Here is a 55,733-nt window from a genome sequence, read left to right on the forward strand (position 1 = left end):
CCACCGGCCAGCCGGAGTTCGGCGAGTTCGACAACGGCGGCGACGCCGTGTCCAAGGCCGTGGGCGGCATGGGCCTGGGCCTGCGTCGCGCCAGCAGCGATACCGCGGCGGCGTCGGCCCCGTCGGCCCCGGCGGCTTCGGCCCCGGCAGCGGCGGAACTGCCGAACGACTACCTGGACATCCCGGCCTTCCTGCGCCGCCAGGCGGACTAAGCGGGGCGGCCCGGGGTTGTCCTCCCCGGGTTGCGCCACCATGTCCTGAAAATGCGGGCGCCGGGCCAGGATGGGCCCGGCCGCCCCGCTTCACGCGCTTTCCCAGCGGCGTGCCGGTGTGTCCTGCCGGTGGCTGTCACTGGCGTTTCAGCCAGGGTAGGGGAGTGCGCGTGTTAATCTAATGTGTCACTTCCGGTCCATCCCCATGATCCAGCAACGCACCCTCAAGAACACGATCCGCGCCACCGGCGTTGGCCTGCATAGTGGTGACAAGGTCTACATGACCCTGCGCCCGGCACCGGTCAACCATGGCATCGTGTTCCGCCGCGTGGACCTGGACCCGGTGGTGGAAGTGCCGGCCAAGGCCGAACTGGTCACCGAAGTGACCCTGTGCACCGGCCTGACCTGCAACGACGCCAAGATCCAGACCGTCGAACACCTGATGTCGGCGCTGGCCGGCCTGGGTGTGGACAACATCATCGTCGAGCTGTCCTCGGCCGAGCTGCCGATCATGGACGGTTCGGCCGGCCCGTTCGTGTTCCTGCTGCAGTCGGCAGGCATCGTGGAACAGGATGCGCCCAAGCGCTTCATCCGCGTGCTGAAGACCGTGGAAGTGACCGAGGGCGACAAGTTGGCCCGCTTCACTCCGTACGAGGGTTACAAGCTGGGTTTCACCATCCAGTTCAACCACCCGATGATTCCGGCCAAGCAGTCGCGCCAGGAAATCGAGTTCTCGACGCTGGCCTACACCAAGGAAATCTCCCGCGCGCGCACCTTTGGTTTCATGCGCGACCTGGAGTACATGCGCGAGCGCAACCTGGGCCTGGGCGGTTCGATGGACAACGCCATCGTGCTGGACGAGTTCCGCGTGCTCAACGAAGACGGCTTGCGCTACGCCGACGAATTCGTGCGCCACAAGATCCTTGACGCCATCGGCGACCTCTATCTGGCCGGTGGCCAGGTGTTGGGTGCCTACGAAGGCTTCAAGTCCGGCCACGCGCTCAACAACAAGCTGGTGCGGGCCCTGATGGCCGATGCCAGTGCCTGGGAATGGGTCAGCTTCGACTCGCCGGCCACCCCGGATCCGGTGGAATACGCCACCCCGGCGTACGCCTGATTCCATAGGTTGTTGAATTTAAAGATAAAAACGCCGCCTTCCTGGGCGGCGTTGTTGTTTCCGGCGTTGGCGACGCATTCAGCGTGCTTGAAAGACGTCAAGGCTGGTTCAAGGTCACGGTTTTGTGAACCTGTTGGATCAGAAGCCTGAATTTAACGAAGTTTTAACAACAATCTAACGACAGGCCCCCGGATGGCCGCTAGGATGCGACCCGGCCCCCGAAATGTTTCACGCCGTGGTGACACGCGCGACGGGGAGCGGAGCCGGATGCTCCGTTGCCATCAGGACCGTTTCTTCGGCTTCGAGGGAACGTCCTGCAGGCAAGCCAAGGCGTCGCGTAGCCCTTTGTGCGTGGCGGCTGAAACTGCGTGGGGTCCATTCCGGTTGTCGAGCGCTGGGGAGCGCGTGGGAGTGGGAGACGCAGTCTTGATGGTCACCCTGGTGGCCTTCAGCCCGATGGAACGGGCCGCGTCGAGCAGCTGGGCTTCGGCAAGCCGCAACTTGGCATGCCAGACCGGGGACTCGACGAGAAAAACGAGGTGTTCCCCGTCCACATTGGCCAGCCGGCAACGGCTGCGCAGAGGTGGCGGCAACTGGGGGCGCAACTGACGGTCCAGCGCGTCGAGCCACAGGGCACGCCGCAGCGGGTTCCCGCTTTTGTCCGCCATTACCGCATCCAGCGCCGGTTTCGGTGCCGACGCGGGGCGAACGCTGGATTTCGGCTCAGACATGAAAACTCACTGATGGCATTCAAAAAGATCGTAATCAAAACGCGTGAAGGACAGGCCAAATCGTCGCCGATCACGCGTTTGCGGTTCTATTTCGAGGACCGCCCCCGCGCCCTGCTGGGCAGCGTGCTCGGGTTAGGCTGCATTATCGGCCTTGCTGGCGGCATTGGCGCCAGCGCGCTGAATGATTCCCGGCTGCAGGCCAAGGTCGAGCGCCAGGATGCGGAGCTGGCCAAGGTCAAGCGCGATGCGCAGACCCAGGTCAATGCGCTGGCGGCTCGCCTCGGCGAGCTGCAGGCCCAGGCGACCCGCCTCAACGCCCTCGGCGAACGGCTGACCCAGATGGGCAAGCTGGAGGACGGCGAGTTCGACTTCAACGAGACCCCCGGCCTCGGTGACGGTGACGCAGGCGGCCCGACCAGCGACATCCCGGTCAAGGACGTCAACGCCGACTTACAGGTGCTGGAGCAGCGCTTCGCTGCTTCAGGCCGCCAGCTGTCGGTGATGGAATCGCTGATGTTCGACCACCAGCTGCAGCAGAACGCCGTGCCGTCGCGCATGCCGATCCGCAACAGCTACGTGACCTCCGGCTTCGGCACCCGTGCCGACCCGTTCGGCCGCGGCGCCGCCACCCACAAGGGCATGGACTTCCACGCAAAGGTCGGTGACCCGGTGATGGCCGTGGCCGAGGGCGTGGTCAGCTTCGCCGGCGTGAAGGGCGGCTACGGAAATGTCGTCGATGTCGACCATGGCAATGGCTATGTCACCCGCTACGCGCACAATTCGCGCCTGGTGGTGAAGGCCGGCGACCTGGTCCGTGCCGGCCAGGAAGTGGCCAAGGCCGGTTCCACCGGCCGTTCGACCGGTGCCCACGTGCACTTCGAGGTGTGGGAGAACGGCAACGTGGTCAACCCGCGCAAGTTCCTCGGCGACGGCGGCAACACGCCGGTCGGCCGCGTCAGCCGCGGCTGATGCGCGGGTCGGATCCCTTCCGCGCTGCGGAAGGGCTCTGACCCGATGTGGTTGATCTGGTAGTGCCGGCCGCTGGCCGGCAACCTCATGGATTTCGGCAGCATCGCGGATTGCCGGCCAGCGGCCGGCACTACCGGGAATGTTCGGATGCCATTGCCGCCAAAGGGTTGAAACCCCTTGGGGCCGTCCCAAGCTACAATGGGTGTTGCCATCGACAGGGCGCCAGGCGCCCTGTTTCGTTTGCGGCGGACGGATCCCCAGGGGGAGGCCGGGCGTCGTGTCCATCCAACCCGGTTCCTTCAATGATCAACAGCCTGCTTACCCGCGTATTTGGCAGTCGTAACGAACGACAGCTGCGCCAGCTCAACCGCATCGTCGCCAAGATCAATGCGCTGGAGCCGGAGATCGAGAAGCTGTCCGACGAGCAGCTTCAGGCCAAGACGCCGGAGTTCAAGCAGCGCATTGCTGGCGGTGAAGCCCTGGACAAGGTGCTGCCGGAAGCGTTCGCGGTCTGCCGCGAAGCCGGTCGCCGCGTGCTGGGCATGCGCCACTACGACGTGCAGCTGATCGGCGGCATGGTGCTTCACCTGGGCAAGATCGCAGAAATGCGCACCGGTGAAGGCAAGACCCTGGTGGCGACCCTGCCGGTGTACCTCAACGCGCTGGAAGGCAAGGGCGTGCACGTGGTCACCGTGAACGACTACCTGGCCCGCCGCGACGCCGCGCAGATGGGCAAGCTGTACAACTGGCTGGGCCTGAGCGTGGGCGTGGTGTACCCGGGCATGCCGCACAGCGACAAGCGCGAAGCCTACGCCGCGGACATCACCTACGGCACCAACAACGAATTCGGTTTCGACTACCTGCGCGACAACATGGCGCTGTCCAAGGCCGACCGCTACCAGCGCGGCCTGCACTACGCCATCGTCGACGAAGTCGACTCCATCCTGATCGACGAAGCGCGCACCCCGCTGATCATCTCCGGTCCGGCCGATGATTCCCCGGAGCTGTACATCCGCGTCAACCGTGTCGTGCCGCACCTGGTCAAGCAGGAAGCGGAAGACGGCGAAGGCGATTTCTGGGTCGACGAGAAGGGCAAGCAGGTGCACCTGTCCGAAGCGGGCATGGAGCACGCCGAGCAGCTGCTGGTCGAGGCCGGCATCCTCGATGGCGAGACCGAAGGCCTGTACGCGGCGCAGAACCTGACCGTGGTGCACCACCTCAACGCCGCCCTGCGCGCGCACGCGATCTACCAGCGTGACGTGGACTACATCGTGCGCGATGGCGAGGTGGTCATCGTCGACGAATTCACCGGCCGTACCCTGGCCGGCCGCCGCTGGTCCGATGGCCTGCACCAGGCGGTGGAAGCGAAGGAAGGCGTGCCGGTGCAGCGCGAGAACCAGACGCTGGCGAGCATCACCTTCCAGAACCTGTTCCGCATGTACAAGAAGCTGTCCGGCATGACCGGTACGGCCGATACCGAAGCGTTCGAGTTCCAGAGCATCTATGGCCTGGAAGTGGTGGTGATCCCGACCAACCGCCCGACCATCCGCAAGGACAGCCCGGACCAGGTGTTCCTCAACCGCAAGGGCAAGTTCAATGCGGTACTGGCCGACATCGAAGAGTGCGCCAAGCGCGGCCAGCCGGTGCTGGTGGGTACCACCTCGATCGAAACCTCGGAAATGCTGTCCGAGCACCTGAGCAAGGCCGGCGTGAAGCACGAAGTGCTCAACGCCAAGCAGCATGACCGCGAAGCGACCATCGTCGCCAACGCGGGCCGCCCGGCGGCGGTGACCATCGCCACCAACATGGCCGGTCGTGGTACCGACATCGTGCTGGGCGGCTCGCTGGAAGCCGAGATCCACGCTCTGGGCGAGGACGCAACCGACGAGCAGAAGGCGGCAGTCAAGGCCGAATGGCAGAAGCGCCACGATGCAGTGAAGGCCGCTGGCGGCCTGCATATCGTCGGCACCGAGCGCCACGAGTCGCGTCGTATCGACAACCAGCTGCGCGGCCGTTCGGGCCGCCAGGGTGACCCGGGTTCGTCCCGCTTCTACCTGTCGCTGGAAGACAACCTGATGCGCATCTTCGCCTCCGACTGGGTGCAGAAGGCCATGCGCATGATGGGCATGAAGGAAGACGACGTCATCGAGGACCGCCTGGTCAGCCGCCAGATCGAAAAGGCGCAGCGCAAGGTCGAGGCCCACAACTTCGACATCCGCAAGAACCTGCTGGACTTCGACGACGTCAACAACGATCAGCGCAAGGTGATCTACGCCCAGCGCGACGAGCTGCTGGACGCCGAATCGGTGAAGGACAACGTCGACGGCATCCGTGACGACGTGATCTTCGACATCGTTGCGCGCTTCGTGCCGCCGAACTCGATCGACGAGCAGTGGGACCTGCGTGGCCTGGAAGCGACCCTGGAGTCGGACTTCGGCCTGCAGATGTCGCTGACCGACCTGGTCAAGCAGCATGAGGAACTGGACGCCGAGGCCATCGCCAGCAAGGTCCAGGAGCGCGTCAACCAGCACTTCGCCGAGAAGGAAGCCAGCCTGGGCGAAGAGACCATGCGCGCGCTGGAGAAGCACGTGATGCTGACCGTGCTGGACCAGAGCTGGAAGGAGCACCTGGCGCGCATGGATTACCTGCGCCAGGGCATCTACCTGCGTGGTTACGCGCAGAAACAGCCCAAGCAGGAATACAAGAAGGAAGCCTTCGAGCTGTTCTCGGACATGCTGGAGAACGTCAAGCGCGAAGTGGTGACCCTGCTGGCCCGCGTGCGTATCCGCAGCGACGAGGAAGTGCAGGCCCTGGAGGCCGCCGAGCGGCAGCAGGCGCAGGCTCGCCTGAGCCAGTCGCAGTTCCAGCACCAGGATGCGGGCGGCTACAGTGCCGACGAGGAAGCTGCGCAGGTGCAGGCTGCCCAGCAGGGCGTCGCGCAGATGCAGCGCGACGAGCCGAAGATCGGCCGCAACGATCCGTGCCCGTGCGGCAGTGGCAAGAAGTACAAGCACTGCCACGGCCAGCTGAGCTGATCCCGAAGAGCCCCGCGAAAGCGGGGCTTTTCGTTTGTTGCGGGGGGAGTTGCACAGGATCCGTGATTGCGCCGGCCGCACTGTTCTGGGCATGCTTCCCCCATGCCTTCCCCCACCCGATCGATCCACGTCGTGGCCGCCGTCATCACCGACGCCCGTGGCCGCGTGCTGCTCAACCGCCGTACCGAGAACCGCGACATGGCCGGCCTGTGGGAGTTCCCCGGCGGCAAGCGCGAATCCGGCGAGACCTCCGAACAGGCGCTGGCGCGTGAACTGCGCGAAGAGCTGGGCATCGAGGCCGATGTCGGGCCCTGGCTGATGGACGTGCCGCAGCGCTATCCGGACAAGCACCTGACCCTGGAAGTGCGCCATGTGCGCAGCTGGAAGGGCACCCCGCGCGGCCGCGAAGGCCAGGCGATCACCTGGGTGGCGCAGGACAAGCTGGGCCGCTATTCGATGCCGCCGGCCGACCTGCCGGTGGTGGCCGCACTGCGCCAACCGGACCGCTACCTGATCACGCCGGCGCCGGCTGACGATGCCAGCGGCGTGCAGCACTGGCATGACTGCCTGCAGCGCGCGGTCGCGGCGGGCCAGCAGCGCATCCAGCTGCGCCTGCCACCGGAACACCCGCAACGGCAGGCAATGATCGAACAGGTCGTGCGCGCGCATCGTCGCGGCGTGCAATGGCTGATCAACCGCGATGTCGCGCTGGCACGCGCACTGGGCGTGGGTGTGCACCTGGGCAGCGAGCAGCTGCAGGACCTGCAGGAACGGCCCTTGCCGGAAGGGCAGCTTGTCGCCGCGTCCTGCCACGACCTGGAGCAGCTGCAGGCGGCGCAGCGGCTGGGCTGCGACTTCGTGGTGCTCGGCCCGGTGCAGGCCACGGCCAGCCACCCCGGGGCAGTGCCGCTGGGCTGGGAGGCCTTCGCCGCGCTGCGCGCGCAGGTGTCGCTGCCGATCTACGCGTTGGGTGGGATGGTCGCCGGCCATATCGCCGAAGCCCGTCGCCACGGTGGGCAGGGTATCGCTGCGATTGGCGGGTTGTGGCCGGCGTGAGCCCTCCCGGTCACAACGTGATCCAGAAACACCCGTATTGACGCCGCAACCCCAGCACCGTCGAAGCGCGCGACACGCTGCCGGGCAGGGTCTGTTCCAGGCGCAGGCCGACCGGATGCCGCACGGCCGACGGCTCCGGGTCGGATACCTGCGCCGCAGGGCTCTGATCCTCATCCTGCGATTGCGGCATCGCCTGCGAGGGATACACCGGTACCACGTCTACCAGCGGCCGCCGCACCAGCGATTCCAGTTGACCGAGGATGCGCTGCGCACCGGCATCGGAGACCGCGCCCCACAGGTACAGCGACGACAACCGGTTCACATCGTTGCTGAGGATGCCGATGCGCAGCGCGTCCACCAGCTCGCTAAGGCGCCGTGGGCAGCGCGCCCCCAGGGTGTCTCGCCGCAGGGTGCTGCCGGTGGGCGCGGGCGGTGGTAATCGTGATCGGGCGCCGACGCTGTCGCAGGGCCGGTCGGTATACACGCTCTGGCCCTGCGCATCGGTGCAGCGGTTCAAGCGCGTGGACTGCGCATGGACAACGCTCGATGCCGAGCACAATGACAGCAGCAACAGCAGGAAGGAAAGCCGGTTCATCGACGCAGGGTAGCGCCGATCGCGGTGGCATGGCGTGCTTTCAGCCGTGCAGCAGCTTCAGCACCGACGTGGTCGGCTTGGCCAGGTTCAGGGTGTAGAAGTGCAGGCCCGGCGCGCCGCCCTCGACCAGGCGCTGGCACAGCCTGGCGACCACTTCGGTACCGAACGCCCGCACCGATTCGGCGTCATCGCCATAGGCCTGCATCTTGCGGCTGATCCAGCGCGGGATCTCCGCACCGCACTGCTCGGAGAAACGGCGCAGCTGGCTGAAGTTGGCGATCGGCATGATGCCGGGCGTGATCGGTACCTGTACGCCGAGCCGGCGCACGGCATCGACGAAGTGGAAGTACGCATCCGGGTTGTAGAAATACTGGGTGATCGCCGCGTCGGCGCCGGCATCGATCTTGGCCTTGAAGTGCTTCAGGTCGGCCAATGCATCGGAGGCCTGTGGGTGGGTCTCCGGGTAGGCACCTACCTCGATGCGGAACGCATCGCCGTGTTCGGCGCGGATGAACTCGATCAGCTCGGCGGCATAGCGCATGTCGCCGGGGAAGCCCATGCCGGAGGGCAGGTCGCCGCGCAGCGCGACCAGGCGATGGCAGCCGATGGCGCGGTACAGCTTGAGCAGTTCGCGGATTTCCTGGCGGGTGCCGCCGACACACGACAGATGCGGTGCGGCCTCGAAGCCATGGTGCTGGTTGAGATGGCGCACGGTCTCGGAGGTATAGCTCAGCGTCGAGCCACCAGCGCCGAAGGTACAGGACACGTACTCGGGGCCGTAGTCCTTCAGCTTGGCTGCGGCGCGATCCAGCTGGCTGCGCTGTTCATCGGTCTTGGGCGGATAGAACTCGAAGCTGATGGCAGTCATGGCACGGGCGGCGGCGGCGGGTGTGGATCAGTATATCGCTTCATCAAGATGGATGTGCGATTGCGGTGTGAGGGCGGGCCATCCGTGGCGCGCGACCGTTCGCCCTGCTGACCGGCCGTTGCTCCGGAATCGTAACCGGGGGCGCTGGACCGGCAGCACGCTGTTCCCATCCCGGCACCACCCAGCCGATGAAGGAGCAGACGATGAAGATCTTCCTGGCATTTTGGTACGCGATGAAAGCCCTGGCCCGGCTGGCGATGATCGGCATGGCGATGGCCGTGTTCGGTTCCGGCTCGGCGCATGCCGCCACTGACTCGACCGCCGGCAAGGTGCAGGTCGAGGTGGTCGGCAAGGGGCGCCCGCTGTTGATGATTCCCGGCCTCAACAGCAGCGCGGAGGTCTGGCGCGAGACCTGCCGCGCGTTGCAGGACGTGCAGTGCCACCTGGTGCAGTTGCCGGGGTTTGCCGGCGCCGCGCCGGCAGACCCGCAGCCGGCGGATTTCCTTTCGGCCATGCGCAACCAGCTGCTGGCCTATGTGCATGACCAGAAGCTGGACCATCCGGCGGTGATCGGCCACAGCCTGGGCGGCGTGCTGACGCTGCAGATGGCGGTAAAGGAACCGGACGCACTGGGGCCGCTGGTCATCGTCGATTCGTTGCCGTTCTATGCAGGCATGCAGAACCCGCAGGCGACCGCACAGAGCGTGCAGCCGATGGCCGAAAAGATGCGCACTGCGATGCTGGCTGCAGACCCGGCCAGCTACCAGGCGCAGGCTGAAGCGGCGCTGGCCCCGCTGACCAGCAGCACCGCGCGCCTGCCCGAACTGAGGCGCTGGGGCCATGACAGCGATCGCGCCACCACCGCCGATGCGATGTACTCGATGCTGGTGACCGACCTGCGCAGCGAGGTGGCCGGCATCCACTCGCCTACGCTGGTCCTGGGCGCCTGGGCGTCCTACCAGGCACTCGGTGCGACCGAATCATCGGCGCGTGCGATCTTCCAGTCGCAGTACGCCGCGCTGCCCGGCGTGCGCATCGAACTGAGCGCGACCGGCCACCACTTCCTGATGTGGGATGATCCGCAGTGGCTGCGTGGGCAGGTGCAGGCGTTCCTCGACAGCCACCGCTGATCCTTCCGACCGTTCCAGCCATGGCCATGCCCGATTCGACTTCCGCACTGCGCTTCTGGTTGATCAACACCCTCGGCTGGGCGCTGTTCTGCGTGATCAGCCTGGCCATGACCGGCGCGTTCGGTGGCGCCAGCAGCAGTGGAAGTACGCTCATCAGCGTCGGCCTCGGCGTGCTGCTGTATGGCATCAGCGGCAGCCTGCGCGCGCTGGCCTTGCGGCGCCACTGGTGGCGGCTGGACCTGGGCGCGCTGGTGCTGCGGCTGGCGCTGGCGGTGCTGCTGGGTGCAGCACTGGCGCAACTGCTGCTGACGGCGGTGCTGCAGCCGGCGCTGGCGCTGGGGTGGGTGGATTTTGGCGGCCGATCGGGTGATTTCCGCCCGGTCGCACGCCTGCTCTACTGGCTCAACACCGTGCTGATGCTGGGGCTATGGACCGCGATGTGGGCCGGCCTGCACGGCATGCGCAGCGCGCGCCAGGCCGAATTGGCCCGCCTGCGCGCCGAAGCCGAACGCAGTGCGCTGGAACGTGATGCGCTGCGTGCGCGGCTCAACCCGCATTTCATGTTCAATGCGTTGAACAATCTGCGCGCGCTGATCCTGGAGGATCCGGAACGTGCGCGCGACATGGTCACGCGGCTGTCGCGCACGCTGCGCCAGGCGCTGGCGCACAACCGCAGTGAGCAGGTCACGTTGGCCGAGGAACTGGCAGTGGTGGACGACTACCTGGCCATCGAGGCGATCCACTTCGAGCAGCGCCTGCAGGTGCTGCGGCATATCGATGCGGGCGCGACGCAGGCGCTGCTGCCGGCAATGGCGCTGCAGCTGCTGGTCGAGAACGCGATCAAGCACGGCATCGCCAGTCGCCCGGGCGGTGGCGAGGTGCGGATCCATGCCTCGCTGGCCAATGATGTGTTGCAGTTGCAGGTGGACAATCCACGTGCAACCGGCAGCGAACCCAACCATGGCCATGGCGTCGGCCTGGCCTACCTGCGTGCGCAGCTGGGCACGCGTGGCCGATTCGTGCTGCAGCCGGTCGGCGACCGCATGCAGGCCCTGCTGGAGATTGCGCAATGAGTGGCGTGCTGCGCGTGTTGATCGTTGATGATGCGCGGCTGGCGCGGCAGGAGCTGCGTACGCTGTTGTCAGCGCTGCCCTGGGTGCAGTGCGTGGGCGAGGCCGATGATGTGCCGGCCGCACGCGAGGCGATCGCTGCACTGGCGCCGGACCTGGTGCTGTTGGATGTGCAGATGCCCTCCGGCAGCGGCTTCGATGTGCTGGACGGCCTGGAGGCGGTGCCGGCGGTGGTGTTCGTTACCGCCTATGACACCTACGCGGTACGCGCATTCCAGGCCAATGCGCTGGACTATCTGGTGAAGCCGGTGGAGGCGCCGCGCCTGCTGGAAGCATTGGAGCGGGCGCGCGAGCGCGACGTGGTGGCGAGCGGGGCGTCGGAACTGCGAAACACGCTGGGCGCACAGGACCAGGTGTTCGTGCGCGAGGGTGAACGCTGCTGGTTCGTGGCGGTCTCCGAGATTCGCCGGCTGGTGGTGGATGGCAACTACACGCGCCTGTGGTTCCGCGACCAGAACGCCCTGTTGACCCGCAGCCTGAGCGCGCTGGAAGCACGCCTGCCGCAGGATCTATTCTTCCGCGCCAACCGCAACACACTGGTCAACCTGCGCCGTATCCGTGGGGTGTCGCCCAGCATCGGCGACGGCTACGATCTGACGCTGGATGATGGCAGCGAGGTGGAAGTGTCGCGACGGCAGGCGCGGGAGCTGCGCGAGCGGATGGCGTTGTAGGCGCTACCAGCGGTTACCCTGTGCAGCGGATTCCCTGATCACGCCGCGCCATGTCCATCGTTCTCACCGATTTCGCCCGTCCCCGCCTGTTCCCGCGCGTACCGCGTGGCAACACGATCCAGGACTGCACTGCCGAACAGTTCGAAGCGCACCTCAACGCGCACGGGCCGATGAAGGTACTGGACGGCTATGCGCCGTTCTGCAAACTGTTCGTCTACGAGAACTGGACCAGCACGCGCTGCCTGACCGTGCCGATCACCGAGGCCAACCGCCATCTGCTGCGCAGTGGTTACGAGGCACGCAATCGCGACGAACTGCCGGTGCTGGTGCGCTGGTTCGAGGGCGTGGAGTCGCCGCGTGCGAACTATCTGGTGGTGATCCTGTACAGCGCCGAGCAGCTGGCGAAGGAAGGCTCGCCGATCGAGGCCGACTGGGGCATCGTCGGCTGTATCTATACCGCCGAGCCGGAAGAGGTGCCGATGGCGCCGATCACGATGATGCGCAATGCGCTGGGCGTGGAAGAGGGCGGTTCCGGCGTGCCGTTGGACCGCGAGGCCTACCGGCGTTCTGTCGAGTTCTGGGAGAGCAACGCGAACTGGCGGCCGTGAGCGATATTGGTCATCCACGCATCGCGTGAGTGTACGGACCGCAGTAGAGCCACGCCATGCTTGGCTGCCTGGCCTTCAGGCAGCTTTCCATTCCCACCACGGGTAGTGGTACTCGCGGTCGATGGCCTGCCAATGCTGGCCGCAGTGCATGCAGGCAACGTTGTGGCAATCGCCCCAACCATCCTCGGCCTCCTGCAACGCGAGCAGCTGCATCTGCCCTTGTTCGATCAGGCGGCGCGGATCGAAGAACGGGTAGCCGGGATTGAGCGCGCACAGGCAGCCTGCGTGCGCCTGCCAGTGACGCAGCCGTTTCAGGGCCGCCTCCAGATGCGCCTGGTTGCTGATCAGCATGCCGCCGAGGGTGATGCCGTGGCAGCTACGTTCAATCAGGTCCACATGCGCGGCCAATGCGTCCAGCGACGGTGCACTGAACAGTCGTGCGACGATGCGGGCGGCGTCGGTGATGCGCGTTGCGTCGCGCGACAGCAGGTCCTGCAGCAGCACATCGGCCTGCGCGTCTTCCAGCCTGGGCGGCGGTGCCGCAGACCACGGCCAGCGCATCAGCGTGCCTTGCCGATGGCAGCGTAGTGGCCGGCGGTCAGGCGCAGCAGGTCGGCCGGCGCCAGTTCCACTTCCAGGCCACGGCGGCCGGCGCTGACGTGCAGCGTGGGCAACACCTGCGCGCTGGCATCCAGGAACGTGCGCAGGCGCTTCTTCTGCCCCAGCGGGCTGATGCCGCCGACCAGGTAGCCGGTCGCACGCTGCGCGGCGTCGGCGGCGGCCATCTCGCACTTCTTGCAGCCGGCCGCTTCGGCCAGCGCCTTCAGGTCCAGGTGGCCGGCCACCGGCACGATCGCCACCAGCAGTTCATGTGCTTCAGTGCTGGCCAGCAGGGTCTTGAAGACCTGGGCCGGGTCGAGGCCGAGCTTGTCGACGGCTTCGCCGCCATACGATTCGGCGTGGGCGTCGTGCACATAGCTGCGCACGGTGTGGGCGATCTTCTCGCGCTTGAGCAGGTTGATGGCCGGGGTCATGGACGCATCCTAGCGCGGGGCAGGGGCGTTGCCTTGACCGAGACTCGCGCGTCAACGCAGAACGGGCGCCCGAAGGCGCCCGTCCCGGCTGCGATCGGCTGCATCCAGCATCAGCGCGACATCGACTGCTGCGTCTGCATCTGTTCCTGGGTCTGCCGCTGCGACAGTTCGTTGTCCAGGGCCTGGCTCTGCCGCGTGCTGTCCTGCAGATTGTGGTTCACCGCCTGCGACAGGTCGACGTAGGTGCGATGCATGGCGGGATCGCCGAGCTGGCCCTGCACCGCGAACACGCCCTGGTTGTCCGGCCGCGCCAGCACGGTATCGACCTGGCTCATGCCGGCCAACTTTGACTCGTAAGCCACCTGGCCTGCGGCGTTCTCGAGCTGGCTGCGGTCATTGAACAGCGGCGACAGGCCGCCTTGGCGCCGCTGTTCTTCCAGTGCTTCCAGCTTTTCCACGACCTGCTGGTAACGCGGGTTGTCGGCGTGGCCCGGGGTGGCCATGGTCGGTTCGGCAGCCGGTGCGCGCTGCTGCGTGGCCGCATCCAGTGCGGCCAGGGTAGTGCCGCCAGCCTTGCCGTCTACGGTGAGGTGGTGATCACGCTGGAACTGCTTGACCGCTTCCAGGGTGCCGGGGCCGAAATCGCCATCGGCCACCAGCGGCTTGCCGTCCTTGCCCAGATAGCCCAGGTCGGACAGCTTCTGCTGCATGGCCTGCACCTCATCGCCCTTGCTGCCGTTGACCAGCACGCCGTTGCCCGCAGGCGTGCCCGGTGACCCGTGCGAGGGAGCATGGGTGGGGGTGATGCCGATCTGGACCATGGCCCGGTCGAAGCGCTCATCGCGGCTGGCTACGGCGGCCTGCGACTGGATGCCGTACTTGGTGGCATCGACGAAGTTCTGCACGTCGCCGCGCGTCGGCGGATTGCCGGCCTGGACCGTGCCGCCCTGCAGCTTTTCCGCATTGCCGGCCAGATAGCTGATGAACTGCGGGCCCATGCTGCCGAACTGGTTGTCATAGTCCGCCATGGCCAACTGCAACTCCGGGTTGGCGGCGATGGCATCGGCCGCGGCCGGATTGGTTGCACGCACCTTGGCGATGGCCTGATCGACACGCTCGATGGCGCTGTCCAGCTTGGCGTTGGTGAGCTCGTCCATCCTGGCCTGCGGAATGGCCTGCAACTTGGCGTCGAGCGCCGCCAGCTGCTGGGTGCTCAATCCGCCCTGCTGGGACAACAGTGCGATGTCACCATCGGTGAAGCCGTTGTCGCGCAGGAAGCGCCTGGCCTGCGGATTGCCGCCGACATCGAACTGCACCAGCCCGAACGAATAGGTGCTTGCGCCTTTCTGTGCGTATGAGAAGTGGTCCAGGTGGCGGGTGTCGCCGCCCAGCTCGGTGTTGAGGAACAGCGTGGACAGCTGTTCGCGCGTAATGGTGGAATCCGTTGCCATGGTCATCGTCCTTCAATGAGACAAAAGCGCCGGGCGTGCCCGGCGATTGTCAGCCGGCGCAGTGCTGCTGGGTGAAGCCGAGCAGCTGGCGGATAGCCTGGGTGCCGTAAGCAGCCGGCGCCGGTTCGAGGGCGAACTGGCCAACCATCTGGTTGCTGCACAGCTGTACGGTGCGCCTGCCGGCGGAGGTTTCCTGGGTGCAGTTGGCTGCGAGCAGGGCGTTGGCGCCGCCGCCCATGTTCGTGGCGGCCGTGCAGCCCAGCAGGCGGCCTTCCTGGCCGTTCTCACCCAGCAGCGTGTTGAAGTTAGCCAGCTGGCTGTTGGGATCGCGCAGCACCAGCAGGTCCACGCACTGCTGCTGGCCGTCAGGGGCTTCGCATGCATCCTGATCGACCAGGCCGTCACGCGTAGCGGACAGCACGTTGAGGCGATCGGCGTACACCTGCCGCAGGCACTGTGCATCGGTGCACAGGTCGCGGGTGTGCTCCTGCCAGCGCTGCTGTTCGGCGTGCAGCTTGCTCTGCCCTGCTGCATCGAGCGTGGCCTGTGCGGCAGTGACCGCCTTGCCCATGTCCGCATCCAGGCCGGTCAGGGTCGGGTCCTTGCAGACCAGGGTCTGTGCCGGCGACGCTGCATCGGCGCAACCAGCGCTCGTGTCGGCAACCGTGGCGGGCGCGTCGGCGGCCTTGCCTGCGGGGCTGGCCTGTCCGCTGGCCGCAGCCGGAGCCGTAGCGCCGGCGTCGCCGGCAGGTGGGGTGCAGGCGGCCAGCAGGGCCACCCAGCACAGGGTCATCAGGGGCTTCATGGCCCGGTTCAGTCGTTCACGGTTGCGCGGCATGTCCTGTCCTTTGGTGTCTGCGTCCCGGCGCATGGCCTGCCGTTGGCAGCCCACGCGGGCGTAAAGCCTAGCAAGCGGCTTCTGAGTGCTCCGTGACAGGGTGCGCGGATCGGTTGCCGGGTGCCGCAACGCAGAACGGGCGCCCGAAGGCGCCCGTCCTGTCTGCATCCGTTGCCGGGGTCAGAGCCCTTTCATGCGGAAAGGGATCCGACCCCGCGTACGCCGGTAGTGCCGGCCGCTGGCCGGCACCCCACAGGCATCAGTAGCGGTAGTGGTCCGGCTTGAACGGGCCTTCCACCGGCACGCCGATGTAGTCGGCCTGTTCCTGGCTCAGGGTGGTCAGCTTCACGCCGATCTTCTCCAGGTGCAGGCGGGCCACTTCTTCGTCCAGCTTCTTCGGCAGCAGGTAGACCTTCTTCTCGTAGCTGTCCTTGTTCGCCCACAGGTCGATCTGTGCCAGGGTCTGGTTGGCGAAGCTGTTGGACATCACGAAGCTCGGGTGGCCGGTGGCGCAGCCCAGGTTCACCAGGCGGCCTTCGGCCAGCAGGAAGATCGCGTTGCCGTTCGGGAAGATGTACTTGTCCACCTGCGGCTTGATGTTGACGTGCTTGATGCCCGGGTAGGACACCAGTGCGTCGACCTGGATCTCGTTGTCGAAGTGGCCAATGTTGCAGACGATGGCCTGGTCCTTCATCGCGCTCAGGTGCTCGATGCGGATGATGTCGCGGTTGCCGGTGGTGGTGACGTACAGGTCGGCACGGCCCAGGGTCGATTCGATGGTGTTGACTTCATAGCCTTCCATCGCCGCCTGCAGGGCGCAGATCGGGTCGATCTCGGTGACGATCACGCGCGCGCCGTAGGCACGCAGCGAGGCCGCGCAGCCCTTGCCGACGTCGCCGTAGCCGCAGACCACGGCCACCTTGCCGGCCAGCATCACGTCCATCGCGCGCTTCAGGCCGTCGGCCAGCGACTCGCGGCAGCCGTACAGGTTGTCGAACTTGCTCTTGGTGACCGAGTCGTTGACGTTGATCGCCGGGATCAGCAGGGTGCCGGCCTGGGCCAGCTGGTACAGGCGGTGCACGCCGGTGGTGGTCTCTTCGGAGACGCCCTTCCAGTCCTTGACCACGCGGCCCCAGTAACCCGGGCGCTCCTTGGCCACGCGCTTGAGCAGGTTCTTGATGACCTGTTCTTCGTGCGAGGCGGACGCGGTGTTGACCCAGTCGCTGCCGTTTTCCAGCTCGTAGCCCTTGTGGATCAGCAGGGTCACGTCACCGCCGTCGTCGACCACCAGTTCCGGGCCGGTCAGGGTGCCGTCGGCCAGGGTGAAGGTCAGCGCGTCCAGGGTGCAGTCCCAGTACTCTTCCAGGGTCTCGCCCTTCCAGGCGAACACCGGGGTGCCGGTGGCGGCGATGGCGGCAGCCGCGTGGTCCTGGGTCGAGAAGATGTTGCACGAGGCCCAGCGCACATCGGCGCCGATGTCCTTCAGGGTCTCGATCAGCACTGCGGTCTGGATGGTCATGTGCAGCGAGCCGGTCACGCGCACGCCCTTCAGCGGCAGCTCGGCCTGGTACTTGCGGCGGATCGACATCAGGCCCGGCATTTCGTGCTCGGCGATGTCCAGTTCCTTGCGGCCCCAGTCGGCCAGCGTGATATCGCGGATCTTGTAATCACCTTCGGTGGAGAAGGTCTTGGCAACAGCGTTCATTCGTGTGCTCCGGTTGTGGGCGAGCGGATGCTCGCATCTAGCCGGGCGCCGTTGTTACAAAGCCACCTTACCGAGCCTGGCCGGGCCTCGTGGGATCCGGTCGCAGCGCCCCTCGGCAGGGGAGAACCCCCATTATATCGCGGCCCCAGCGTGACATCGGCATGACCCAACCATCGGCAGATGGGGCCACGTGCACGGCCTGTTAAGGTCGGAGTTTTCACGCATCACACAGGTGGAACGATGAGCATGCACGCGCGCCGCACACGGCGCTGGACCGGCCTGGTCCTGTCGATGGGGCTGCTGGCGGTGGCCCCGCTGGCCTGGGCGGCCGCCTCGCAGCCAGCTCCGGCGCAGGCGCAGGGCGTCAATGGCTACGAACTGCCATCGGCCGCACTGCAGGCAGTGGTCGACGCGCCGCGCGCGCCGTCGCTGTTCCTGTCGCCGCGCCGCGACGTGGCCGCGATGATGCAGATGCCGTCGCTGCCGTCGATCCAGGTGGTGGCGCAGCCGGAACTGAAGCTGGCCGGCCTGCGCATCAACCCGCGCACGTTCTCCGACAGCCGCTTCAGCTTCGGTGAGAAGCTGTGGCTGATGAACGTGGCCGATGGCAAGGAGCGGCAGATCAGTGGCCTGCCGGCCACGCTGTCGATCGCCAGTGTGATGTGGTCGCCGGACCAGAAGTGGCTGGCCTTCAACCAGGTCGACGCCGCCAGCGGCGCCAATGAACTGTGGCTGGTGGATGTGGCCGGTGGCAGCGCCCGCCGCCTGGTTGCCGGCTTGAACACGGTGATCGGCAGCGGCTACCAGTGGCTGCCGGACAGCCGCGGGCTGGTGGTGTTCACCCGCCCGGCCAACCTGGGGCCGGCCCCGGCTGCCGACGGCGTCCCGACCGGCCCTGCTGTGCAGCAGACCAGCCAGGGTGGCGGCGTGGTGTCGATCCGTACCTATCAGGACCTGCTGAAGAACGAAGCCGACGCCCGCCAGTTCGATTACTACGCGACTACCCAGCCGATGGAAGTCGGCCTGGATGGCAGTACCCGCGCGATCGGTGCGGCCGGCATCTTCATGGGCTTCTCGGTGTCGCCTGACGGCCGCTTCGTGCTGCGCCAGCCGGTGCAGCGTCCGTACTCCTACGTGGTGCCGGTAAGCAGTTTTCCGCGCCGCATTGAAGTGATCGAGCGTGCCACCGGCAAGCTGGTGCATACCGTGGCGGTGCGCCCGCTGGTGGAAGGCCTGCCGACCGGCAACGATGCCGAAGTGACCGGCGTGCGCGACATCAGCTGGCGCGGTGATGCCGATGCCACCCTGGTCTGGGCCGAAGCGCAGGACGGTGGTGATCCGAACCGGGAAGCCAAGGTGCGCGATGCGGTGCTGATGCAGGCTGCGCCGTTCGACAAGCCGCCGGTGACCCTGGCCCAGCTTGGCAGCCGCCTGAGCGGCATCAACTGGGGCCGTGGCGACCTGGCCCTGCTGACCGAGTCGTGGTGGAAGACCCGCAGGACCAGGACCTGGCTGATCGCCCCGGACAACGCCGGTGCCGAGCCGCGCCTGCTGTGGGATCGTGACGCGCAGGACCGTTATGCCGATCCGGGGCGGCCGCTGCTGGCCAGCGATGAACGTGGTCGCTCGCTGCTGCAGACCAGCCCGGAAGGCAGCAGCCTGTACCTGGCCGGTGCCGGCGCTTCGCCGGAAGGCGACCGCCCGTTCGTGGACCGCTTCGACATCGCCACGGGCAAGGCGACGCGCCTGTTCCATTCGCAGGCGCCGAGCTATTCGCTGCCGGTGGCATTGCTGGACAACCAGGGCAATTCGCTGCTGCTGAGCCGCGAGAGCCCGGACGAACCGGCCAACTTCTACGTGCAGTCGCTGGCCGATGCCGGTGCCGCACCGCGCGCGCTGACCCGTTTCGCCCATCCGCTGCCGCAGCTGAAGGGCGTGCAGAAGGAGCAGATCCGTTACCAGCGCAAGGATGGCGTCGACCTGACCGCGACCCTGCTGCTGCCGCCGGGCTACGATCCCAAGCGCGACGGCCCGCGCCCGCTGCTGATGTGGGCCTACCCGGGCGAGTTCAAGAGCGCGGCCGCAGCCAGCCAGGTGACCGATTCGCCGTACCGCTTCAACGCGGTCAGCTACTGGGGCCCGCAGGCGTTCCTGGCCAAGGGGTACGTAGTGCTGGCCAGCCCGTCGATGCCGATCATCGGCGAGGGTGACAAGGAGCCGAACGACACCTACATCGAACAGCTGGTGGCCAATGCGCAGGCGGCGGTGGATGAAGTGGTGCGCCGAGGCGTGACCGATCGCGATCACATCGCCATCGGTGGCCACTCCTATGGTGCGTTCATGACGGCCAACCTGCTGGCACACACCCGCCTGTTCAAGGCCGGCATCGCGCGCAGCGGTGCCTACAACCGCACGCTTACTCCGTTCGGTTTCCAGGCCGAGGAGCGCAACTACTGGCAGGCGCAGGACGTCTACCAGAAGATGGCGCCGTTCAATTACGCCGACAGGATCAAGGATCCGATCCTGTTCATCCACGGCGTGGACGACAACAACTCCGGTACGTTCCCGATCCAGAGCGAGCGCATGTTCGCCGCGGTGAAGGGCCTGGGTGGCACCGCGCGGCTGGTGATGCTGCCCAACGAATCGCATGCCTACCGGGCACGCGAATCGATCATGACCATGCTGGCTGAAAGCGAGCGCTGGCTGGAGCAGACCATCGGCCCGGCCGAGCAGGGCAAGGCGAAGAAGAAGCGCTGATACCTGCATGAGGGCGGCCCCTGTAACAGGGGCCGCCTGTGCGGCTGCGCCGCCGCCCGAGCATGGGCTCGGGCGCTACACGGTGTCACGCGCCACGACGCTTGTAGAGCCGAGCCCATGCTCGGCTGCGTCCGCCAGGGATGCGTGCAGATGAAACCATTTTTGCATCGCAGCACGCTGCCCGTTCTGGTTTAGGCTTGGGGTCTGGATCCGTTGACCGAGGCCTGTGCGTCGCCGATGAACGAGTACCGCAGCAGCATCGAGTTTGCTTCCCCCGATCTTCCGCTTCGCGATGACGTGCGCCGGCTCGGCGCACTGGTCGGTGACCTGCTGGTCGAGCAGGTATCGGCGGCCTTCCTCGACGAGGTCGAGGACGTGCGCACCCGCGCCATCGCCCGTCGCGAGAACCAGGCGCCGCTGTCGGAGCTGGCCGAAGGGCTGGCCGGGCGCACGCCGCAGCAGGCCGAGACCATGGTGCGGGCCTTCAGCACCTACTTCCAGGTGGTCAACATTGCCGAGCGCGTGCATCGCATCCGCCGCCGCCGTGACTACCAGCGTGCCGGTACCGCAGGGGCGCAGCCCGACGGCCTGCAGGATGCGCTGCAGCACCTGAAGGCGCAGGGCGTGGGCCTGGACGAGCTGGCGCAGTGGCTGCCGCGCATCGACATCGAACCGGTGTTTACCGCGCACCCGACCGAAGCGGTGCGCCGTGCGCTGCTGGAGAAAGAGCAGCTGATGGTGGCCAGCCTGGTCGACAACCTCGACGGCCAGCGCACGCCGGGGGAAGCGGCCGCCGATGCTGCGCGCTTCCGCATGGCGCTGACCGCGTCGTGGCAGACCACTGATTCCTCGCCGGTGCGGCCCACCGTCGATGACGAGCGCGAGCACGTCGGCTTCTATCTGGTGCAGGTGCTGTACCGCGTGATTCCCGTGCTGTACGAATCGCTGCAGCAGGCGCTGCGCGATACCTATGGTGAAGAGCTGCCACTGCCGCGCCTGCTGCGCTTCGGTACGTGGGTGGGCGGGGACATGGACGGCAACCCGAACGTGGATGCCCACACCATCCGCACTACGCTGGATGCGCAGCGGCAGGCGGTACTGGCGCGCTATCAGAAGGAACTGCTGCAGCTGGCCAGCCTGCTCAGCCAGTCCACCGAGCGGGTGGGCGTGAGCGATGCGCTGCAGGCGCGCGTGGCGCACTACCAGCAGCTGCTGCCGCAGGTACAGTCGCGCCCGCGCCATGCCGACATGCCCTACCGCCTGCTCAACGATCGCATGCGCGCGCGCCTGCAGGCCACGCTGGAAGACGGCGAGGGCGCTTACGCCGGCCCGGATGAACTGATCGACGACCTGCAGCTGATCCTCGACAGTTTGCGCGCCAATCGCGGCGAACACGCTGGCGGCTTCGCCGTGCAGCGGCTGTTGTGGCGGGTGAAGACGTTCGGCTTCCATCTGGCGCGGTTGGACGTGCGTCAGGAATCGAGCGTGCATGCGCGCGCGCTGGCGGCGGTGCTGGGCGGCGACCCGGCGTGGGAGGGCCTGGATGCCTTGGGCCGCGCGCGCCTGCTGGCACCGCATGCCAGTGGCGAGGTGCCGTTGCCGAAAGGCGACGACGAAGGCAACCGGCGGCTGGACGCCGTGTTCGCTGCATTGGCCGATGCCCGTGCGCGGCATGGCGGCGATGCACTGGGCAGTTACATCATTTCGATGGCGCACGACCGCAGCGACGTGCTGGCGGTGCTGGCGCTGGCGCGGCGTGGTGGCCTGGTCGATGCCGATGGCGGCGTGCCGCTCGATATCGCGCCGCTGTTTGAAACTGTGGACGACCTCAAGCGCGGCACCGCCACGCTGCGCGACCTGCTGGAGGATCCGGTGTACCGCGCGCACCTGCGTGCACGCGATGATGTTCAGATGGTGATGCTGGGCTATTCGGACAGCAGCAAGGATGGTGGCATTGCTGCTTCGCGTTGGGGCCTTCAGCGCGCGCAGGTGGAACTGCTGGAGGTGGCGGCCGAGGCCGGCATCCGCCTGACCTTCTTCCATGGCCGGGGCGGCTCGATCAGCCGTGGTGGTGGCAAGACCACGCACGCGGTCGATGCATCGCCGCGCGGCAGCATCGATGGCCGCCTGCGGGTGACCGAGCAGGGCGAGGTGATCCATCGCAAGTACGGCATCCGCGCGCTGGCCCTGCGCTCGCTGGAGCAGGCTACCGGTGCAGTGCTGCGCGCCAGCCTGCGCCCGCGTGCCGCCGAACCGCGCGAGGATGCGTGGCGGCCGGTGATGGATGCGGTGGCTGCGGCCAGCAGCGAGGTGTATCGCCGGTTCGTTGGCCAGGCCGGTTTCATGGATTATTTCCGTACCGCCACGCCGATCGACGTGATCGAGCGGATGACGCTGGGCTCGCGGCCGTCGCGCCGGCTCGGCCAGGACGCAGCGCTGGGCAACCTGCGTGCGATTCCCTGGGTGTTCGCCTGGAGCCAGGCGCGTGCGGTGATTCCCGGCTGGTACGGCGTGGGCAGTGGCCTGCAGGCCGCGGTCGATGCCGGCCACGAACAGACCCTGCGCGATATGGCGCGGGACTGGCCGTTCTTCCGTACGTTCCTGGACGATATCGCAATGGTGCTGTCCAAGGGCGATATCACCATCGCCGAGCAGTTCTCGCTGTTGTCGGGTGAACTGCACGGGCGTTTCTTCCCGCAGGTGCAGCGCGAACTGGAACTCACCCGGCGCTGGCTGCTGGGGTTGATGGACCAGAAGACGCTGCTGGACCACGACGCGCGGCTGGCGCTGTCGATCCGCCTGCGCAATCCCTACGTCGATCCGATCAGCGTGCTGCAGGTGGAACTGCTGCAGCGCTGGCGGGCCAGCGGGCGCGAGGATGACGATCTGCTGCGCGCGCTGGTGGCGTGCGTGAACGGCGTTTCGCAGGGTGTGCAGAACACCGGTTGATCCGCATCCACCGGGCATGGCCCGGCGAATTCGAAAGGGTAGTGCCGGCCGCTGGCCGGCAACTGCGGCCCCGGTGGGGGCGGGGCTTGCCCCGCACGTCCTTATTCTTCCGGCGACGGCGGGTTCGACGCCAGCAGTTCCAGGTGGCGCTGCTCCATTTCCTGGCGCAACTGGCGGCGGATCTGTGCTGCGGCCTGGCGGCGCTTTTCGTCGGACGTTGCCGGCTGCAAGGGCGGGACAGGCGTCGGCCGGCCTTCTTCATCCACTGCGACCATCGTGAAGAAGCAGCTGTTGGCGTGGCGCACGCTGCGCTTGAGGATGTCCTCAGCCACCACCTTGATGCCGATCTCCATCGATGAGGTGCCGGTGTAGTTCACCGAGGCCAGGAAGGTGACCAGCTCGCCCACCGCGATGGGCTGGCGGAACATCACCTGGTCCACCGACAGGGTGACCACGTAGCTGCCGGCATAGCGGCTGGCGCAGGCGTAGGCCACCTGGTCAAGCAGGCGCAGGATGGCGCCACCATGGACCTTGCCGGAGAAATTGGCCATTTCCGGCGACATCAGCACGGTCATGGACAGCTGGTGGGTTTTCAGTTCGGTCGACATGCGGCGATTGTATCGGCAACCGGTAGTGCCGGCCGCTGGCCGGCAACCACGCGGTTGTTTCCGAAGGCCATGAAAAAGCCGGCCAGCGGCCGGCTCTACCAGAAGCAGAAGGGCCGCTTGCGCGGCCCTTCGTGTTGCTTACTTCAGCTTCGCATCGGCGCGCAGGGCGGCGGCGCGGTCGGTCTTCTCCCAGGAGAAGGCCGTGGCGTTGACGGTCTCGCCTTCGCCGTTGAGGTAGCTGAACTCCTTCGGCTTGCGGCCGAAGTGGCCATAGGCCGCGGTCTGCTGGTACATCGGGTGGATCAGGTCCAGCATCTTGATGATGCCGTACGGGCGCAGGTCGAAGTGCTTGCGGATCAGCTTCTCGATCTTGTCGTCGCTGATCTTGCCGGTGCCGAAGGTGGTGACCGAGATCGAGGTCGGCTCAGCCACGCCGATGGCGTAGGAGACCTGCACTTCGCAACGGTCGGCCAGGCCGGCGGCAACCACGTTCTTGGCGACGTAGCGGGCCGCGTAGGCGGCCGAACGGTCGACCTTGGACGGGTCCTTGCCGGAGAACGCGCCACCACCGTGACGGGCCCAGCCGCCGTAGGTGTCGACGATGATCTTGCGGCCGGTCAGGCCGCAGTCGCCCACCGGGCCGCCGATCTCGAACTTGCCGGTCGGGTTGATGTGGAACTTGGTGCCCTTGTGCAGCCACTTGGCCGGCAGCACCGGCTTGATGATCTCTTCGCGGACGGCCTCGATGAGGTCCTTCTGCTTGATGCCCGGGGCGTGCTGGGTCGACAGGACCACGGCGTCGATGGCCGAGACCACGCCGTTTTCATAGCGCAGGGTGACCTGGCTCTTGGCGTCCGGGCGCAGCCACGACAGCGGCGAGTTCTTCTTCTTGCGGATCTTGGCCTGCTGCTCGACCAGGCGGTGCGACAGGTGGATCGCGGCCGGCATGTAGCTGTCGGTCTCGTTGGTGGCATAGCCGAACATCAGGCCCTGGTCGCCAGCGCCCATTTCTTCCGGCTTCTTGCGGTCCACGCCCTGGGCGATGTGCGGCGACTGCTTGCCGATCAGGTTCAGCACGCCGCAGGTGGCGCCGTCGAAGCCGACGTCGGAGCTGTCGTAGCCGATGTCCGTGATGACCTTGCGGGTCAGCGCTTCCAGGTCGATCCAGGCGCTAGTGGTGATTTCACCGGCCACGATGGCAACGCCGGTCTTGACCATGGTCTCGCAGGCCACGCGGGCGCGCTGGTCCTGGGTCAGGATCGCGTCCAGCACCGCATCGGAGATCTGGTCGGCAACCTTGTCCGGATGGCCTTCGGAGACCGACTCGGAGGTGAAGAGATAGCTGGACATCAGGCGTAATATCCCTTGATTCGGATGGAAAGATGGGCGCGCATGATACACGGGGTGCGCCGCCTGTGCATTGTGAACCGGTACCGGTTGCCGGTGGTTAAGCCCGCGTAGGCCCGGCAGGGGCCGTCACGATGGGATTGGGGGCCAGCCTCGAGGCCCAGTGTTCCACCAGCGTGACAACAACAGACGGGGCTGCCCAACCCCCGACCGCGCAGGCCGCGACCCGGCCGTCAAGGGGGCCGGCCGTCATCGTTCTGCCCCGAAACCGCCATCTGGCTGCCGCCTGCCGGGTGCAGGCTGTCGGCCAATCCGGCCGCCGGGCATCAGTGGATCCGCCATGCAGGAACTCGAACAGTGTCTCCAGCAACGTTTCCCCGATTGGTTCCATGGCCGTCGCGGCCAATTGGCGCGGCCGTTGCTGCGCAGCGTCGGCCGCTGGTCGCGCCTGGACCAGATCGAAGCCTTCCTGCAGCGCAGCTCAGGCCTGCGCGGCTTCGGTTTCGTCGCCGCCGGCCTGGAGTTCATCGGCGGCCAGTACCAGGTGGATCCGGCCGCGCTGGCGAAGATTCCGGCCACCGGCCGCCTGCTGATCGTCGCCAACCACCCTTCCGGGGCTCTGGACGCATTGGCCTTGCTGGACGCGGTCGGCCGTATCCGCCGCGATGTGCGGATCGTGGCCAACGACCTGCTGGGGGCGATCGCGCCGCTGCAGGATCTGCTGTTGCCGGTGCGCATCCTGGGCGGCAAGGCGCAGCGCGGCAGCCTGCATGCGGTGGAGCAGGCGTTGGCCGCCGAGCAGTGCGTGATCGTGTTCCCGGCTGGCGAGGTCTCGCGCCTGTCGCTGCGCGGCATCCGCGATGGCCGCTGGCAGCGGGGATTTGTCCGCTTTGCCCGCGCCGCCGGTGCGCCGGTGCTGCCGGTGCGGGTGGAAGCGCGCAACTCGGCACTGTTCTATGGCGCCTCGACCCTGTTCAAGCCGGCCGGTACCGCGCTGCTGGCGCGCGAGATGTTCACCCGTCGTGGCCGCCCACTGCGGTTGAGCATCGGCGAGCCGATGCGGCTGGGCGACGGCGGCGATCCGGGTGCCCAACTGCTGGCGGTACGCCGCGCACTCTATGCGCTGGGCCGCAATGGCGCGGCCGGCAATGCCGCTGCCTGCGCAGGCCCTGAGCCGCTGGCCGCCCCGCTGCCACCTTCGCAGGTCGCCGCTGGCATCGCAGCCGCCACCCAGCTGGGCCAGACCGCCGACGGCAAGCAGATCCTGCTGGCCACCTGCACTGCCGATTCGCCACTGCTGCTGGAACTGGGCCGCCTGCGCGAACTGACCTTCCGCCAGGTGGGTGAGGGCACCGGCCGCAGCCGTGACCTCGACAACTACGACCCGCAGTACGAGCACATCGTGATCTGGGACGCCGCCGCGCAGCGCATCGCTGGCGCGTACCGGATCATGCGTGGTGCCCACGCGTTGGCCCGGCACGGCCTGTCCGGCCTCTACAGTGCGTCGTTGTTCCGCTATTCCGACGACGCCATCAGCCACATCGCCGAAGGCCTGGAACTGGGCCGCAGCTTCGTGGTGCCCGACTACTGGGGCAGCCGCAGCCTGGATTACCTGTGGCAGGGCATCGGTGCCTACCTGCAGTGCCGGCCGGGGATCCGCTACCTGTTCGGCGCGGTGTCGATCAGTGCGGCGCTACCGCGCGATGCGCGCGAGCAGCTGGTGGCGTACTACCAGCGCTATTACAGCGGCACCGCCGGCATGGCCGAATCGAACCGGCCGTTCCAGTACTTCGCCGCACCGCCCAGTTTCGGTGAGCTGGATGCAGGCGCCGCGTTCGACGTGCTCAAGGCCAACCTGGCTGCACTCGGTACCGGCGTACCCACGCTGTATCGCCAGTACACCGATCTGTGCGAACCGGGCGGCGCGCGCTTCCTCGCCTTCGGGGTGGATCCGGACTTCAGCGATTCGATCGACGGCCTGATCGAGGTGGACCTGTGTGCGATCCGGCCGAACAAGCGCAAACGTTACCTGCGCGACGCGGGGACGCCGGCATGAGCACGCTGGCGAACCTGTCGCCGCACCGGCGCGCAGTGTTCGTCTCCGACGTGCACCTGGGATCACGTCACTGCCATGCCACCGAGCTGGCGCGCTTTCTCTCGCAACTGCGCTGTGAACGGCTGTACCTGGTCGGCGACATCATCGACCTGTGGTGGATGGCGCACCGCCGTGCCAACTGGCGGCAGTCGCACAGCGAGGTCATCCAGGCGCTGCACGCATTGCGTCGCGCTGGCACCGAGATCATCTACATCCCCGGCAACCACGATGCATCGCTGCGCCAGGTGTGCGGGCTGATGCTGCCGGCGATGCAGGTGCGCCGCCGCGCCATCCACGTGACCGCCGATGGCCGCCGGCTGCTGGTCGCGCACGGCGACGACTACGACGGCGTGACCCACTTCGGCGGCCTGCAGGAAAAGTTCGGTGACTGGCTGTATTACCGCATCCTCACCGGCAACCAGGCATTGAACGCGGTGCGCCGCCAGCTTGGCATGCGCTACTGGTCGCTATCGGAGTTCCTGAAGAAGCGCAGTGGTGCGGCTGAACGCTACATCGAGCGCTTCGTGCAGGCCGGCCTGGACGACGTGCGCCGGCGCGGCCTGGACGGCATCGTCTGCGGGCATATCCACCGCGCCTCGCTGGTCGAACGCGATGGCCTGGTCTATGCCAACGATGGGGACTGGGTGGAAAGCCTGACCGCGCTGGTCGAAGACCACGACGGCGCGCTGCGCCTGCTGGACCACAACGGCCAGACGCTGGTGGAGCTGCCGGGCGCGCGGTTGTCGCAGGCGGCATAGCCCGCGTGTGCCCTTGTAGAGCCGAGCCCATGCTCGGCTGCTCTTCATTGCGTGTAACGGCAGCCGAGCATGGGCTCGGCTCTACATACACCGCGCGCAAGCCGCTAGCATCGGCCCATGGATTCATTGACCCAGATCGTGCTCGGTGGCGCCGTCGCTGCTGCCATCGCTCCGCCCGGCCATCGCCGCGCGGCCCTGCTGGCCGGTGCCGCGCTCGGCACCCTGCCGGACCTCGACGCCCTGTGGCTTGGCTTCACTGCGGCCGACCCGGTGGCGAACATGACCGAACACCGCAGCTTCAGCCATTCGCTGCTGGTGCTGCCCTGGGTGGCCGCACTGATCTGGTGGTTGTTCAAGCGCTTCGGCAATGGTCGCGTCGCGCAGTCACCGCTGCGCTGGTTCTGGGCGATCCAGCTGGCGCTGGTTACCCATCCCTTGCTGGATGCGTTCACCGTCTACGGTACCCAGTTGTGGTGGCCGCTGCGGCCACACCCAACCATGGGCTCCAGCGTCTTCATCATCGACCCTGGCTACACGGTGTGGCTGCTGCTGGGCTGCGTGCTGGCCTGGTTTGGTCGTGCGCGGCCCTGGGCGGGCAAGGTGCTGGGCGCGGCGTTGCTGTTCAGCAGTGGCTACCTGGGCTGGGGGCTGATCGCCAAGGCGCAGGTCGATTGGGCCGCCCAGCAGAGCCTGGCGGCGATGGGCCTGGGTGACGCGCCGCGCTTCTCGGTGCCGATGCCGTTCAATACGCTGCTGTGGCGGGTGGTAGCGATGACGCCCAATGGCTACGTGGTGGGTGATCGCTCACTGGTGGCCGACCATGGGCCGATGCGGTTCGAAGGTCATGCGTCCAACCTGCTGGCCTTGCGCGAAGCGCGGGCCATCCCGGCGGTGCAGCAGCTGCAATGGTTCAACCGTGGCTTCATGCGTGCGCAGGTCGTGGACGGCCAGTTGGTACTGAGCGACCTGCGCATGGGGCTGGAGCCGGACTACACCTTCAACTTCGTCGTCGCCGAGCAGGCCGACGGGCAGTGGCGGCCGATAACGCCCGAGCAGGTGCGGGCGGATTACAGCAGCCCGGCCGCGCGCGCCGACGCAAGTCGCCGGCTGGCGGCCATGTGGCAGCGGATCTGGCATGCGCCCGAGTAGATCCACGCCCTGCGTGGATGGCGGGAACATCAGCAGCGCCGCGTCGGCTCAGTACACCGTCGCGCGGCCCTGCACGAACGAGTAGAAGAACACCGCATTCGGGTCGTTCTGCACCAGCCGGAACTCGCGGCGCATGCCTTCCACGGTTTCCTCGTCCACCGAGCCGGCCTGCAGCAGCTGGTCGGCCGCCGACAGCAGCAGCTGCTCCCAGAACGCGATCATGGTCTTGCGACGGGCAGGCTCGCGGTTGTCCAGGTGGATGGTCTTGATCTCGGTGTGCACGTCGCGGAAGCCGCCGGCCAGCAGCAGGTTGCCCAGCTTGGCGCCGACGAACGGGTCGCCACCGTGGTCGTACTGGAAGTCGTTGAAGGCCATCCAGTAGCGCCAGAGGTGCGGCGAGTACGGATCAAGCAGGAACGAGGCATTCATCACCTCGGTGATGTAGACCGGTGAACCCGGCGCCAGCACGCGGCGCACTTCACTCAACACGCGTGCCGGTGACGGAACGTGTTCCAGCACCCAGCACAGGAAGGCCGAATCGAAGCTGCGCGCCTCGAACGGCAGTTCGCCGGCATCGGCCTGCTGCAGGGTGTAACGGTCGCTGCACCACGGGGTGCGCGCCAGGTTCTCGCGCGCGGTGGCCAGCTGGGTCTCGCTCAGGTCCACGCCGGTCACGTGCAGCTCGGGGAAGCGGCGCAGCAGGATCTCGGTCTGCGCACCCACGCCGCTGCCGACTTCCAGCAGGCGCCGTGCACCGCTGTAGTCGATCTGGCCGAAGATGCTCGATTCCAGCAGGCGCGCCTGGGTCATCAGGCGCTGCTGTTCGGTGCCGGAAAACCCGTGCAGGTAGGTCGGGGAGGAAATCGGCGGGGTCATGGGGCGGGCTCTCGGAGTTCAATTCGGTCGAGCAGGCTCGACGTTGCGACGCGGCAGGGCGGTCAGGCCGCCGAAGACAGCGCCGGTTCCCCGTCAATCAAGCGGTCGAAGTACTCGGTGGTCAGCGCGATCTGGCTCTGCGGGTCTTCGGCACGGTTGACCACCGCACGGAAGGCGGCGTTCTCCGGCCGGTCCTTGGCATACCAGCCCAGGTGCTTGCGCGCGATGCGCACGCCCTGCGGTTCGCCATAGAAGGCATGCAGTGCGTGCAGGTGGCCAAGCAGGATGTCGCGCACTTCGGCCAGCGACGGTGGCGGCAGTTCCTGCCCGGTGGCCAGGTAATGCGCCACTTCGCGGAAGATCCACGGCCGGCCCTGTGCGGAACGGCCGATCATCACCGCGTCCACGCCGGTTTCCTTCAAAACGTGGGCAGCCTTCTGCGGCGAATCGATATCGCCGTTGGCGATCACCGGAATGCGCAGGGCGGCCTTGATCTCACCGATGGTGGCGTACTCGGCCTGGCCGGTGTAATGCTGGTCGCGGGTGCGGCCGTGCACGGCCAGTGCAGCGATACCGCTGTCCTCGGCGATGCGCGCGATCAGCGGGCCATTGCGGTGGTCACAGTCCCAACCGGTGCGGATCTTCAGCGTGACCGGCACGTCCACCGCGTTGACCACGGCTTCGAGGATGCGCGCCACCAACTGCTCGTCGCGCATCAGCGCCGAGCCGGCCCAGGCGTTGCACACCTTCTTGGCCGGGCAGCCCATGTTGATGTCGATGATCTGCGCGCCGTGGTCGACGTTGTAGCGCGCCGCCTCGGCCAGCTGCTGCGGCTCGGTACCGGCGATCTGCACGCTGATCGGCGCCGGCTCGCCCTCATGGTCCATGCGGTGGATCGACTTGCGCGTGTTCCAGAAGCGCGGGTCGCTGATGGTCATTTCCGAGGCGGCCAGGCCCGCGCCCAGCCGTTTGCACAGCAGGCGGAAAGGCTTGTCGGTGACGCCGGCCATGGGCGCCAGCACGACGTTGGGGGCGATGGTGTACGGGCCGATCTGCATGCGCCCATTGTAGGGCGCGGGCGGCGGTACGGCCGTGTCGGGTACGGTCCGGTTCAGGCCGATCGGCACCGACCTCATGCCGTACCGGCATCAGCAGATGCTTGACGGTTGCTTCCGTCGCCCCCAAGGGCGGGCGATGGTGGCCGGCTAACCCAGGCTCTGCCAGGCCTGGCGGGTACCCAGGGCGAAGGCCAGCCCCAGGCCCAGGCAGGCCAGCGAACTGACCACCCAGAAGCGCCGGCCGTTGTACCCCGGCCGGAACAGTGCCAGGCCGAAGCCCGTCGCGGCGCGCAGCAGCAGCAAGGCAGCGATGGCGGGCAGGACCAGGCGGCTGGCCGGCAGCGGCGAATGCCAGCCCGCGGCGGCCAGTGCGTACAGGGTCCAGGCCACCAGCACGGCCGTGATGCCGGCGGTCATCAACGGTGGCCACCAGTGCCCCGCATGCGCGAGCCCGACTACGCGCTGGCCGGCACCGAAGTATCTGTACCACGCGGCGCCGAAGGCGATGCAGCCGATATGCAGCAGCGCCGCAGCGGCACTGCCTGCGGCCGCGACCAGCAACCAGGGGAATCCGTCCATGTCCTGCCCACGCTGAAACGCTGCGCGGATGGTGGGTGAGGGGCGGGATGCGGGCAATGCGACCGGCAGTCGCAGTAGACGCTGTGCTCGCCGGGCACAAAAAAAGCCCGGGCATCTGCATGCCCGCGCTTCTCATCCACGCAGGGCGTGGATCTGCTTCGTCGCAGCGGTGCCTTCCTTCCCGGCGGGACGGCCGGCGAGTTGGCTGGCAAAGCGCACGTCGCTGATGAACGGCGAGTACATTGAGTCGGCGAATGTCGATGGCCTTAGTCACTCGCTTTCACTCGCGGAAATTCGGGAGCAGCTCATGGAGTGGTTTTGGGTGGACTATAAAGTATCTTTTGCAGCGCGCAGTATTCTTTCGCGGACCTCAATCATCGCGGAGTTTCCGGTTCCGGTTGGGGGGGTGGGATCCGAAATGAAGAAGTGGCGCATGATTTCTTGGAAAAAATTCTGGCTCATATCATTTTGATCGTGGCCCTGCTTGGCAAGTTTTCCGAGTGCCTGCATATATCCCCCGAACCCTGTGGTTTTGAAGAAATAATCGGCAGGATAATCTGATTGGGTGTTTTCCTTGGCATTCTCTGCTGCATTGAAGGCGTTGGATACAACCTTCCTAATGACCCAGTCTCTATCAGATTCGTAATATTCTCTGAATATGCTGCTGGGTTCTTTAATTAGCCTTAGGACTGCATCGACAAATGCGGCTTGAGACAGTGTTTCGCTATCGCCTGTCTTTCTTCCGAGCATTTTTATGCGTTTAAAGAATGGAGATGTTTCATCTTCATTCAATGATTTCACGATCTCGTGACAGGATTTTTCTGGGCTTCTGCCCGGGGAAAGGGCAAATAAATCATACATCAGAGATTTTGATACTTGTTTCTGTGTGCTGTTAACTGTGGAAAAAATGGTTGCCTGTGCGTAAGGATCGATATCAAAGGCGAACACGATCAGAAGGTCGAATTTACTGACAGTTTCGGAGCTTAGATTTCGTAATCCAAGGACTCGATGCTGTCCGTCAAGTATGTGACCAACTGATCCTGCCTCTTGACTGAACGCGAGAGAATTCGAATTTATTGAAACGAGATCGCTGTCTGCGGCTACAATAATCGGCGTGGGAATTATTGCAGAGCTAGATTCTAGGTAGTCGCGAATGTCCGCCACGCGCTTCTGGTCGTCCTCGCGTTGAATGCCATACACGTGGTCGTTGCTGCGGCGTCTAATCTCGAGTCGATGGATTATTTCGTTTGCGGGAATGCTGCACGCGTAGAATGTTCCGCCGGGTTGCGAGTATGGAAAGCAAGGGTAATTTTTATTACGCAAATTTTCGTTCACAGCGCGACATCTCCTACGTTTTCTGCCGCAGATTTGCTTGTGATTTCCATGGATGAGTCGGCAATTTTCCGAATTACTTCTTGGGCGTCACCGCCTGCATACTCGATAAGCCACAACGCAAAAGAAAGTAGAATTGACAGCGAATACACAAACCAATGAACGCTGCGCTGAAACAAGTTGGTGAACTCTTGTTGCATTAAGAGTGTTGCAGCGAGAAGTACGCCCCAGAAGCAGAAGAATATTGCTAGCAATACTACAAGAGATTTTTTTTCTCTTCCTGGCTTCAGCTCGTAAATTGAGTTGTACTCTTTGACGATGAAGTAAGTCGCTCCCGCCAGGATGGCGGTCGAGCAAAGAATGAAGTCGCCTTTTCCAGCTCTTTGGTCAAGTGCATCAAAGACGCACACTCCATTCCACACGTCGTTCGCAATTACTAAGATAGGACCTAGTTGGCCAACGAATATGGCGATGAACAAAAACCAGATGAAATTTAGGATTAGACGAGACAGTTCACCTGCGGGGCGGTCTTCCGTTCCGAATGCTCGTTTCAACAATTTCATCCTTGTGTCCTTATGCGTCCATGACCGCAGAGTCCTGAATCTTAAGCGCGAAGTGCTTCCGCGTCGGCCGGGGTGAAGCGCGGCATCGCCGCTGCAGCGCCTTCCTTCTCGGTCGAGCGACCGGCGAACTGGTTGGCAAAGCGCACGTGGCGGGCGAACGGAGCGTCGGCCACCTGCGCCAGCGACGCGGCCAGCGCACCGTTGAAGGCATCACCGGCACCGGTGGTGTCGATGGCCTGCACCTGCTCGGCGCCGACGCGGTAGTACGGCTGGGTATCGCCGCGCAGGTTCTCGTCGGCATGCGAGACGAACACGCCCACCGAACCCAGGGTCACCACCACGGTACCGTTGCCGACCAGCTTGCGGCAGAGCGCATGCAGGCTGGCGCCATCCAGCGCGGCGACATCGTTGGCATCCACGCGCTCACCGACATGGCGGCCGAGCAGCGCGGCGAACTCGGTCTCGTTCGGGGTGATCACATCGGCCAGCTTGAGCAGGCCGATGGTCGAGGGCGCGTCGGCCGGTGCGGTGTTGAGCACGGTGGTGACACCGGCCTCGCGGGCCGTGGCCAGCGCCGCTTCAATGGTCTGCACCGGCGATTCCAGCTGCACCAGCACCACCTTGGCGCTGGTGAGCAATGCCTGCTGCTGTTGCAGGAAGTCGGTGCTGAGCGCGGCGTTGGCGCCCGGGCCGATCACGATGGTGTTGCGGCCACGCGCGTCCACGTAGATGCCCGCAGTGCCGGTCGGCTCGCTGCTGGCTTCGGCAATCAGGCCGAAGCCATCCTGCGCGGCCAGTTCGCGTGCGGTGGCGCCGCCGGCGTCATCGCCCAGCGCGCACACGAAGTGCGTCTCGGCGCCGGCGCGGCAGGCGGCCACGGCCTGGTTGAAGCCCTTGCCTCCCGGGCCGGTGCTGTAGCGGCCGGCAATGGTCGCACCCGGTGCCGGCAGCGACTCGCACCGCCACACGTGATCGACATTGAAGGAACCGACGACAACGACACTGCTGCTCATAGGAAATCTTTTCTCAACCAGGGGTTCAACTGAAGTGCGTCAGCACGCCGGCGATGGTCGCCGTCATGAAGGTGGCAATGGTACCGCCCAACACCGCGCGCAGGCCGAACTTGGCCAGATCGTGGCGACGTTCCGGCGCCAGGCCGCCGATACCGCCGATCTGGATCGCGATCGAGCTGAAGTTGGCAAAGCCGCACAGCGCGTAGGTGGCGATCAGGCGGCCTTCGTCGGACAGGCTCACGCCCGCCACCTGGCCGTTCACGATCTGCGACAGCTCGGTGTAGGCCACGAACTCGTTGATCACGACCTTCTGGCCGATCAGCGAACCGACGGTGGTGGCATCAGCCCACGGGGTACCGATCACCCAGGCGATCGGGGCCAGCACGTAACCGAAGATGGTCGACAGGTTGGTCGGCTTGCCGATGGCAGCGGCCAGGCCGGTCACTTCGCCGAACCAGGTGAGTGGTGCATTCAGCAGCGCGATCAGGGCGATGAAGGCCAGCAGCATCGCGCCGATGTTCAGCGCCAGCTTCAGGCCGTCACCGGCACCGGCAGCGGCCGCGTCGATGATGTTGCTGGAGGTCTTCTCCACTTCCATCTTCACCGTGCCGCGGGTCAGCGGGGTGCCGGTTTCCGGAATCAGCAGCTTGGCCACGACCAGGGTGGCCGGTGCGGCCATGATGCTCGCCGCCAGCAGGTGCTTGGCGTAGAAGGCCTGCTGCGCCGGGTCGCCACCGCCGAGCATGCCCACGTAGGCCGCCAGCACGCCGCCGGCGATGTGCGCCATGCCGCCGATCATCATGGTCAGCAGCTCGGACTGGGTCATCCTGGCGATGTACGGGCGCACGGTCAGCGGCGCCTCGGTCTGGCCGATGAAGACGCTGGCGCAGACGCTGGTGGTTTCCGCGCCGGACACGCGCATCACCTTGGTGATCGACCAGGCCATCACGCGCACGATCGCCTGCATGACGTTGAGGTGGTACATGACCCCCATCAGCGCCGAGAAGAAGATGATGGTCGGCAGCACCTGGAAGGCGAAGATGAAGCCGTAGTTCTTGGTGTCCATCAACGAGCCGAAGATGAAGCCCGAACCCTCGTTGACGAAGCTCAGGACCTTGACGAAGCCCTTGCCCAGCGCATCGAACACGTCGCGCCCGCCCGGCACCAGGATCACCAGCGCCGCGAAGGCGATCTGCAGGGTGATACCGGTGGCAACCAGCTTCCAGTCAACCGCACGCTTGTTGTTGGAAAACAACCAGGTGATGCCGATCAGCACCGCCAACCCGAACAGGCCGAAGCCGATCCTGCCCAAACCTTCGACCATGTGAGTGACTCCCCTGGGGCGTCGCGAAAAACGGGAAGCCTAGTGCAGGGCAGGGGCCGGGGCAAGAAAAAGCAGCGTGCGCGCGCCCATCGGTACCGATCAGGCCAGCAACGGCAAGGGCTTGCGGCCGGCGGCGGCAGGTAGAATGGGGCTCGATCCCGGCCCGGATGCGGGCCCGCAGCAGGAGATTCGCATGCAATACCGTCGCCTGGGCTCCACCGGCCTGCCGATTTCCGCCCTGTCCTTCGGCGCCTGGGTGACCTTCGGTGACCAGATCCCGCGCGACGAGGCCCGCAACCTGGTGGCGGCCGCCTGGGACCACGGCGTCAACTTCTTCGACAACGCCGAGGGCTATGCCAACGGCCGCGCCGAACAGGTGATGGGCGATGTGATCGCCGACCTGCGCCTGCCGCGCGATGGCATCTGCGTCTCCAGCAAGGTGTTCTTCGGCAGCGCCAAGGACCCACGGCCGACCCAGCGCGGCCTGTCGCGCAAGCATGTGACCGACGCCTGCCATGCCGCGCTCAAGCGCCTGCGGGTGGACTACCTGGACCTTTATTACTGCCATCGCCCGGATCCGGACGCGCCGATCGCCGAGACCGTGCATGCCATGGATACCCTGGTGCGGCAGGGCAAGATCCTCTACTGGGGGACCTCGGAGTGGTCGGCGGTGCAGATCCAGCAGGCGCTGGACATCGCCGAAGCACGCAACCTGCAGGGCCCGTCGATGGAGCAGCCGCAGTACAACCTGCTGCACCGCGAACGCGTCGAGGTCGAGTATGCGCCGCTGTATGCCGGTGCCGGCCTGGGCACCACCATCTTCTCGCCGCTGGCCTCGGGCCTGCTGACCGGCAAGTACGACCAGGGCATTCCGGCCGATGCGCGGCTGGGCCGCGAGGGCATGGAATGGCTGCAGGCGCTGGTACTGGGTGACGACACCGAGGCCCGCCTGGCCCAGGTGCGCCGTTTCAGCGAAGCAGCGCGTAAGCTGGGCCACGCCCCGGCCGCGCTGGCGATTGCCTGGTGCCTGCGCAACCCGAACGTCTCCAGCGTGATTCTTGGCGCCAGCCGGGTCAGCCAGCTGCTGCAGAACCTGCAGGCGCTGGAGGTGCTGGAGCAGGTCGATGCGGCTGGCTGGGCGCAGGTCGAAGCCGCCTTCGCCTGACAGCCCTTTGCGGAGTCGAGCCATGCTGGACTTCAGATTGACCAGGTCTTTGTAGAGTCGAGCCATGCTCGACTCCGCGCGCAGCGCGTGCGTTTCCAGGCGACGGTGCCAGGAGCAGTCGAGCATCGCTCGACTCTACAAAAGCGCTGTGCCCGTCTTTTGATTGATGGTGACTATCGAATTTTCGAATTCGATCATTAATCCCATCAATCAAATTGAGAATGGTTGTTGATTGTCAACTGAGAATCATTATCATTTGACTCGTCCCTCGCACGAGTCCAGATGCTCATGAATGCTCAACCTGTACTGCTGCGCCCCGAAACGCTGACCCTCCGCGATCGTCCGGTCCGTGTCGTTCCGCCGGAAGAGGTCATCGACAGCGAAGCCCTGCTCAAGGGCCGTCGTGAAATCCTGATCCAGCACGGCGACCGCTTCTACCGCCTGCGGCACACCAGCAACGACAAGCTGATCCTGACCAAGTAATCGCGGCCTGGTCGCCCGCCTCCCTCCCTCCTGCCGGCAGCGCCGGCAGGGTGGGCGACCCGTCCGCGCCCGCTCTCTCCCCCTCGGTCTACCGCGTGCACCTCCCGGGTGTGCCGGTAACCGGGGGTTCCCCTGCCTGACCGAACGAACCCGATGACCCGCCCTACCGCCCTTTGCCTCGCCGTCTGGATGGCCCTGCCGCTGTCCACCCATGCTGCTGCCGCGGCCACCGCCGCGCCTGATGCGCGCGACTTCGACCGCGTGCAGGTCACCGCCACCCGCACCGAGCGGGCAGTGAGTGACGTGGCGGCCACCGTGGATGTCATCGACCGCGAGCAGATGGACCGGCACCTGGTGCAGGACATCAAGGATCTGCTGCGCTACGAGCCGGGGCTGTCGGTCAGTCGCAGCGCCGCGCGCTTCGGCCTTGGCAGCATCCGCATCCGTGGCCTGGACGGCAACCGCGTGCGCGTGCAGACCGATGGCATCGCCATGCCCACCAGCTTCAATATCGGCTCGTTCTCCAACGCCAACCGCAACTTCACCGATCTGGACACGCTCAAGCGCGTGGAGATCGTGCGCGGCCCGGCCAGCTCGCTGTACGGTTCCGACGCGCTCGGGGGCGTGGTGGCCTTCGTCACCAAGGATCCGGCCGATTACCTGAAGGATGGCAAGGACAGCTACGTCGGCCTGAAGTTCGGCTACGACGGTGAGTGGAAGGGCCTGCTCGGCGGCGTGACCAGCGCGTTCGGCGGCGAACACTGGAGCGGCATGGTCAACATCAACCATCGCCAGGGCCAGGAAACCGGTAACAAGGGCGATGTTCGCAGCCTCGACAACACCCGTACCGCGCCCAACCCGCAGGACCGCGACGGTCGCAGTGGCCTGGCCAAGCTGGTCTATGCACCGAGCGAGGACCAGCGCTTCCGCCTGACCGTGGAAGGCAACGAAGACAACACCGATACCAACGTGCTGTCCTCGATCGACCGCACCACCACCACCGGCATGAAGGCGCGCGACACGCAGAACCGCACCCGCGTGTCGTTCGCCCATGAAATGGATGCGCTGGACAAGGGCTTCGCCGACAACCTGCATTGGCAGCTGTATACCCAGCACAGCGAGACCCACCAGATCACCGACGAAGACCGCGCCAACCGCAGCCGCCGCCACCGCGAGTTCAACTTCGACCAGCGCGTGTACGGCCTGCAGGCACAATTCAACAAGGCGTTCAGCACCGGCAGTGTCGAACACGCGCTGACCTACGGCTTCGAAGGTGCGCGTACCGAGATCCGCCAGAAGCGCGACGGCTATCAGGTTCTGGCCAATGGCCAGACCAGCACCACCATCCTGCCCGACGCCTTCCCGGTACGCGATTTCCCGATCAGCAAGACCACCGAGCTGGGCCTGTACGCGCAGGATGAAATGCGCATGGCCGGCGGCAAGCTGTCGCTGGTGCCGGGCGTGCGCGTGGATCGCTACGAGCTGAAGCCGGAAGTGGACAGCATCTTCGCCGACGACAATCCCGGCGTTGCGGTGGCCAGGCTGACCAAGACCAGCGTCTCGCCGAAGCTGGGCGTGGTCTATCGCTTCACCGACGAATGGTCGCTGTTCGCCGGCTACTCGCATGGTTTCCGCTCGCCGCCGTACAACGACGTCAACCTGGGCTTCACCAACTTCGCCTTCGGTTACACCGCCATCCCCAATCCGGACCTGAAGCCGGAAACCAGTGATGGCATGGAGCTGGGCCTGCGCTTCCTGTCACCGGCCGCCTACGTCAGCGTCAGCGGCTACTACAACGAGTACAAGGATTTCATCGAGTCGCAGTCGCTGGTCGGCACCAACGCCCAGGGCCTGATGGTGTTCCAGTCGCGCAACATCGCCGATGCGCGCATCTACGGTGCCGAACTGAAGGCTGGCGTTGACTTCGGCCAGATCAACCCGGCGCTGCAGGGCTGGGCGCTGCGCAGCTCGGTGGCCTGGTCGCGCGGCGACAACAAGACCGAGGACACTCCGCTGGATTCGGTTGACCCGCTGCGCGGCACCGTCGGCCTGATGTACGACACCGACGCCTGGGGCGTCGAACTGGCCGGTACCTTCGTCAAGCGCAAGGACCGCGTCACTGCAGCGACGGTGTACCGCCCGGCCGGCTACGGCGTGGCCGACCTGATGGCGCACTGGAACTTCGCCCCGGGCGCGACCTTCAACGTCGGCGTGTTCAACCTGGGCGACAAGCGCTACATCGATTGGTCCAACGTGGGTTCGACGCTGTCGGCGACCAGCCGCGTGCTGGATCGCTACACCAGCCCGGGCCGCACCCTTTCCGCCAGCCTTGCCGTTTCCTGGTGACCTCATGAGCCGCGCCTTGTCCGCACGCAGGAATGACGCCATCACCGCGCAGGGCAGCGCGGCCTGGCCGACCCCGGCACAGCTGGCCACGCTTGGCACCGTGTTGTGCCTGTACCGCGCCGACGGCAACGAGCTCGGTGGCTGGCGCCAGGCGGTGCGCGTGCACGCCTGCCAGGGCGTGGACAGCGAAGGCGTACGCGAAAGCCTGTGTTTCCTCGATGGCCGCGGCCGTTGCGTGTGGCGCCTGTACCTGCTGCCCGACAGCGATTTCCTGGCCTGGGACCGGCTGGTCGCGGCGCTGCCGCCGGGCCCGGAGCACGACAGCGATGGCAGTGTCGGTGAGCGCCTGTGGCGGCGACTGGCCGGCCACCTCGGTGGCCAGCGCTGGCGGTTGTGTGCACTGCGCCTGCATGCCGCCGATGACGGCCGCACGCTGGCCGCCAGCCTGTCGACGCTGTCCTCGCTGGGCGCCGCAACCGCGCGTCGCATCGCGTGCTTGGAAGGTGCCGAAGGCGAGCTGGCGATCGACGATTGCTGCTGTGCCGATGCCGCGCGGCGTCCGACACCGCGGGTTCCCGGCGACCTGCCGCTGATCCGCCTGTGATCCTTTCCTGATGGAACGCCCGCCGGCCCTGGAAGGCCTCTCAACGAACCTGCAACCCCGAAGGAAGACCCGATGAAGTTCCAGACAGCCAGCGTCATGCTGTTGCTCGCTGCCAGCGGCGTGGCCAGCGCGCAGCCCTCCGACATCGCCCGCGACCACGACAGCATCCTCGCCATGCAGGGCGAGTACACCGTCGACTTCGCGTTCGACGAGACCGTGCTGCTCAAGCCCGGCTACGAGCGTGCGCCGGCGATGCGCAGCGGCGGCAGCGAAGTGGTCATCGTGGTCGAGGACACCCCGCAGCGCATCGTGCTGCAGCACCTGTTGCTCGATGAGAAGAGCGGCCACATCACCAAGCACTGGCGCCAGGACTGGGTCTACGAAGCGCCCAGCCGTTTCGAGTTCAGCGCCGACCAGACCTGGCAGGTACGCCGCATTCCCGCAGCGGTGAACCAGGGCGCCTGGACCCAGTGCGTGTATGAAGTGAGCGATGCACCGCGCTACTGTGGCACCGGCAAATGGACGTACACCAACAACGTGCCGAGCTGGACCAGCGACCTGAGCTGGCGCCCGCTGCCGCGTCGTGAATACACAAAGCGCAGCGACTACAACGCGCTGGCCGTGGTCAACCGCCACACGCTCACGCCCAATGGCTGGACCCACGAGCAGTTCAATACCAAGGTGCAGCGCAACGCCGACGGCAGCCAGGTGGAGATCGCCCGCGAGTTCGGCTTCAACGACTACGTCAAGACAACCGAGGTCGACTTCACCCCGGCCCGCGCCTACTGGAAGGCCACCGCCGGCTACTGGGCCAAAGTGCGCCAGCGCTGGGACGGCTTCCTCGGCCAGGCCCCGGGCGTGCACCTGAAGACCAAGCTCGATGGCATGGCGATGATCATCCCGCTGTTCACCCAGGCCGAAGAGATCCAGTCCGGCAAACAGGTGAAGGACGCGCAGATCGACGAGGTCTTCGCCAAGTACGTGGAAAAGGCGCCGAAGGAAGGCTGATCGCCGCGGTAGGGTGCCGGACGTGCATTGTACCGGTGGGTGCCGAGCTTGCTCGGCACTGCATCCACGCATGGCGTGGATCTACTGGCATGCACGGCGTGGATCTACTGGGGCTATCGCTGGTAGATCCACGCCATGCGTGGATGCCTTTGCTTTCACAACGGCGTCAGGCCTCGCGCAACGCCAATGCCGGCGGCGTATGCAGGATCGCCCGCGTGCCCCACCAGCCCGCCAGCAGGCTCAAGCCGATGCCGACTACGCCGCCAATCAGCAGCCCCGGCCACGGCGGCAGCAATGGCAGCTCGAACACCTTCTGCGAGACCGCCACGCCGATCGCAGCGGCCGCGCCCACCGCCAGCATCGCCGCCAGCGTGCCCAGCGCGCCGAACTCCACCAGTACCGCGCCACGCAACTGGCGCCGGGTCGCACCCAGGGTGCGTAGTACCGCGCTGTCGTAGCGGCGCTCGCCGGCGGTGGCCTGCAGCGCGGCCAGCAGCACCAGCACGCCGGCCAGCAGGCTGAACACCATCACCAGCTGCACCGCCTGCGCCACGCGCTCCATCACATCGCGCACCTGCGAAATCACCGCATCCACGTCCAGCAGCGACAGGTTCGGCTGCGCGCGCACCAGTTCGCCCAGGCCCGCCGCCTTGCCGGCCGGCAGATGGAAGGCCGACAGCAGGTTGTGCGGGGTTTCGCCCACCGCATTCGGGTTCAGCAACACGAAGAAGTTCGGCCGGAAGGTGTTCCAGTCCGCCTTGCGCACGCTGGTGACGGTGAACTCGCGTTCCTGCTCGCCCACTGCAATGGTGATGCGGTCGCCCGGGTACACGCCGTAACGCTTGGCCCAGCCGATCTCCACTGATGCCTCCGGCGCCGTGCTGTCGTTCTTCCAGAAGGTGCCGTTGACCAGCGTGTTGGCGGGGGGGAAGGTGCTGCGCCAGCTGAAGTTCAACGGCCGGTTCTCGTCGTCGTCATCGCGCTGACCTTCGCCTTGTGCCGCTTGTCCGTCCTGACCGGGCTCGCGGTCCACGCGCAGCGGTGGCTTGCCATTGATCGCGATCAGGCGGCCGGTGGCCATCGGTTCGATGCTGGCGTCACCGGCGCCCAGTCCACGCAGCGTGGCCAGCACGCTGTCGCGCTGCTCGGGCTGGATGTTGATCAGGAAGTAGTTGGGCGTATCAGCGGGCAGGCGCTCGCGCCATTGCTGCAGCAGGCCCGGTCCAGTGACCGCCAGCAGCAACAGCGCACACAGCGACAGCGACAGCCCGACCAGCTGCATTACCGCCAGCATCCGGCGCCGGGTCAGCGCGGCCAGGCCCAGCCGCCAGTGGCCGTGCAGGCGGTGCTGCAGGCCGCGCAGCAGCTGCAGCAGCACGAAGCCGACCACCCCGGCGGCCAGTGCCAGCGTGGCCAGGCCGCCCAACACCCACAACGCCAGCTTCAGGTCGCCGGTGACCTGCACCGTCAGCAGCAGGCTGGCCGCCAGCGCTGCCACATAGGCCAGCAGTGACGCCGGCGGCAGGGCAGCGAAGGAACGGTTGAGCACCCGCATCGGCGGCACCCCGCGCAGGCGCAGCAGCGGTGGCAGGCCGAAGCCGAACAGCAGCAACAGGCCGATGCCGGCGCCGGTCAGCGCAGGCATCGCCTCGGGCAACGGCAGGCGCTGCGGCACCAGGCTGCCCAGTACCTGCACCAGGCCTTCCTGCGCGGCCATGCCCAGGCCGATGCCGAGCGCACAGGCCGGCACCGCCAGCATCAGCAGCTGCAGTGCCAGGCCAAGCAGGATGTCGCGCTGGCGCGCACCCAGGCAGCGCAGGATCGCCACCTGGTCGATGCGGCGCAGCGCGAAGCGGTTGGCCGCCAATGCGGTGGCCACGCCCGCCAGCAGCACCGCCAGCAGCGCGCTCAGGCCGAGGAAGCGCCCGGCCAGATCGAAGGCCTGGCGCACGCCGCGCTGGGTGTCATCCACGCTCAGCAGGCGCAGGCCCTTCACCTGTGGCAGCAGCCACTCACGCAGGGACGCGACCTGCCCGGGCGGTCCTGCAAACATCAGCCGGTAGTTGATGCGGCTGCCGGGGCCAAGCAGTCCCGTGCCTTCCACATCGGCGCGGTTGACCAGCAGGGTGGGGGACAGCGTCAGCAGGTCGCCGCCGGTGTCCGGCTCGGCCTCGATGATGCCGGCGATGCGCAGCGTGCCGGCGCCGAACTCGAGATCATCGCCGGCCTTCAGCCCGAGCCCCTGCAGCAGGCGTGGGTCGGCATAGGCCTGGCCCTTGGGCGGCATGCCGGCATCGGTGATCAACGTACCGCCGGGCGTGGCCCGTACCCGCAGCGTGCCGCGCAGTGGATAGCCCGCCTGCACCGCCTTGATGCTCGCCATCTGGCTGGCCTCGCCATGGAACAGCACGCTGCCGAAGCTGGCGATGCGGGTGTAGGCCAGTCCACGCCGTTGTGCCTCGTCGGCGAATGCCTGCGGCGGGTCATCACGCCCGGCGATGCCGAGATCGCCACCGAGCATTTCCGCCGCGCTGCCGGTCAGCGCCAGGTTGACCCGGTTCACCAGCGTGCCCACCGCGGTCATCACCGCCACGCCCAGCACCAGTGCGGCGAACACGGTGAGCAGGTCGCCGGCCAGCGCCTCGCGACGCAGCGCGCGCCACGCGTGCCGCAGCAGGTTCATGCCTGGGCTCCGCGCTCAACCGGCAGCAGGCGGCCGTCGTCGATACGATGGATGTACTGGCAACGCTGCGCCAGGCGCATGTCGTGGGTGACCAGTACCAGGGTAGTGCCGCTGCCGGCGTTGAGTTCGAACAGCAGGTCGCTGACGTGCTGGCCGGTGGCATGGTCCAGCGATCCCGTCGGTTCGTCGGCGAACAGGATGCGCGGCCGGGTGACGAAGGCACGCGCCAGTGCCACGCGCTGCTGCTCGCCACCGGACAGCTGGCGCGGGTAGTGGCGGGCGCGATGGGCCAGGCCGACCTGCGCCAGCACTTCATCGACCCGCGTGCGATCCTCGCGCCCGGCGAGTTCCAGTGGCAACGCGACGTTCTCGGCGGCGGTCAGCGCCGGCAGCAGGTGGAAGCTCTGGAACACGAAGCCAACCTCGCGCGCGCGCAGCTGGGCCCGCGCTTCTTCATCGAGGTCGCCCAGGTCCTGGCCCGACAGCGCAATGCGGCCCCGACTGGGCAGGTCCAGCCCGGCCAGCAGGCCGAGCAGGGTGGTCTTGCCCGAACCGGAGGCGCCGACGATGGCCGCGCTGGTGCCTTCATGGACGGTCAGGGTGATGTTGTCCAGTATGTGGACTTCACCCTCCGGGCCCTGCACGGATTTGCCGACCTGGTCGACGGCGATGGCGACGGGCGCGCTGCGGGGGGACAGGCTGTCGATGAGGAGACTCCAATGCGCAAGACGGGATGGAGCCGGCGAGCCGGCGCGATGATGGTGCTGCTGCTAGGGTTCCTGCTGTTGCCGGGGCTGGCCTGTGCCAAAGGTCCGGCTGGCACCGTGCTGGTGCTCGGCGACAGCCTCAGTGCCGCCCACAATATCCCTGCCGACGCCGGCTGGGTCAGCTTGCTGCAACAGCGGGTCAGGCAGCAGTCGAAAACCCCGGCGCGCATCGTCAACGCCAGCATGAGCGGGGAAACCACCGCCGGCGCGCTGACCCGCCTGCCGGGCCTGCTGGCGAGGGAGAAGCCGACCGTGGTGGTGATCGCGCTGGGCGGCAATGACGCGCTGCGCGGGCTGACCCCGGCGCAGGTGCAGGGCAACCTGGAAAAAATGGTGCAGGCCAGCCAGAAGGCCGGTGCCAAGGTGCTGCTGCTGGGCATCGACGTGCCGCCCAACTACGGACCGGCCTACCGCCAGCGCCTGGCCGCGGCCTACAAGGCGCTGGCCACGCAGTACAAGGTGCCGCTGCTGCCGTTCCTGCTGGAGGGCGTGGCCCTGCAGCCGGGCATGATGCAGGGCGACGGCCTGCACCCCACGGCGCAGGCGCAGCCGAAGGTGCTGGACAACGTCTGGCCGCTGCTCAGGCCGCTGCTCTGAACCGTTTGTGTACCTCTTGACGGAACTTCACATCGCGTCCACCGTCGATCCGGCATGTTTCACAAAGCTGAAGTTAGAGGGAATCACATGCGTCAGACGAAGGAGACCTCCGGCTTGGTGCTGGTGGTCGAAGACAACCGCAACATCTCCGAGATGATCGGGGAATACCTGGAAGGTCGCGGCTTCGAAGTCGACTATGCACAGGACGGCCTGGATGGCTACCGCCTCGCGGCGGAGAACAGCTATGACGTCGTGGTGCTCGATCTCATGTTGCCGCGCCTGGATGGCATCGAAGTGTGCCGTCGCCTGCGCAACGATGCGCGCAAGTCCACGCCGGTGCTGATGCTCACGGCACGCGACACGCTGGACGACAAGCTCACCGGCCTCGGGTTCGGTGCCGATGACTACCTGACCAAGCCGTTCGCGATCCAGGAGCTGGAAGCCCGCCTGCGCGCGCTGATCCGTCGCGAACGTCGCCAAGTCGGTTCGGAGGTGCTGAAGGTCGCCGACCTGGTGCTCGATCCGGTCAGCATGCGGGCTACCCGTGCCGGTACCGAGCTGCAGCTGTCGCCGATCGGCCTGCGCCTGCTGACCATCCTGATGCGCGAATCGCCGCGCGTGGTCACCCGCCAGGAGATCGAACGCGAGATCTGGGGCAATGGCCTGCCGGATTCGGACACCCTGCGCAGCCATCTGTACAACCTGCGCAAGATCATCGACAAGCCGTTCGACCGTCCGCTGCTGCACACCGTGCAGAGCGCCGGCTATCGCATTGCCGATATTGCCCAGCCGATGGCCTGATCGGGGCCCGGCCTGTGCAGCATCAGGCCCGGCCGGGCAACGACCCCGCACCGGGCACGGATGACCGGCCGGCGCTGCCGCCGGTCAGCGTCCGTGCACGACTACGGCGCAGCGCGCTGCCTATAATCGCAGCGCTCTGACCGGGACCCCGCAATGCCGCACGGCCTGCCGCGCAAGATCCGTATCGCCTTCATCCTGCAGGCAGTCCTGGCCAGCCTGGGCATCCTGCTCGGTGCCTGGCTGGTCTCGCTGGTGATCAAGCACAGCCTGGTCGGCGCCGCCCTGCGCGAGGAAGCGGCCTATTACTGGACGCTGCACGAGGCGTCGCCGGTGCAGCCGCCGCCCAACACCCACAACATCCGCGGCTACCTGCTGGAAAGCGGGCAGTCGGCACTGTCATTGCCGGCCAACCTGCGCACCCTGGAGCCTGGCTTCCACGAGCTGCCCCAGGACGACCAGCTGGTGCTGGTCGACGTGCGCCCTGCCGGTCGCCTGTACCTGGTGTTCCTGCGCTCGCGCGCGGAGATGCTGGCGTTCTGGTTCGGCATCGTGCCGGTGCTGCTGACCCTGTTGGCGGTGTATGGCGCCAGCTGGGTCACCTACCGTGCCTCCAAGCGACTGGTGTCGCCGGTGAACTGGCTGGCGCGGCGCGTCTCGCGCTGGGACCCGGGCCACCCCGAAGCGGCCGATCTGGAGCCGAACAAGCTGCCGGCGGACATGCAGGGCGAGACCCGCCAGCTGGCGGCCGCACTGCATTCGCTGGCCAACCGGGTCAGCGCGCACGTGGCGCGCGAGCGCAACTTCACCCGTGATGCCAGCCATGAGCTGCGCACGCCGTTGACCGTCATCCGCGTGGCCAGCGACATGGCCCTTGGCGATGAAACCCTGCAGCCGCGCCTGCGCCGCAGCCTGCAGCGCATCCAGCGTGCAGGCCGTGACATGGAGGCGGTGATCGATGCGTTCCTGATCCTGGCCCGCGAGGCCGATGTCGAACCGCAGATCGAGCTGTTCGACGTCAACGACATCGTCCGCTACGAGGTGGACAACGCCAACGAGCTGCTGGGCAACCGGCCCGTATCGGTGCACCTGCACGGCGACGGCCCGGTACAGCTGCACGCACCGCCGCGGGTGCTGCAGGTGGTGGTCAGCAACCTGGTGCGCAATGCCTGCAGCTACACCGACGAAGGGCGTATCGACGTGCACGTGCTCAATGACCGGGTGGTGGTGCGCGATACCGGCATCGGCATGTCCGCCGAGGCGCTGTCGCGCGCGTTTGAACCGTTCTACCGCGCCGAGCCGAGCCGTCCGCAGGGCACCGGCCTGGGCCTGTCGATCGTGCGCCGGCTGTGCGACCGCTTCGGCTGGAAGGTCAGCCTGGCCAGCGAGCCAGGGCAGGGCACCGAGGCCACGGTGATCTTCCGCTGATCCCCCGACTCCATTGCCCGTGATTCAGTAGATCCACGCCATGCGTGGATGGGGTTGCGGTAGCGCCGGGCGATGCCCGGCGTCCGCAGTCCCTCAGTTGCAGTTGACCTTCGGCGCCAGCGCCCTGGTCCAGATCGCATAGCCGGCCGGGGTCATGTGCAGCATGTCCTCGCGGAACAGCGTCGCATCCGGCTGGCCGTCTGCGCCGAGCATCGGCGTGTAGATGTCGGTGAAACCGGTGTTGGGCAGCTTGGCCAGCGCGGCCTTGATCAGCGTGTTGGCCTCGTTGATCGCCGGCAGCAGGTGCGCGCGCGACGGGCTCGGCTTGATCGACAGGTACTCCACCTTGGTCTTCGGCAGGTCGCGGTGCACGCGCTGCACGAAGGCAACCACGTCGTCGCGCACCTGCACGGCGCTGCGGCCACTGTTGAGGTCGTTGTCGCCCGCGTAGAAGAACACTTTGCATGGCGCATACGGCACCACGATGCGGTCGGCGTACCAGGTGCTGTCGCGCACTTCCGAGCCGCCGAAGCCGCGGTTGAACACTGGCTGGCCAGGGAAGTCGGTGGCCAGGCTCTCCCAGAAGCGGATCGAGGAGCTGCCGATGAACTCGATGCCACCGCGCGGCGGCGGGGTGGACTGGTCGGCGCTGGCGAAGCGGGCCATGTCGCCGGCCCAGGCCACGTTGGAGACCTGTTCTGGCACCCGGGGCGACTCGGCCGGGCTCAGCGCCTGGGCCAGCGGTGCGGCAGTCAGCAGGCCCAGCATCAACAGGCAGGTACGGCGACGGGACATCAGGCGCTCCAGCAGGCAAGGGGCATCCATCATAGGAGCATGCCCGGGCCGTTGCTTGCCCCTGGCAGGCCGTTCAGCGGGCAGGCGCGGGCTGCGGTTGGCGGCCTTGTGGCAAAATGGCCGCCATCTGCCTATTCCTGTGCACCCATGATTCCCTGCCGTGCGTCTGAGCGGTCGCTGCGCCGCGCCCCCGTTGCTGGATGTTCCACCCGTGGCTGATCAGTTCGGCCACCTGCCGCGCGGCCCGCGCCGCATCTTCCAGGCCGCCCGCTGGTCCTGGCAGGGCCTGCGCGCTGCCTGGCTGCACGAGTCCTCGTTCCGGCTTGAGGTCTACCTGCTGATCCTGCTGACGCCGATTGCGATCTGGCTGGGCCAGACGCCGGTCGAACGCGCGCTGCTGATCGGCTCGATGCTGCTGGTGCTGGCGATGGAGCTGGCCAACTCGGCCATCGAAGCGGTGATCGAACGCTACGGCAGTGAGATTCACGAGCTGGCCGGCCGCGCCAAGGACATGGGCTCGGCGGCGGTGTTCGTGCTGATGATGAACGTGTTGCTGTGCTGGGCGCTGGTCGTGGTTCCGCACGCGCTGGCCGGCAACTACGGCTGAAACCCCATTCCCCCACTGCCTTGAAGAGTTTCCATGTCCTTTGAGTTCCTCGCCGACCCCAATGCCTGGGTGACCCTGTTCACGCTCAGCGCGCTGGAAATCGTGCTCGGCATCGACAACCTGGTGTTCATTTCCATTGCTGTCAGCAAGCTGCCGGAAGAGCGCCGCCCGTTCGCCCGCAAGCTCGGCATCGCGGTGGCCTGCATTACCCGCATCGGCCTGCTGGTATCGCTGGCCTACCTGGCGCACATGGCGGCAAACCTGTTCACCGTGGCCGGCATGGGCATCTCCATCCGCGACCTGGTGCTGATCGTTGGCGGCCTGTTCCTGATCATCAAGGGCTGCATGGAGATCAAGGAACTGATCAGCGGTGGCGAGGATGAAGATCCCAGCACCACCAAGGCCTCGGCCGTGTTCGGCTACGTGATCGCGCAGATCGCGGTGATCGACATCGTGTTTTCGCTGGACTCGGTGATCACCGCCGTCGGCATCGCCGACCACATTCCGGTGATGGTCGCCGCGATCCTGCTGTCGGTGATGGTGATGCTGCTGGCCGCCAACCCGCTGGGCCGCTTCATCGATGCCAACCCGACCGTGAAGATGCTGGCGCTCGCCTTCATCCTGATGATCGGCGCGGTGCTGATCCTGGACGGCCTGGACGTGCACGTGCCCAAGCCCTACATCTACGCCGCGATGGGCTTCTCGGTGCTGGTGGAGTGGCTGAACCTGCTGATGCGCCGCCGCGCCCGCGAGCACAACGTGCCGGGCGCCGGCAACTGGTAAGTGCGCCACTGGCGTGTGAGTCCCTCAGAACCCCCGGCATTCCGGGGGTTCTGCGTTCTGCCTTGTAGAGCCGAGCCCGTGCTCGGCTGACCGGCCGGAAGCAGCCGAGCATGGGCTCGGCTCTACACCGGAACCGCGGTTTTTGCACTTGTGGCTGCGTTCCGGCTTCCACTTGTGAACCAGGATCAACAGTGTTTTCCCGGGGCGAGGCTTAATCCGGCGCAGCAAAGCGCGCAGGCTACGCACTCCCGATTCCCGCCCCCAGGACCCCCCATGAATTCCAGAGCCGCCTTGCTGGCGCTTGCCGTTGGCGCCTTCGCCATCGGAACCACCGAGTTTGCCCCGATGGGCCTGTTGCCGGTCATCGCCGACGGCGTCGGCGTTGGCATCCCCACTGCGGGCATGCTGATCACCGCCTATGCCGTGGGCGTGATGCTGGGCGCGCCGGTGATGACCCTGCTGATGGGGCGTTTCGGCAAGCGCACCGCGCTGATGCTGCTGATGTCGATCTTCGTCGCCGGCAATCTGTTGTCTGCGCTGGCGCCGAACTACGGGCTGCTGTTGTTGTCGCGCCTGGTCACCAGCCTCAACCATGGTGCCTTCTTCGGCATCGGTGCGGTGGTCGCCGCCAGCCTGGTGCCGAAGGAAAAGCAGGCCGCAGCCGTGGCCACCATGTTCATGGGCCTGACCATCGCCAACATCGGCGGTGTGCCGCTGGCGACCTGGGTCGGCCAGCAGCTGGGCTGGCGCCTGTCCTTCGCCGGTACTGCGGCGCTGGGCCTGATCGCGATCACTGCGCTGGGCTTCGCGCTGCCGGCATCTGCACCGGGGCCGCGCCCGGACGTGCGCCGCGAACTGAAGGCGATCCTGCAGCCGCAGGTGCTGCTGGCGATGGCCACCACCGTGCTTGGTGCGGGTGCGATGTTCACCCTCTATACCTACGTCGCACCGGTGCTGACCGAATTGACCGGCGCCTCCAATGCCTTCATCGCGATGTCGCTGGCCCTGATCGGCATCGGCTTCACCTTCGGCAACGGCATCGGTGGACGGATGGCTGACTGGTCGCTCGATGGCGCCACACGGATCCTGCTGGCCGTCCTGGCGGTGCTGATGTTCGTGCTGCCGCTGGCCTTCATGAGCCACGCCACCGCGGCGCTGGGTGTACTGCTGTTCGGTGCGGCGACCTTCGCCCTCGTGCCGCCGCTGCAGATCCGGGTGATGCAGGTGGCCAGCGAGGCGCCGGGCCTGGCGTCGTCGATCAACGTGGGTGCATTCAACCTGGGCAATGCGGTAGGTGCTGCGCTGGGGGGGGCGGTGATCAGCTCGGGACTGGGCTACGCCGCGATTCCGGTGGCCGGTGGCCTGCTGGCCGCGTCGGGCCTGCTGCTGGCATGGCTGGGGCGTCCGCGCACTGCGGTGGCTGAGGCCTGCTGAGTGATGTGGGGTTCCGGCAGGGCTGCGCCCTGCACCCGCAGAGGCAACGTCAAAAGCTGGGCTACTGAGGGATGGCGGGGCGGGTCCGGTGGCGGGGGACGCCGTAAACCCTTCCCTGGGGGCTTGGCCGCGGCATCCATGCCGCGGACACCCCCGCCACCGGACCCACCCCGCCTTCGACAGTCTTCCGCGATCTGTCGGAACGCGTTCTGCGCTGCTGTTGGTAGGTGTCGATCTTGGTCGACACGGTAGATCCACGCCATGCGTGGATGGCAGACACCAGGAATGTCTGAAGGGTCGGCTTTTGCCTTTGATTTTTCTTTTGATCTTCCCGCGGTGCGCAGAAAACTGTCCATGGCCGGGAGGGTGGGTCGGCTGGGGGCGTGAGCCGCATGGATGCGGCGACCGAGCTTACATGGACGTACTTGCAGCGGCCCCCAGCCGACCCACCCTCCCGGCCCATCCCCGAGCTGGCTGGACCACACCGCGGAGGGGGCGGCGCCCGATGGCCGGTCTTTCACCCGAACCATGGCATGCTCGGCGCCAAGCCCACCCGGAACCTCCGCCATGCGCCTGTTCACCCGTGTCCTGCCCCTGATGCTGCTGGCCTCCCTGTTGTCCGGCTGCGGCTACAACGCCATCCAGCAGAAGGATGAGGCGGTCAAGGCCAGCTGGTCCGAAGTGCTCAACCAGTACAAGCGCCGCGCCGACCTGGTGCCCAACCTGGTGCAGACCGTCAAAGGTTTCGCCAGCCAGGAAGAGCGCGTGCTGACCGAAGTCACCAACGCCCGCTCGCGTGTCGGCCAGATCAACGTCAACGCCGATGACGAAGCCTCGCTCAAGCAGTTCCAGCAGGCCCAGGGTGAACTCGGCAGCGCGCTGTCGCGGCTGCTGGTGGTGACCGAGAACTATCCGGTGCTGAAGTCCGACCAGAACTTCCGCGACCTGCAGGCCCAGCTGGAAGGCACCGAAAACCGGATCACGGTTGCGCGTGGTCGTTACATCCAGCAGGTGCAGGACTACAACACCTACATCCGTTCGTTCCCGCAGGTGATCACCGCCAAGATCTTCGGCTACAAGACCAAGCCGAACTTCACCGTGGAGAACGAGGCGCAGATCTCCAACGCACCGGCGGTGGATTTCGGCAACGCGCCGCAGCAGCAGCCGGCACCGCAGCCGGGCCACTGACCGATGCGCCTGGCCACTGCGCTGCTGGCCCTGCTGCTGTGGCTGCCGCTGGCGGCGCAGGCCCAGCAGCTGGCGCCGATTCCGGCGCTGGATTCGCCGGTGGTCGACACCACCGGCACGCTGGATGCCGCGCAGAAGCAGGCGCTGGTGCAGCAGGCGCTGGACCTGCAGCAGCGCAAGGGCAGCCAGCTGCAGGTGCTGGTGGTACCCACCACCCAGCCGGAGGACATCGCGCAGTACACCACGCGGGTCTTCGACCAGTGGCAGATCGGCCGCAAGGGCGTCGATGACGGCGTGCTGCTGGTGGTGGCCAAGGACGACCGGCGCGTGCGGATCGAGCCGGGTTACGGCCTGGAAGGCGCGATTCCCGATGCCATCGCCAACCGGGTCATCCAGGAATACCTGGTGCCGCGTTTCCGCGCCGGCGACTACGCCGGGGGCATCACCGATGCCACCGCCGTGCTGGTCAAGCTGATCGATGGTGAAACGCTGCCGGCACCGGTCAGTGGCCATCGTGGGCGCGAGCCGGGTGGCGGCGGCGATGCTTGGTTTCTGGCGCTGTTCATCGGTGTGTTCGCCGGCAGCATCCTGCGCGGCGTGTTCGCGCGCGTGCCGCGCCCGCTGCGTGGCCTGCTCGGCGGCGCTGGCGCAGCCGTGGCGGCGTTCCTGTTCACCTCCACCCTGCTGGCCAGTGGCCTGGCCGGCGTGGTTGGCCTGATCGTGGCGATGCTGTCCGGCCATCCGGGGCGCTTTGCCGGCGGTGGTGGCTGGGGCGGTGGCAGCTGGGGCGGGGGAGGCGGCTTCGGCGGTGGTGGTGGATTCGGCGGTGGTGGTGGATTCGGCGGCGGAGGCGGCTGGGGCGGCGGCGGTGGCCGTTCCGGTGGCGGTGGCGCTTCGGGAGGCTGGTGATGATCCAACGTCTGTTCCGCCATGTATGTTCGCCGTCGGTACGGCGCGCGTTCCCGCCAGCCACGCTGCAGGCGATCACCGAGGCCATCGCTTCCGGTGAGCAGCGCCACGGCGGTCAGGTGATGTTCGCGGTGGAGGCCGATCTGCCGCTGGCCGCGTTGTGGCACAAGGTCACCCCGAGGCAGGCCGCCGAGCATGCCTTCGCACGCCTGCGCACCTGGGACACCGCCCACAACAACGGCGTGCTGATCTACCTGCTGTTGGCCGACCATGCCATCGAGATCGTCGCCGACCGCGGCCTGCATGGCCGGGTCAGCCCGGCGCAGTGGCAGCGGGTCTGCACTCACCTGCGCGAGGGCCTGCGTGGTTCCAACCCGGTGGAAGCGCTGCAGGATGCCATCGACGAGGTCTCCAGCCTGATCGAAGGGCACTTTCCGGCCTCGACGCGGTCGAACGATGACGCGTTGCCGAACTCGCCGCAGATCCTTGGTTGAGCCGGGGCGGCACTGGCCCGAGAATAGACGTTCAACCGCAAGGCACCTTCCATGATCTACTTCCACGACATCGACCCCATCGCCCTCTCGCTGGGGCCGATCAAGGTGCACTGGTACGGCATCATGTACCTGCTCGGCTTCACTGCGGCCTGGCTGCTGGGCCGCACGCGCATCGCCGCCGGGCGCCTGCCGGGCGTCGATGCCAACGGCTTCTCCGACCTGTTGTTCTACGCCATGCTCGGCGTGGTGCTGGGCGGCCGCATCGGCTACATGCTGTTCTACGCGCTGGGCGATTTTCTGCACAACCCGCTGCTGCTGTTCAAGGTGTGGGACGGCGGCATGAGTTTCCATGGCGGCCTGCTGGGCGTGCTGGGTGCCTGCTGGTGGTGGTCGCGCAAGCACGCGCTGCACTTCTTCGACACCATGGATTTCATGGCGCCGCTGGTACCGCTGGGCCTGGGGTTTGGTCGCATCGGCAACTTCATCGGCGCCGAGCTGTGGGGCAAGTACACCGACGGCACGTGGGGCGTGGTGTTCCCGTCGGGCCTGCCGGCGCCGCTGAACCAGTTGGACCATGCGACCCTGCAGGCGCAGTTCGCCACCGGCGCGCTGAACCAGTTCGCCCGCCATCCCTCGCAGCTGTATGAAGCGTTCCTGGAAGGCCTGGTGATGTTCGTGGTGCTGTGGACGGTGTCGGCCAAGCCGCGCCACCGTTACCTGGTCGGCGGCCTGTTCGCGCTGATGTACGGCCTGTTCCGCTTCGCCGTCGAATTCGTACGCATGCCCGACAACGGCGTCTATGTGGCCTTCGACTGGCTGACCCGTGGCCAGATCCTCAGCCTGCCGCTCATCGTCTTCGGCCTGGTGCTGCTGGCGATGTCGCGCCGCGCGCCGGTGCTGCAGCCGCAACCGGTGATGGCTGCGGAGGGCAAGGCATGAAGGCCTACCTGGATCTGCTCGCGCATGTGCTGGAACATGGCGCGGAGAAGAGCGACCGCACCGGCACCGGCACCCGCAGCGTGTTCGGCTGGCAGATGCGCTTCGACCTCAATGAAGGTTTCCCGCTGGTCACCACCAAGAAGCTGCACCTGCGCTCGATCATCCACGAGCTGCTGTGGTTCCTGAAGGGCGATACCAACATCGGCTACCTGAAGGACAACCAGGTACGCATCTGGGACGAGTGGGCCGACGAGAACGGCGATCTCGGCCCGGTCTACGGCAAGCAGTGGCGCAGCTGGGCCACCGCCGATGGCCGCGAGATCGACCAGATGCAGTGGCTGGTGGACGAGATCAAGCGCAACCCCGATTCGCGCCGGCTGGTGATCAGCGCCTGGAACGTGGGCGAGCTTTCGCAGATGGCGCTGATGCCGTGCCACAACCTGTTCCAGTTCTACGTGGTGGACGGCAAGCTCAGCTGCCAGCTGTACCAGCGCAGCGGCGACATCTTCCTCGGCGTGCCGTTCAACATCGCCAGCTATGCGCTGCTGACCCACATGGTGGCGCAGGCCACGGGCCTGGGCGTGGGCGACTTCGTGCATACGCTGGGCGACGCGCACCTGTATTCGAACCACTTCGAGCAGGCGCGCGAGCAGCTTTCGCGTGAACCGCGCGCGCTGCCGAAGCTGTGGTTGAACCCGGAGGTGAGCGACCTGTTCGGCTTCCGGTTCGACGACATCCGCATCGACGGCTATGACCCGCACCCGGCGATCAAGGCGCCGGTGGCGGTGTGAGTGCCATGAAGCTCTCGATGATCGTGGCGCTGGACCGCAACCGTGGCATCGGCCAGGGCAATGCCATGCCCTGGCACCTGCCGGATGATTTCAAGCACTTCAAGGCGCTCACCCTGGGCAAGCCGATCCTGATGGGGCGCAAGACGGCCGAGTCGATCGGCCGCGTACTGCCGGGGCGCACCAACCTGGTGCTGACCCGCAGCGGCCAGGTGCCGTTCGCGGGCATGCGCGCGGTGGCGTCGCTGGACGAGGCGAAGGCGATTGCCGAAGGCGAGGGCGCCAGCGAGCTGTGCATCATCGGCGGCGGCGAGATCTTCCACGAGCTGCTGGACCAGGCCAGCGACCTGTACCTGACC

51 protein-coding genes and 1 riboswitch (2 of these 52 only partly in view) are annotated in these 55,733 nt (G+C 66.6%); of the genes, 31 read left to right on the top strand and 20 right to left on the bottom strand.

Going from position 1 to position 55,733, the window contains the following annotated elements; translation table 11 throughout:
• Both ftsZ and lpxC read left to right on the top strand, forming a co-directional pair.
• Nucleotides 1–212: the 3' end of a cell division protein FtsZ gene (gene ftsZ / locus AC5P7X_RS10140; protein WP_005415297.1), read on the top strand. Its footprint begins 1,024 nt before the window's first position; the window shows 212 of its 1,236 coding nt (coding positions 1,025–1,236); the start codon falls outside the window, past its left edge; the stop codon is at nt 210–212.
• A 205-nt stretch (nt 213–417) separates the two neighbouring features.
• Nucleotides 418–1,329, top strand: a complete 912-nt coding sequence (gene lpxC / locus AC5P7X_RS10145) for a UDP-3-O-acyl-N-acetylglucosamine deacetylase (RefSeq protein WP_495214775.1) — start codon at nt 418–420, stop codon at nt 1,327–1,329.
• Between the two features lie 281 nt (nt 1,330–1,610).
• Here lpxC and AC5P7X_RS10150 read toward each other — a convergent pair whose 3' ends face one another.
• Nucleotides 1,611–2,060 carry a DciA family protein gene (locus tag AC5P7X_RS10150; protein WP_049413132.1) on the bottom strand — a complete coding sequence of 150 codons (450 nt, stop codon included), beginning with the start codon at nt 2,058–2,060 and terminating at the stop codon, nt 1,611–1,613.
• Nucleotides 2,061–2,072: 12 nt separating this feature from the next.
• On the opposite strand from AC5P7X_RS10150, the gene AC5P7X_RS10155 reads away from it, so the two are divergent.
• From AC5P7X_RS10155 to AC5P7X_RS10165, 3 genes are all read left to right on the top strand, one after another.
• Complete coding sequence (locus tag AC5P7X_RS10155; RefSeq protein ID WP_070489883.1) at nt 2,073–3,029, top strand: M23 family metallopeptidase; 957 nt, start codon at nt 2,073–2,075, stop codon at nt 3,027–3,029.
• A 302-nt stretch (nt 3,030–3,331) separates the two neighbouring features.
• The gene (secA, locus tag AC5P7X_RS10160) at nt 3,332–6,064 is read left to right on the top strand and encodes a preprotein translocase subunit SecA (RefSeq protein ID WP_005415301.1); all 2,733 of its coding nucleotides are present in this window, start codon (nt 3,332–3,334) and stop codon (nt 6,062–6,064) included.
• A 102-nt stretch (nt 6,065–6,166) separates the two neighbouring features.
• Nucleotides 6,167–7,120 carry a Nudix family hydrolase gene (locus AC5P7X_RS10165; protein WP_329843124.1) on the top strand — a complete coding sequence of 318 codons (954 nt, stop codon included), beginning with the start codon at nt 6,167–6,169 and terminating at the stop codon, nt 7,118–7,120.
• Between the two features lie 10 nt (nt 7,121–7,130).
• On the opposite strand, the gene AC5P7X_RS10170 is transcribed toward AC5P7X_RS10165, so the two are convergent.
• Nucleotides 7,131–7,715, bottom strand: coding sequence for a DUF4124 domain-containing protein (locus AC5P7X_RS10170; protein ID WP_329843122.1), 585 nt, complete (start codon nt 7,713–7,715; stop codon nt 7,131–7,133).
• A gap of 40 nt (nt 7,716–7,755) precedes the next feature.
• Nucleotides 7,756–8,583: a methylenetetrahydrofolate reductase [NAD(P)H] gene (metF, locus tag AC5P7X_RS10175; RefSeq protein ID WP_005415304.1), complete on the bottom strand. Its 828-nt coding sequence runs from the start codon at nt 8,581–8,583 to the stop codon at nt 7,756–7,758.
• 203 nt (nt 8,584–8,786) lie between these two features.
• Between metF and AC5P7X_RS10180 the strand changes: the two genes are divergently transcribed.
• Genes AC5P7X_RS10180 through AC5P7X_RS10195 form a run of 4 tightly spaced genes read left to right on the top strand, consistent with a single transcriptional unit; the run spans nt 8,787 to nt 12,122 of the window.
• The gene (locus AC5P7X_RS10180) at nt 8,787–9,713 is read left to right on the top strand and encodes an alpha/beta fold hydrolase (protein WP_070489880.1); all 927 of its coding nucleotides are present in this window, start codon (nt 8,787–8,789) and stop codon (nt 9,711–9,713) included.
• Nucleotides 9,714–9,739: 26 nt separating this feature from the next.
• Nucleotides 9,740–10,786, top strand: coding sequence for a sensor histidine kinase (locus tag AC5P7X_RS10185; RefSeq protein WP_171958422.1), 1,047 nt, complete (start codon nt 9,740–9,742; stop codon nt 10,784–10,786).
• The gene (locus AC5P7X_RS10190; RefSeq protein WP_329843119.1) at nt 10,783–11,514 is read left to right on the top strand and encodes a LytR/AlgR family response regulator transcription factor; all 732 of its coding nucleotides are present in this window, start codon (nt 10,783–10,785) and stop codon (nt 11,512–11,514) included. Before AC5P7X_RS10185 ends, AC5P7X_RS10190 begins: the two co-directional genes overlap by 4 nt.
• 50 nt (nt 11,515–11,564) lie before the next feature.
• Nucleotides 11,565–12,122, top strand: coding sequence for a DUF3228 family protein (locus AC5P7X_RS10195; protein WP_329843117.1), 558 nt, complete (start codon nt 11,565–11,567; stop codon nt 12,120–12,122).
• A gap of 75 nt (nt 12,123–12,197) precedes the next feature.
• On the opposite strand, the gene AC5P7X_RS10200 is transcribed toward AC5P7X_RS10195, so the two are convergent.
• From AC5P7X_RS10200 to ahcY, 5 genes are all read right to left on the bottom strand, one after another.
• A complete protein-coding gene (locus AC5P7X_RS10200; RefSeq protein ID WP_005415307.1) occupies nt 12,198–12,683 on the bottom strand; it encodes a hypothetical protein in 486 nt (161 codons plus the stop codon).
• On the bottom strand, nt 12,683–13,156 hold the full coding sequence (gene ybaK, locus AC5P7X_RS10205; protein WP_005415308.1) for a Cys-tRNA(Pro) deacylase: 474 nt from the start codon (nt 13,154–13,156) through the stop codon (nt 12,683–12,685). The genes AC5P7X_RS10200 and ybaK overlap by 1 nt, the downstream gene beginning before the upstream one ends.
• 110 nt (nt 13,157–13,266) lie before the next feature.
• Nucleotides 13,267–14,607, bottom strand: a complete 1,341-nt coding sequence (locus AC5P7X_RS10210; RefSeq protein WP_229766028.1) for a peptidoglycan-binding domain-containing protein — start codon at nt 14,605–14,607, stop codon at nt 13,267–13,269.
• A 49-nt stretch (nt 14,608–14,656) separates the two neighbouring features.
• Nucleotides 14,657–15,445, bottom strand: coding sequence for a lysozyme inhibitor LprI family protein (locus AC5P7X_RS10215; protein WP_495214777.1), 789 nt, complete (start codon nt 15,443–15,445; stop codon nt 14,657–14,659).
• Between the two features lie 259 nt (nt 15,446–15,704).
• Nucleotides 15,705–17,150, bottom strand: coding sequence for an adenosylhomocysteinase (ahcY, locus tag AC5P7X_RS10220; RefSeq protein WP_033834449.1), 1,446 nt, complete (start codon nt 17,148–17,150; stop codon nt 15,705–15,707).
• A gap of 36 nt (nt 17,151–17,186) precedes the next feature.
• A riboswitch (S-adenosyl-L-homocysteine riboswitch) is annotated at nt 17,187–17,270 on the bottom strand.
• A gap of 120 nt (nt 17,271–17,390) precedes the next feature.
• On the opposite strand from ahcY, the gene AC5P7X_RS10225 reads away from it, so the two are divergent.
• Both AC5P7X_RS10225 and ppc read left to right on the top strand, forming a co-directional pair.
• Nucleotides 17,391–19,907, top strand: coding sequence for a S9 family peptidase (locus tag AC5P7X_RS10225; RefSeq protein ID WP_032953936.1), 2,517 nt, complete (start codon nt 17,391–17,393; stop codon nt 19,905–19,907).
• Nucleotides 19,908–20,144: 237 nt separating this feature from the next.
• Nucleotides 20,145–22,856, top strand: a complete 2,712-nt coding sequence (gene ppc, locus AC5P7X_RS10230) for a phosphoenolpyruvate carboxylase (protein ID WP_053498817.1) — start codon at nt 20,145–20,147, stop codon at nt 22,854–22,856.
• A gap of 101 nt (nt 22,857–22,957) precedes the next feature.
• On the opposite strand, the gene AC5P7X_RS10235 is transcribed toward ppc, so the two are convergent.
• Complete coding sequence (locus tag AC5P7X_RS10235; RefSeq protein ID WP_005415314.1) at nt 22,958–23,464, bottom strand: acyl-CoA thioesterase; 507 nt, start codon at nt 23,462–23,464, stop codon at nt 22,958–22,960.
• A gap of 138 nt (nt 23,465–23,602) precedes the next feature.
• Nucleotides 23,603–24,814 (bottom strand): methionine adenosyltransferase, encoded by a 1,212-nt coding sequence (gene metK / locus AC5P7X_RS10240; protein ID WP_005408103.1) that lies wholly within the window; start codon nt 24,812–24,814, stop codon nt 23,603–23,605.
• 337 nt (nt 24,815–25,151) lie between these two features.
• On the opposite strand from metK, the gene olsF reads away from it, so the two are divergent.
• The 3 genes from olsF (at nt 25,152) to AC5P7X_RS10255 (ending at nt 28,813) form a co-directional block, all read left to right on the top strand.
• Nucleotides 25,152–26,867: a bifunctional ornithine lipid synthase OlsF gene (gene olsF / locus AC5P7X_RS10245; protein ID WP_329843112.1), complete on the top strand. Its 1,716-nt coding sequence runs from the start codon at nt 25,152–25,154 to the stop codon at nt 26,865–26,867.
• Nucleotides 26,864–27,664: a UDP-2,3-diacylglucosamine diphosphatase gene (locus tag AC5P7X_RS10250; protein WP_053498813.1), complete on the top strand. Its 801-nt coding sequence runs from the start codon at nt 26,864–26,866 to the stop codon at nt 27,662–27,664. The genes olsF and AC5P7X_RS10250 overlap by 4 nt, the downstream gene beginning before the upstream one ends.
• A gap of 117 nt (nt 27,665–27,781) precedes the next feature.
• Nucleotides 27,782–28,813: a metal-dependent hydrolase gene (locus AC5P7X_RS10255; protein WP_329843109.1), complete on the top strand. Its 1,032-nt coding sequence runs from the start codon at nt 27,782–27,784 to the stop codon at nt 28,811–28,813.
• A gap of 48 nt (nt 28,814–28,861) precedes the next feature.
• Here AC5P7X_RS10255 and AC5P7X_RS10260 read toward each other — a convergent pair whose 3' ends face one another.
• The 7 genes from AC5P7X_RS10260 to AC5P7X_RS10290 form a co-directional block, all read right to left on the bottom strand.
• Nucleotides 28,862–29,689 carry a methyltransferase domain-containing protein gene (locus tag AC5P7X_RS10260; protein ID WP_070489875.1) on the bottom strand — a complete coding sequence of 276 codons (828 nt, stop codon included), beginning with the start codon at nt 29,687–29,689 and terminating at the stop codon, nt 28,862–28,864.
• Nucleotides 29,690–29,751: 62 nt separating this feature from the next.
• Nucleotides 29,752–30,747 carry a tRNA dihydrouridine synthase DusB gene (gene dusB / locus AC5P7X_RS10265; protein ID WP_053500098.1) on the bottom strand — a complete coding sequence of 332 codons (996 nt, stop codon included), beginning with the start codon at nt 30,745–30,747 and terminating at the stop codon, nt 29,752–29,754.
• Nucleotides 30,748–30,894: 147 nt separating this feature from the next.
• Nucleotides 30,895–31,326, bottom strand: a complete 432-nt coding sequence (locus AC5P7X_RS10270) for a hypothetical protein (RefSeq protein WP_095379330.1) — start codon at nt 31,324–31,326, stop codon at nt 30,895–30,897.
• 327 nt (nt 31,327–31,653) lie between these two features.
• A complete protein-coding gene (locus AC5P7X_RS10275; RefSeq protein WP_495214779.1) occupies nt 31,654–32,661 on the bottom strand; it encodes a DGQHR domain-containing protein in 1,008 nt (335 codons plus the stop codon).
• Entirely contained in the window at nt 32,658–33,221 is a 564-nt protein-coding gene (locus tag AC5P7X_RS10280; RefSeq protein ID WP_049453447.1) for a hypothetical protein, read from the bottom strand. The genes AC5P7X_RS10275 and AC5P7X_RS10280 overlap by 4 nt, the downstream gene beginning before the upstream one ends.
• Nucleotides 33,222–33,262: 41 nt before the next feature.
• Entirely contained in the window at nt 33,263–34,234 is a 972-nt protein-coding gene (locus AC5P7X_RS10285) for a ribokinase (protein ID WP_495214781.1), read from the bottom strand.
• Nucleotides 34,235–34,259: 25 nt separating this feature from the next.
• Entirely contained in the window at nt 34,260–35,558 is a 1,299-nt protein-coding gene (locus tag AC5P7X_RS10290; protein ID WP_005415322.1) for a NupC/NupG family nucleoside CNT transporter, read from the bottom strand.
• A gap of 193 nt (nt 35,559–35,751) precedes the next feature.
• Between AC5P7X_RS10290 and AC5P7X_RS10295 the strand changes: the two genes are divergently transcribed.
• The 5 genes from AC5P7X_RS10295 to AC5P7X_RS10315 all read left to right on the top strand — a co-directional run bounded on the left by AC5P7X_RS10295 (nt 35,752) and on the right by AC5P7X_RS10315 (nt 41,164).
• Nucleotides 35,752–36,723: an aldo/keto reductase gene (locus tag AC5P7X_RS10295; protein ID WP_206620207.1), complete on the top strand. Its 972-nt coding sequence runs from the start codon at nt 35,752–35,754 to the stop codon at nt 36,721–36,723.
• Nucleotides 36,724–37,011: 288 nt separating this feature from the next.
• Entirely contained in the window at nt 37,012–37,206 is a 195-nt protein-coding gene (gene hemP / locus AC5P7X_RS10300) for a hemin uptake protein HemP (RefSeq protein ID WP_005412278.1), read from the top strand.
• Nucleotides 37,207–37,359: 153 nt separating this feature from the next.
• Nucleotides 37,360–39,552: a TonB-dependent hemoglobin/transferrin/lactoferrin family receptor gene (locus tag AC5P7X_RS10305; RefSeq protein ID WP_277817373.1), complete on the top strand. Its 2,193-nt coding sequence runs from the start codon at nt 37,360–37,362 to the stop codon at nt 39,550–39,552.
• Nucleotides 39,553–39,556: 4 nt separating this feature from the next.
• Nucleotides 39,557–40,156, top strand: a complete 600-nt coding sequence (locus AC5P7X_RS10310; RefSeq protein WP_495214782.1) for a Hemin transport protein — start codon at nt 39,557–39,559, stop codon at nt 40,154–40,156.
• A gap of 72 nt (nt 40,157–40,228) precedes the next feature.
• Entirely contained in the window at nt 40,229–41,164 is a 936-nt protein-coding gene (locus tag AC5P7X_RS10315) for a DUF6607 family protein (RefSeq protein WP_053500081.1), read from the top strand.
• Nucleotides 41,165–41,330: 166 nt separating this feature from the next.
• Here the strand turns inward: AC5P7X_RS10315 and AC5P7X_RS10320 are convergent, their stop codons facing one another.
• Both AC5P7X_RS10320 and AC5P7X_RS10325 read right to left on the bottom strand, forming a co-directional pair.
• Nucleotides 41,331–43,847 (bottom strand): ABC transporter permease, encoded by a 2,517-nt coding sequence (locus AC5P7X_RS10320; protein WP_253136236.1) that lies wholly within the window; start codon nt 43,845–43,847, stop codon nt 41,331–41,333.
• A complete protein-coding gene (locus tag AC5P7X_RS10325) occupies nt 43,844–44,491 on the bottom strand; it encodes an ABC transporter ATP-binding protein (RefSeq protein WP_171958440.1) in 648 nt (215 codons plus the stop codon). The genes AC5P7X_RS10320 and AC5P7X_RS10325 overlap by 4 nt, the downstream gene beginning before the upstream one ends.
• Nucleotides 44,492–44,566: 75 nt before the next feature.
• Here AC5P7X_RS10325 and AC5P7X_RS10330 point away from each other — a divergent pair, with 75 nt between their 5' ends.
• The 3 genes from AC5P7X_RS10330 to AC5P7X_RS10340 all read left to right on the top strand — a co-directional run bounded on the left by AC5P7X_RS10330 (nt 44,567) and on the right by AC5P7X_RS10340 (nt 47,437).
• The gene (locus tag AC5P7X_RS10330) at nt 44,567–45,211 is read left to right on the top strand and encodes an arylesterase (RefSeq protein WP_053500077.1); all 645 of its coding nucleotides are present in this window, start codon (nt 44,567–44,569) and stop codon (nt 45,209–45,211) included.
• An 87-nt stretch (nt 45,212–45,298) separates the two neighbouring features.
• Nucleotides 45,299–46,012, top strand: a complete 714-nt coding sequence (locus tag AC5P7X_RS10335) for a response regulator transcription factor (protein ID WP_002811889.1) — start codon at nt 45,299–45,301, stop codon at nt 46,010–46,012.
• Nucleotides 46,013–46,165: 153 nt separating this feature from the next.
• Nucleotides 46,166–47,437, top strand: coding sequence for a sensor histidine kinase (locus tag AC5P7X_RS10340; protein WP_053500075.1), 1,272 nt, complete (start codon nt 46,166–46,168; stop codon nt 47,435–47,437).
• Nucleotides 47,438–47,530: 93 nt separating this feature from the next.
• Here the strand turns inward: AC5P7X_RS10340 and AC5P7X_RS10345 are convergent, their stop codons facing one another.
• A complete protein-coding gene (locus AC5P7X_RS10345) occupies nt 47,531–48,232 on the bottom strand; it encodes an SGNH/GDSL hydrolase family protein (RefSeq protein WP_053500094.1) in 702 nt (233 codons plus the stop codon).
• A 211-nt stretch (nt 48,233–48,443) separates the two neighbouring features.
• On the opposite strand from AC5P7X_RS10345, the gene AC5P7X_RS10350 reads away from it, so the two are divergent.
• The 9 genes from AC5P7X_RS10350 to AC5P7X_RS10390 form a co-directional block, all read left to right on the top strand.
• Entirely contained in the window at nt 48,444–48,839 is a 396-nt protein-coding gene (locus AC5P7X_RS10350; RefSeq protein ID WP_005415335.1) for a diacylglycerol kinase, read from the top strand.
• A 33-nt stretch (nt 48,840–48,872) separates the two neighbouring features.
• A complete protein-coding gene (locus AC5P7X_RS10355; protein ID WP_005415336.1) occupies nt 48,873–49,622 on the top strand; it encodes a TerC family protein in 750 nt (249 codons plus the stop codon).
• A gap of 273 nt (nt 49,623–49,895) precedes the next feature.
• Entirely contained in the window at nt 49,896–51,056 is a 1,161-nt protein-coding gene (locus AC5P7X_RS10360) for an MFS transporter (RefSeq protein ID WP_053500074.1), read from the top strand.
• A 567-nt stretch (nt 51,057–51,623) separates the two neighbouring features.
• On the top strand, nt 51,624–52,244 hold the full coding sequence (locus tag AC5P7X_RS10365) for a LemA family protein (RefSeq protein ID WP_069139522.1): 621 nt from the start codon (nt 51,624–51,626) through the stop codon (nt 52,242–52,244).
• A 3-nt stretch (nt 52,245–52,247) separates the two neighbouring features.
• Nucleotides 52,248–53,153, top strand: a complete 906-nt coding sequence (locus AC5P7X_RS10370; protein ID WP_495214783.1) for a TPM domain-containing protein — start codon at nt 52,248–52,250, stop codon at nt 53,151–53,153.
• Nucleotides 53,153–53,647 (top strand): TPM domain-containing protein, encoded by a 495-nt coding sequence (locus AC5P7X_RS10375; RefSeq protein ID WP_053500484.1) that lies wholly within the window; start codon nt 53,153–53,155, stop codon nt 53,645–53,647. The genes AC5P7X_RS10370 and AC5P7X_RS10375 overlap by 1 nt, the downstream gene beginning before the upstream one ends.
• Nucleotides 53,648–53,698: 51 nt before the next feature.
• The gene (lgt, locus tag AC5P7X_RS10380) at nt 53,699–54,586 is read left to right on the top strand and encodes a prolipoprotein diacylglyceryl transferase (RefSeq protein WP_070489714.1); all 888 of its coding nucleotides are present in this window, start codon (nt 53,699–53,701) and stop codon (nt 54,584–54,586) included.
• On the top strand, nt 54,583–55,377 hold the full coding sequence (locus AC5P7X_RS10385; protein WP_171958437.1) for a thymidylate synthase: 795 nt from the start codon (nt 54,583–54,585) through the stop codon (nt 55,375–55,377). Before lgt ends, AC5P7X_RS10385 begins: the two co-directional genes overlap by 4 nt.
• Nucleotides 55,378–55,382: 5 nt before the next feature.
• Nucleotides 55,383–55,733, top strand: partial view of a dihydrofolate reductase gene (locus AC5P7X_RS10390; protein ID WP_495214784.1) — the 5' portion only. The gene runs 141 nt beyond the window's last position; 351 of the gene's 492 nt are visible here — the first part of the coding sequence; its start codon is at nt 55,383–55,385; its stop codon lies beyond the right edge, outside the window.

The organism is Stenotrophomonas sp. YJH_SMC_53 (assembly GCF_059369995.1).

Coding starts and splice junctions, on each gene's coding strand:
- lpxC (WP_495214775.1), top strand. CDS start 418: ATGATCCAGCAACGCACCCTCAAGAACACGATCCGCGCCACCGGCGTT.
- AC5P7X_RS10150 (WP_049413132.1), bottom strand. CDS start 2,060: ATGTCTGAGCCGAAATCCAGCGTTCGCCCCGCGTCGGCACCGAAACCG.
- AC5P7X_RS10155 (WP_070489883.1), top strand. CDS start 2,073: ATGGCATTCAAAAAGATCGTAATCAAAACGCGTGAAGGACAGGCCAAA.
- secA (WP_005415301.1), top strand. CDS start 3,332: ATGATCAACAGCCTGCTTACCCGCGTATTTGGCAGTCGTAACGAACGA.
- AC5P7X_RS10165 (WP_329843124.1), top strand. CDS start 6,167: ATGCCTTCCCCCACCCGATCGATCCACGTCGTGGCCGCCGTCATCACC.
- AC5P7X_RS10170 (WP_329843122.1), bottom strand. CDS start 7,715: ATGAACCGGCTTTCCTTCCTGCTGTTGCTGCTGTCATTGTGCTCGGCA.
- metF (WP_005415304.1), bottom strand. CDS start 8,583: ATGACTGCCATCAGCTTCGAGTTCTATCCGCCCAAGACCGATGAACAG.
- AC5P7X_RS10180 (WP_070489880.1), top strand. CDS start 8,787: ATGAAGATCTTCCTGGCATTTTGGTACGCGATGAAAGCCCTGGCCCGG.
- AC5P7X_RS10185 (WP_171958422.1), top strand. CDS start 9,740: ATGCCCGATTCGACTTCCGCACTGCGCTTCTGGTTGATCAACACCCTC.
- AC5P7X_RS10190 (WP_329843119.1), top strand. CDS start 10,783: ATGAGTGGCGTGCTGCGCGTGTTGATCGTTGATGATGCGCGGCTGGCG.
- AC5P7X_RS10195 (WP_329843117.1), top strand. CDS start 11,565: ATGTCCATCGTTCTCACCGATTTCGCCCGTCCCCGCCTGTTCCCGCGC.
- AC5P7X_RS10200 (WP_005415307.1), bottom strand. CDS start 12,683: ATGCGCTGGCCGTGGTCTGCGGCACCGCCGCCCAGGCTGGAAGACGCG.
- ybaK (WP_005415308.1), bottom strand. CDS start 13,156: ATGACCCCGGCCATCAACCTGCTCAAGCGCGAGAAGATCGCCCACACC.
- AC5P7X_RS10210 (WP_229766028.1), bottom strand. CDS start 14,607: ATGGCAACGGATTCCACCATTACGCGCGAACAGCTGTCCACGCTGTTC.
- AC5P7X_RS10215 (WP_495214777.1), bottom strand. CDS start 15,445: ATGCCGCGCAACCGTGAACGACTGAACCGGGCCATGAAGCCCCTGATG.
- ahcY (WP_033834449.1), bottom strand. CDS start 17,150: ATGAACGCTGTTGCCAAGACCTTCTCCACCGAAGGTGATTACAAGATC.
- AC5P7X_RS10225 (WP_032953936.1), top strand. CDS start 17,391: ATGAGCATGCACGCGCGCCGCACACGGCGCTGGACCGGCCTGGTCCTG.
- ppc (WP_053498817.1), top strand. CDS start 20,145: ATGAACGAGTACCGCAGCAGCATCGAGTTTGCTTCCCCCGATCTTCCG.
- AC5P7X_RS10235 (WP_005415314.1), bottom strand. CDS start 23,464: ATGTCGACCGAACTGAAAACCCACCAGCTGTCCATGACCGTGCTGATG.
- metK (WP_005408103.1), bottom strand. CDS start 24,814: ATGTCCAGCTATCTCTTCACCTCCGAGTCGGTCTCCGAAGGCCATCCG.
- olsF (WP_329843112.1), top strand. CDS start 25,152: ATGCAGGAACTCGAACAGTGTCTCCAGCAACGTTTCCCCGATTGGTTC.
- AC5P7X_RS10250 (WP_053498813.1), top strand. CDS start 26,864: ATGAGCACGCTGGCGAACCTGTCGCCGCACCGGCGCGCAGTGTTCGTC.
- AC5P7X_RS10255 (WP_329843109.1), top strand. CDS start 27,782: ATGGATTCATTGACCCAGATCGTGCTCGGTGGCGCCGTCGCTGCTGCC.
- AC5P7X_RS10260 (WP_070489875.1), bottom strand. CDS start 29,689: ATGACCCCGCCGATTTCCTCCCCGACCTACCTGCACGGGTTTTCCGGC.
- dusB (WP_053500098.1), bottom strand. CDS start 30,747: ATGCAGATCGGCCCGTACACCATCGCCCCCAACGTCGTGCTGGCGCCC.
- AC5P7X_RS10270 (WP_095379330.1), bottom strand. CDS start 31,326: ATGGACGGATTCCCCTGGTTGCTGGTCGCGGCCGCAGGCAGTGCCGCT.
- AC5P7X_RS10280 (WP_049453447.1), bottom strand. CDS start 33,221: ATGAAATTGTTGAAACGAGCATTCGGAACGGAAGACCGCCCCGCAGGT.
- AC5P7X_RS10285 (WP_495214781.1), bottom strand. CDS start 34,234: ATGAGCAGCAGTGTCGTTGTCGTCGGTTCCTTCAATGTCGATCACGTG.
- AC5P7X_RS10290 (WP_005415322.1), bottom strand. CDS start 35,558: ATGGTCGAAGGTTTGGGCAGGATCGGCTTCGGCCTGTTCGGGTTGGCG.
- AC5P7X_RS10295 (WP_206620207.1), top strand. CDS start 35,752: ATGCAATACCGTCGCCTGGGCTCCACCGGCCTGCCGATTTCCGCCCTG.
- hemP (WP_005412278.1), top strand. CDS start 37,012: ATGAATGCTCAACCTGTACTGCTGCGCCCCGAAACGCTGACCCTCCGC.
- AC5P7X_RS10305 (WP_277817373.1), top strand. CDS start 37,360: ATGACCCGCCCTACCGCCCTTTGCCTCGCCGTCTGGATGGCCCTGCCG.
- AC5P7X_RS10310 (WP_495214782.1), top strand. CDS start 39,557: ATGAGCCGCGCCTTGTCCGCACGCAGGAATGACGCCATCACCGCGCAG.
- AC5P7X_RS10315 (WP_053500081.1), top strand. CDS start 40,229: ATGAAGTTCCAGACAGCCAGCGTCATGCTGTTGCTCGCTGCCAGCGGC.
- AC5P7X_RS10320 (WP_253136236.1), bottom strand. CDS start 43,847: ATGAACCTGCTGCGGCACGCGTGGCGCGCGCTGCGTCGCGAGGCGCTG.
- AC5P7X_RS10330 (WP_053500077.1), top strand. CDS start 44,567: ATGCGCAAGACGGGATGGAGCCGGCGAGCCGGCGCGATGATGGTGCTG.
- AC5P7X_RS10335 (WP_002811889.1), top strand. CDS start 45,299: ATGCGTCAGACGAAGGAGACCTCCGGCTTGGTGCTGGTGGTCGAAGAC.
- AC5P7X_RS10340 (WP_053500075.1), top strand. CDS start 46,166: ATGCCGCACGGCCTGCCGCGCAAGATCCGTATCGCCTTCATCCTGCAG.
- AC5P7X_RS10345 (WP_053500094.1), bottom strand. CDS start 48,232: ATGTCCCGTCGCCGTACCTGCCTGTTGATGCTGGGCCTGCTGACTGCC.
- AC5P7X_RS10355 (WP_005415336.1), top strand. CDS start 48,873: ATGTCCTTTGAGTTCCTCGCCGACCCCAATGCCTGGGTGACCCTGTTC.
- AC5P7X_RS10360 (WP_053500074.1), top strand. CDS start 49,896: ATGAATTCCAGAGCCGCCTTGCTGGCGCTTGCCGTTGGCGCCTTCGCC.
- AC5P7X_RS10365 (WP_069139522.1), top strand. CDS start 51,624: ATGCGCCTGTTCACCCGTGTCCTGCCCCTGATGCTGCTGGCCTCCCTG.
- AC5P7X_RS10370 (WP_495214783.1), top strand. CDS start 52,248: ATGCGCCTGGCCACTGCGCTGCTGGCCCTGCTGCTGTGGCTGCCGCTG.
- AC5P7X_RS10375 (WP_053500484.1), top strand. CDS start 53,153: ATGATCCAACGTCTGTTCCGCCATGTATGTTCGCCGTCGGTACGGCGC.
- lgt (WP_070489714.1), top strand. CDS start 53,699: ATGATCTACTTCCACGACATCGACCCCATCGCCCTCTCGCTGGGGCCG.
- AC5P7X_RS10385 (WP_171958437.1), top strand. CDS start 54,583: ATGAAGGCCTACCTGGATCTGCTCGCGCATGTGCTGGAACATGGCGCG.